55 protein-coding genes (1 of these 55 cut by a window edge) are annotated in these 56422 nt (G+C 60.7%); 15 read left to right on the plus strand and 40 right to left on the minus strand.

The window, feature by feature from the left end; translation table 11 throughout:
- Window positions 1-664: 664 nt before the first annotated feature.
- Window positions 665-1213, minus strand: a complete 549-nt coding sequence (locus tag BUB78_RS08165) for a YaeQ family protein (RefSeq protein WP_073196949.1) — start codon at window positions 1211-1213, stop codon at window positions 665-667.
- A gap of 84 nt (window positions 1214-1297) precedes the next feature.
- On the opposite strand from BUB78_RS08165, the gene BUB78_RS20675 reads away from it, so the two are divergent.
- Window positions 1298-1468 (plus strand): hypothetical protein, encoded by a 171-nt coding sequence (locus BUB78_RS20675; RefSeq protein ID WP_170865039.1) that lies wholly within the window; start codon window positions 1298-1300, stop codon window positions 1466-1468.
- Window positions 1469-1572: 104 nt separating this feature from the next.
- Here the strand turns inward: BUB78_RS20675 and BUB78_RS08170 are convergent, their stop codons facing one another.
- From BUB78_RS08170 to BUB78_RS08205, 8 genes are all read right to left on the minus strand, one after another.
- The gene (locus BUB78_RS08170) at window positions 1573-2598 is read right to left on the minus strand and encodes an extracellular solute-binding protein (protein WP_073196951.1); all 1026 of its coding nucleotides are present in this window, start codon (window positions 2596-2598) and stop codon (window positions 1573-1575) included.
- A gap of 47 nt (window positions 2599-2645) precedes the next feature.
- The gene (locus BUB78_RS08175) at window positions 2646-3449 is read right to left on the minus strand and encodes an ABC transporter permease (RefSeq protein WP_073197204.1); all 804 of its coding nucleotides are present in this window, start codon (window positions 3447-3449) and stop codon (window positions 2646-2648) included.
- The gene (locus tag BUB78_RS08180) at window positions 3442-4353 is read right to left on the minus strand and encodes an ABC transporter permease (RefSeq protein WP_073196953.1); all 912 of its coding nucleotides are present in this window, start codon (window positions 4351-4353) and stop codon (window positions 3442-3444) included. Before BUB78_RS08180 ends, BUB78_RS08175 begins: the two co-directional genes overlap by 8 nt.
- Window positions 4350-5417, minus strand: coding sequence for an ABC transporter ATP-binding protein (locus tag BUB78_RS08185; protein ID WP_073196955.1), 1068 nt, complete (start codon window positions 5415-5417; stop codon window positions 4350-4352). Before BUB78_RS08185 ends, BUB78_RS08180 begins: the two co-directional genes overlap by 4 nt.
- A gap of 169 nt (window positions 5418-5586) precedes the next feature.
- Window positions 5587-6318, minus strand: a complete 732-nt coding sequence (locus tag BUB78_RS08190) for a proteasome-type protease (RefSeq protein ID WP_073196957.1) — start codon at window positions 6316-6318, stop codon at window positions 5587-5589.
- A 16-nt stretch (window positions 6319-6334) separates the two neighbouring features.
- Window positions 6335-7135 (minus strand): transglutaminase family protein, encoded by an 801-nt coding sequence (locus tag BUB78_RS08195; RefSeq protein WP_073196959.1) that lies wholly within the window; start codon window positions 7133-7135, stop codon window positions 6335-6337.
- Between the two features lie 3 nt (window positions 7136-7138).
- Complete coding sequence (locus tag BUB78_RS08200) at window positions 7139-8080, minus strand: alpha-E domain-containing protein (protein ID WP_073196961.1); 942 nt, start codon at window positions 8078-8080, stop codon at window positions 7139-7141.
- Between the two features lie 3 nt (window positions 8081-8083).
- Window positions 8084-9499 (minus strand): circularly permuted type 2 ATP-grasp protein, encoded by a 1416-nt coding sequence (locus BUB78_RS08205; protein ID WP_073196963.1) that lies wholly within the window; start codon window positions 9497-9499, stop codon window positions 8084-8086.
- 441 nt (window positions 9500-9940) lie between these two features.
- Between BUB78_RS08205 and BUB78_RS08215 the strand changes: the two genes are divergently transcribed.
- Entirely contained in the window at window positions 9941-10543 is a 603-nt protein-coding gene (locus BUB78_RS08215; RefSeq protein WP_073196967.1) for a class I SAM-dependent methyltransferase, read from the plus strand.
- Between the two features lie 461 nt (window positions 10544-11004).
- Here the strand turns inward: BUB78_RS08215 and BUB78_RS08220 are convergent, their stop codons facing one another.
- The 8 genes from BUB78_RS08220 to acs form a co-directional block, all read right to left on the minus strand.
- Entirely contained in the window at window positions 11005-13059 is a 2055-nt protein-coding gene (locus tag BUB78_RS08220; RefSeq protein ID WP_073196969.1) for an exonuclease domain-containing protein, read from the minus strand.
- Window positions 13052-13435, minus strand: coding sequence for a response regulator transcription factor (locus BUB78_RS08225; RefSeq protein ID WP_073196971.1), 384 nt, complete (start codon window positions 13433-13435; stop codon window positions 13052-13054). Before BUB78_RS08225 ends, BUB78_RS08220 begins: the two co-directional genes overlap by 8 nt.
- A 33-nt stretch (window positions 13436-13468) precedes the next feature.
- Window positions 13469-13975, minus strand: a complete 507-nt coding sequence (locus tag BUB78_RS08230; RefSeq protein WP_073196973.1) for a hypothetical protein — start codon at window positions 13973-13975, stop codon at window positions 13469-13471.
- A gap of 3 nt (window positions 13976-13978) precedes the next feature.
- Window positions 13979-15820: a DUF294 nucleotidyltransferase-like domain-containing protein gene (locus BUB78_RS08235; protein ID WP_073196975.1), complete on the minus strand. Its 1842-nt coding sequence runs from the start codon at window positions 15818-15820 to the stop codon at window positions 13979-13981.
- A 117-nt stretch (window positions 15821-15937) separates the two neighbouring features.
- A complete protein-coding gene (locus tag BUB78_RS08240; RefSeq protein ID WP_073196977.1) occupies window positions 15938-17722 on the minus strand; it encodes a sodium:solute symporter family protein in 1785 nt (594 codons plus the stop codon).
- Window positions 17723-17736: 14 nt separating this feature from the next.
- On the minus strand, window positions 17737-17997 hold the full coding sequence (locus BUB78_RS08245; protein ID WP_073197206.1) for a DUF4212 domain-containing protein: 261 nt from the start codon (window positions 17995-17997) through the stop codon (window positions 17737-17739).
- A gap of 66 nt (window positions 17998-18063) precedes the next feature.
- Window positions 18064-18750 (minus strand): adenylate kinase, encoded by a 687-nt coding sequence (locus BUB78_RS08250; RefSeq protein WP_139279290.1) that lies wholly within the window; start codon window positions 18748-18750, stop codon window positions 18064-18066.
- A 17-nt stretch (window positions 18751-18767) separates the two neighbouring features.
- Window positions 18768-20708 (minus strand): acetate--CoA ligase, encoded by a 1941-nt coding sequence (acs, locus tag BUB78_RS08255; RefSeq protein ID WP_073196981.1) that lies wholly within the window; start codon window positions 20706-20708, stop codon window positions 18768-18770.
- Window positions 20709-21238: 530 nt separating this feature from the next.
- On the opposite strand from acs, the gene uvrB reads away from it, so the two are divergent.
- The 3 genes from uvrB to BUB78_RS08265 all read left to right on the plus strand — a co-directional run bounded on the left by uvrB (window position 21239) and on the right by BUB78_RS08265 (window position 24436).
- On the plus strand, window positions 21239-23437 hold the full coding sequence (gene uvrB, locus BUB78_RS08260; RefSeq protein ID WP_073196983.1) for an excinuclease ABC subunit UvrB: 2199 nt from the start codon (window positions 21239-21241) through the stop codon (window positions 23435-23437).
- Window positions 23438-23629: 192 nt separating this feature from the next.
- Complete coding sequence (locus tag BUB78_RS20305) at window positions 23630-24046, plus strand: hypothetical protein (RefSeq protein ID WP_139279291.1); 417 nt, start codon at window positions 23630-23632, stop codon at window positions 24044-24046.
- 84 nt (window positions 24047-24130) lie between these two features.
- Window positions 24131-24436 carry an aspartate aminotransferase gene (locus BUB78_RS08265; RefSeq protein ID WP_073196985.1) on the plus strand — a complete coding sequence of 102 codons (306 nt, stop codon included), beginning with the start codon at window positions 24131-24133 and terminating at the stop codon, window positions 24434-24436.
- Window positions 24437-24439: 3 nt separating this feature from the next.
- On the opposite strand, the gene BUB78_RS08270 is transcribed toward BUB78_RS08265, so the two are convergent.
- From BUB78_RS08270 to BUB78_RS08285, 4 genes are all read right to left on the minus strand, one after another.
- Window positions 24440-24766, minus strand: a complete 327-nt coding sequence (locus BUB78_RS08270) for a VanZ family protein (RefSeq protein WP_073196988.1) — start codon at window positions 24764-24766, stop codon at window positions 24440-24442.
- Between the two features lie 94 nt (window positions 24767-24860).
- Window positions 24861-25268, minus strand: coding sequence for a universal stress protein (locus tag BUB78_RS08275; protein ID WP_073196990.1), 408 nt, complete (start codon window positions 25266-25268; stop codon window positions 24861-24863).
- A gap of 85 nt (window positions 25269-25353) precedes the next feature.
- Window positions 25354-25638, minus strand: a complete 285-nt coding sequence (locus BUB78_RS08280; RefSeq protein WP_073196992.1) for a DUF5665 domain-containing protein — start codon at window positions 25636-25638, stop codon at window positions 25354-25356.
- The gene (locus tag BUB78_RS08285) at window positions 25635-25955 is read right to left on the minus strand and encodes an antibiotic biosynthesis monooxygenase family protein (RefSeq protein WP_073196994.1); all 321 of its coding nucleotides are present in this window, start codon (window positions 25953-25955) and stop codon (window positions 25635-25637) included. The genes BUB78_RS08280 and BUB78_RS08285 overlap by 4 nt, the downstream gene beginning before the upstream one ends.
- A 112-nt stretch (window positions 25956-26067) precedes the next feature.
- Between BUB78_RS08285 and BUB78_RS08290 the strand changes: the two genes are divergently transcribed.
- Window positions 26068-26727 (plus strand): hypothetical protein, encoded by a 660-nt coding sequence (locus BUB78_RS08290; RefSeq protein ID WP_073196996.1) that lies wholly within the window; start codon window positions 26068-26070, stop codon window positions 26725-26727.
- Window positions 26728-26749: 22 nt separating this feature from the next.
- On the opposite strand, the gene BUB78_RS08295 is transcribed toward BUB78_RS08290, so the two are convergent.
- The 7 genes from BUB78_RS08295 to proS all read right to left on the minus strand — a co-directional run bounded on the left by BUB78_RS08295 (window position 26750) and on the right by proS (window position 34919).
- Window positions 26750-29041, minus strand: a complete 2292-nt coding sequence (locus tag BUB78_RS08295; RefSeq protein WP_073196998.1) for a glycosyl hydrolase family 28-related protein — start codon at window positions 29039-29041, stop codon at window positions 26750-26752.
- Window positions 29042-29271: 230 nt separating this feature from the next.
- Entirely contained in the window at window positions 29272-29673 is a 402-nt protein-coding gene (locus tag BUB78_RS08300) for a DUF4864 domain-containing protein (protein WP_073197000.1), read from the minus strand.
- 59 nt (window positions 29674-29732) lie between these two features.
- Window positions 29733-30137 (minus strand): c-type cytochrome, encoded by a 405-nt coding sequence (locus BUB78_RS08305; RefSeq protein WP_073197208.1) that lies wholly within the window; start codon window positions 30135-30137, stop codon window positions 29733-29735.
- Window positions 30138-30227: 90 nt separating this feature from the next.
- Window positions 30228-31205 (minus strand): Ldh family oxidoreductase, encoded by a 978-nt coding sequence (locus BUB78_RS08310; protein ID WP_073197002.1) that lies wholly within the window; start codon window positions 31203-31205, stop codon window positions 30228-30230.
- A gap of 104 nt (window positions 31206-31309) precedes the next feature.
- Entirely contained in the window at window positions 31310-31996 is a 687-nt protein-coding gene (locus BUB78_RS08315; RefSeq protein ID WP_073197003.1) for an ABC transporter ATP-binding protein, read from the minus strand.
- On the minus strand, window positions 31989-33278 hold the full coding sequence (locus BUB78_RS08320) for a lipoprotein-releasing ABC transporter permease subunit (RefSeq protein ID WP_073197005.1): 1290 nt from the start codon (window positions 33276-33278) through the stop codon (window positions 31989-31991). Before BUB78_RS08320 ends, BUB78_RS08315 begins: the two co-directional genes overlap by 8 nt.
- A 285-nt stretch (window positions 33279-33563) precedes the next feature.
- Window positions 33564-34919, minus strand: a complete 1356-nt coding sequence (proS, locus tag BUB78_RS08330; RefSeq protein WP_073197009.1) for a proline--tRNA ligase — start codon at window positions 34917-34919, stop codon at window positions 33564-33566.
- A 147-nt stretch (window positions 34920-35066) separates the two neighbouring features.
- Between proS and BUB78_RS08335 the strand changes: the two genes are divergently transcribed.
- From BUB78_RS08335 to BUB78_RS08350, 4 genes are read left to right on the plus strand one after another with little or no spacing between them, the layout of a single operon-like run.
- A complete protein-coding gene (locus BUB78_RS08335; RefSeq protein WP_073197011.1) occupies window positions 35067-36134 on the plus strand; it encodes an AI-2E family transporter in 1068 nt (355 codons plus the stop codon).
- On the plus strand, window positions 36134-36808 hold the full coding sequence (locus tag BUB78_RS08340) for a P-loop NTPase family protein (RefSeq protein WP_073197013.1): 675 nt from the start codon (window positions 36134-36136) through the stop codon (window positions 36806-36808). The genes BUB78_RS08335 and BUB78_RS08340 overlap by 1 nt, the downstream gene beginning before the upstream one ends.
- A gap of 49 nt (window positions 36809-36857) precedes the next feature.
- Entirely contained in the window at window positions 36858-39032 is a 2175-nt protein-coding gene (locus tag BUB78_RS08345; protein WP_073197015.1) for an RNA degradosome polyphosphate kinase, read from the plus strand.
- Window positions 39033-39081: 49 nt separating this feature from the next.
- Complete coding sequence (locus BUB78_RS08350) at window positions 39082-40626, plus strand: Ppx/GppA family phosphatase (RefSeq protein ID WP_073197017.1); 1545 nt, start codon at window positions 39082-39084, stop codon at window positions 40624-40626.
- Here the strand turns inward: BUB78_RS08350 and BUB78_RS08355 are convergent.
- From BUB78_RS08355 to betI, 10 genes are all read right to left on the minus strand, one after another.
- Window positions 40623-40994 (minus strand): hypothetical protein, encoded by a 372-nt coding sequence (locus tag BUB78_RS08355; RefSeq protein WP_073197210.1) that lies wholly within the window; start codon window positions 40992-40994, stop codon window positions 40623-40625. The two genes, BUB78_RS08350 and BUB78_RS08355, sit on opposite strands and share 4 nt — an antisense overlap.
- Before the next feature lie 37 nt (window positions 40995-41031).
- A complete protein-coding gene (locus tag BUB78_RS08360; protein ID WP_073197019.1) occupies window positions 41032-42063 on the minus strand; it encodes an endonuclease/exonuclease/phosphatase family protein in 1032 nt (343 codons plus the stop codon).
- Window positions 42044-42754 (minus strand): molecular chaperone DjiA, encoded by a 711-nt coding sequence (locus BUB78_RS08365; RefSeq protein WP_073197021.1) that lies wholly within the window; start codon window positions 42752-42754, stop codon window positions 42044-42046. The genes BUB78_RS08360 and BUB78_RS08365 overlap by 20 nt, the downstream gene beginning before the upstream one ends.
- A 43-nt stretch (window positions 42755-42797) precedes the next feature.
- Window positions 42798-43277 carry a GNAT family N-acetyltransferase gene (locus BUB78_RS08370; RefSeq protein ID WP_073197023.1) on the minus strand — a complete coding sequence of 160 codons (480 nt, stop codon included), beginning with the start codon at window positions 43275-43277 and terminating at the stop codon, window positions 42798-42800.
- Entirely contained in the window at window positions 43274-43882 is a 609-nt protein-coding gene (locus BUB78_RS08375) for a VOC family protein (RefSeq protein WP_073197212.1), read from the minus strand. Before BUB78_RS08375 ends, BUB78_RS08370 begins: the two co-directional genes overlap by 4 nt.
- A 252-nt stretch (window positions 43883-44134) precedes the next feature.
- Window positions 44135-44371 carry an HP1242/YdcH family protein gene (locus tag BUB78_RS08380; protein WP_073197025.1) on the minus strand — a complete coding sequence of 79 codons (237 nt, stop codon included), beginning with the start codon at window positions 44369-44371 and terminating at the stop codon, window positions 44135-44137.
- Window positions 44372-44511: 140 nt separating this feature from the next.
- A complete protein-coding gene (locus BUB78_RS08385) occupies window positions 44512-45186 on the minus strand; it encodes a thermonuclease family protein (RefSeq protein WP_073197027.1) in 675 nt (224 codons plus the stop codon).
- A 63-nt stretch (window positions 45187-45249) separates the two neighbouring features.
- The gene (gene betA / locus BUB78_RS08390) at window positions 45250-46908 is read right to left on the minus strand and encodes a choline dehydrogenase (RefSeq protein WP_073197029.1); all 1659 of its coding nucleotides are present in this window, start codon (window positions 46906-46908) and stop codon (window positions 45250-45252) included.
- 170 nt (window positions 46909-47078) lie between these two features.
- Window positions 47079-48587 (minus strand): choline-sulfatase, encoded by a 1509-nt coding sequence (betC, locus tag BUB78_RS08395; RefSeq protein WP_073197031.1) that lies wholly within the window; start codon window positions 48585-48587, stop codon window positions 47079-47081.
- The gene (gene betI / locus BUB78_RS08400; protein WP_084732808.1) at window positions 48584-49171 is read right to left on the minus strand and encodes a transcriptional regulator BetI; all 588 of its coding nucleotides are present in this window, start codon (window positions 49169-49171) and stop codon (window positions 48584-48586) included. The genes betC and betI overlap by 4 nt, the downstream gene beginning before the upstream one ends.
- A gap of 259 nt (window positions 49172-49430) precedes the next feature.
- On the opposite strand from betI, the gene BUB78_RS08405 reads away from it, so the two are divergent.
- From BUB78_RS08405 to choV, 4 genes are all read left to right on the plus strand, one after another.
- Window positions 49431-51005, plus strand: a complete 1575-nt coding sequence (locus tag BUB78_RS08405) for an ABC transporter substrate-binding protein (protein WP_073197033.1) — start codon at window positions 49431-49433, stop codon at window positions 51003-51005.
- 121 nt (window positions 51006-51126) lie between these two features.
- Complete coding sequence (gene choX / locus BUB78_RS08410) at window positions 51127-52053, plus strand: choline ABC transporter substrate-binding protein (protein ID WP_073197035.1); 927 nt, start codon at window positions 51127-51129, stop codon at window positions 52051-52053.
- 73 nt (window positions 52054-52126) lie between these two features.
- Complete coding sequence (gene choW / locus BUB78_RS08415; RefSeq protein WP_073197037.1) at window positions 52127-52963, plus strand: choline ABC transporter permease subunit; 837 nt, start codon at window positions 52127-52129, stop codon at window positions 52961-52963.
- Window positions 52960-54003: a choline ABC transporter ATP-binding protein gene (choV, locus tag BUB78_RS08420; protein WP_073197039.1), complete on the plus strand. Its 1044-nt coding sequence runs from the start codon at window positions 52960-52962 to the stop codon at window positions 54001-54003. The genes choW and choV overlap by 4 nt, the downstream gene beginning before the upstream one ends.
- 75 nt (window positions 54004-54078) lie before the next feature.
- On the opposite strand, the gene BUB78_RS08425 is transcribed toward choV, so the two are convergent.
- Both BUB78_RS08425 and BUB78_RS08430 read right to left on the minus strand, forming a co-directional pair.
- On the minus strand, window positions 54079-55002 hold the full coding sequence (locus BUB78_RS08425; protein WP_073197041.1) for a DMT family transporter: 924 nt from the start codon (window positions 55000-55002) through the stop codon (window positions 54079-54081).
- A gap of 124 nt (window positions 55003-55126) precedes the next feature.
- Window positions 55127-55720, minus strand: coding sequence for a LysE/ArgO family amino acid transporter (locus BUB78_RS08430; RefSeq protein WP_073197043.1), 594 nt, complete (start codon window positions 55718-55720; stop codon window positions 55127-55129).
- Window positions 55721-55822: 102 nt separating this feature from the next.
- Here BUB78_RS08430 and BUB78_RS08435 point away from each other — a divergent pair, with 102 nt between their 5' ends.
- Window positions 55823-56422, plus strand: the 5' portion of a protein-coding gene (locus tag BUB78_RS08435) for a LysR family transcriptional regulator ArgP (RefSeq protein ID WP_073197045.1). 288 nt of this gene lie beyond the right edge of the window; the window shows 600 of its 888 coding nt (coding positions 1-600); the start codon lies at window positions 55823-55825; its stop codon lies beyond the right edge, outside the window.

Consider the following 56422-nt stretch of genomic DNA (forward strand, 5'->3'; position numbering starts at 1 on the left):
CAAACAGGCCGGACACATGACTGCTTCTGACAAATGCACAAATCTGATCAAAAATGTCTTGCTATGCAGGAGCCATCCACACAAGACATTCGCTGCACCTGCTAAATGAAGAAATCGTCGAATTCACACATCGCGGACAACAGTGCATATTCTTGCCTTGATCAACTGCAAAGTATCAGCACATCCGCTATGCTAAACTTCCTTTTGAAGGCATTATCCCATGAGCGACAAAAATAGAAAACAACATTCTGATCCAGTTCGGGATTCGATCTCAATGGTGGGGCCCTACGCTCGAATCCGCGTCATTGTAGCGGTCCAGAAAGAACGCTTTCAGGGATAGCTCAATGCAATGTAAGCATAGCGTCATTACAGGCGGTGGTGCGGCAAGCTCATATCCGGGCAAAATCCCGACAGTCTTGTCAGCAGCGTCAGCGGCCTCAAAATTGAGTATCGCCAGATACTTGTAGTAGTTTGCCCTTGAGGTTTCACCCACGGGAAGAACTGTGATTACGATGACGTCCGACGTGAAAGCTCGGTGCAGGCCGTTTCCATTGCAGGGCGCAACCCGCGCTTGCCTGCGGTCTCAAGCCGAGCTTCGCCCGCGTAATCCAAACAAACCGCAAAGCGGCCTGCGCGAAGCGGTCCCTGGCGCGCCGCTCGACGATCAACGATCGGCGCTTTTCCATTTGACCGGGGTCACGTAAACCACGCTGTCATCAAGGCTGACCATGATATCGCCGTCCTGAATATTAACCTGAAGCTTCATCGAGCGAGCCGCCAGCTTACTCAGCTCGCTGGTGTCCGCCTCTGAAAAATTCATGACCTGAAGATTATCAAAACGGGTGGTGCTGTTCTTGATCTTCTCCCACCACATCCCGGCCGTCCGGCCGCCATAGCAATAAACAGCCACCTTGTCGGCTTTGCCGCAGGATTGACGCACAACCTTTTCGCTGGGAAGTCCCAGTGCCACCCACAACTCGAGCTCGTCACTCAGGCTTTTTTGCCAAATATCCGGCTCGTCATCCGTTGAAATGCCCTTGGTCATTTCCAATTGCTCATTGGCATTCAGGGCAAAGGCGAGAAGACGCACCATCAAGCGTTCATCGGTCTCTGACGGATGCTTGGCAACGGTCAGTTTATGGGTCTCATAATAGTGACGATCCATATCGGAAACAGAAAGTTCGACTTTATAAATAGTGGCTTTTTGCGCCATGATGTTTCCCAGGATTGCGAAGATAGGGATGCCTAGTGCGTCTGGTCACTTTGTGAAAGCAGATAAAGAAAGGCGCGCCAACAAATGCGCGGCCAAAGAGGTGGTGCCAAGCTGCCTGACGTATCAGGGCATGACATTTGCTGGTGTAAAGAGCCCCCCTTCGTGCCGCGCCTGACGGGCCGAACCGGAGCTGCGGGCATGCTGGATGTGGTGCTTCGCAACGCAGTCCTGCGCGACACCCCTAGGGTCACTTGACCCGCAATGTTGCAGGATAAGGGCCTTGAGACATAGGGCCCTCTGCGTAAAAACGCGCCGATGGCTGATTTGACCACCGGCGCGTCACAGTCTTGTGATCGCGCTTATTTACGCAATTCGGTCCAGATCGCCGTGTAATATTCCAACGCTTTGGGCGAACAGGTCGGAAGGAAATGACCAGAGGCCTTGAGATCTTCGGGGATCAGGATTTCGGGCGCGTCTTTCATATCATCGGGCATGAACGGGTCAGACCCCGAAATGCCATTGGCATAGCGCGCAAAGGCCGAGATCAGGCCAGCGTTCTCGGGCTCCATGATGAAGTTCAGGAACTGATAGGCCTCATCGACATTCCTGGCATCCGACAAAAGGGCAACCGAATCCATCCAGAGCGGAAAGCCCTCTCTGGGATAGCCGAACTTGACCTTGTCATTCTGTAGCCGTGCCCGGAACACCGCGCCGTTCCAATAGACCGAGGCCAGCATGTCGTTCGAGGCAAGCTTCGGCGTCGCTCCATAATCCATCGATTGCCATTTCGGCTTGGCCGCCATAAGCACATCGCGGGCCTTTTTCAAAACGGCCGTGTCCTCGGTGCAGGCCTCGCCCCCCACATACATCAGCGCCAGCGACAGTACGTCGTTCATCTCGGGCGCGACGTTGATCTTGCCCACAAGCTCTTCGGGCGGATCAAGGAAAATGGCCGAGGTATTGATGTCACCGGAGTAGGTGTCAGAATTGACAGCCATGCCAACCGAGCCCCACTGCCACGGCACGGTATAATTGCGGCCCGGATCCCAGGGCACATCGCGCCATTCGGGGGCAATATTGACGTGGTTGGGCAGTTTGGCGAGGTCCAGTTTCTGGATCAGGCCTTTCTCCACGTAAATCTGAATATAGTTTGCCGAGGGCACCACGAGGTCATAGCCGCCACCGCCGGCCTCGACCTTGGAAAGTGCGGTGTCGTTGCTGTCGTAATCGGTGACCGTGACCTTGATCCCGGTCTCGGCTTCGAATTTCTCAAGCAGTTCAGGATTGGTGTAATCCCCCCAGTTGAACAGCTGCAATTCTCCCTCGGCACTTGCGAAAGCCGTGCTTGCAAGCAACACCGCAGCTGCGGAAAGTAATTTCTTCATGGTCGTCTCCCGGTTGGTTATTATGGTTTGTTGTGGCTTTGGACGCCTCAGTCGCCCCGTCGTGTCAGCATGAAAAAGGCCGTCAGCATCACGACCGTCAGCCCGATCAATAGCGTAGAGATCGCATTGACCTCGACCGTCATGTTCCGTCGAATCTGGCCCAGCATGTAGGTTGGAAGCGTATCCTGTCCGGCGGACTTTACAAACAGAGAGATCACCACGTCATCGAGCGAGGTGATAAAGGCAAGCATCAGCCCGGCAATGATCGCCGGCATCAGAAGCGGCAGCGTCACGTGGCGGAAGGCCTGCCAGGGCGTTGCGTAAAGATCGGCGGCCGCAGTTTCGAGAGCAAGGTCCATCCCTTCAAGCCGTGCCCGTATCGGCAAATAGGCAAAGGGGATGCAAAACGCCGAATGCGCGATGATAAGATATCCCAACCCCTGATATCCCGTGGCGACTTTAATGAAGCCAAACAGGATCAAAAGGGCCACCGCGGTCACGATTTCGGGCACCATCAGGGGCTGATTTATCATCAGGTAAACAAAGGTCTGCCCGCCCGTGCGCTTGCGCCGCGTTGTGCCCAGGGCGGCCAAAACAGCGACGAAGGTAGAGATAAGCGCTGCAAACGTCGCGATTGTGAGGGATCTGAAGGTCGCATCCTTGACCTGTTCATTCGCCCATGCGCGCGGATACCACTGAAGCGAAAACCCTTCCCAAATCGCGGGCGATGGCCCGGCATTGAACGAAAACAACACCAAGAGGCCGATGGGCAGGTAAAGCATCACGAAGACCATGATCGCCAGGGTGGAAAAGCCCGGCAGGCGTGCAGCGGAAAATGTACGATCAGCCATGGCCATTGTCCCTGTTGGCAAAGCGGACATAAACCGCCAGTGCGACGGCAACGATGACCAGCAAGGTTACCGAAAGGGCCGCCCCGAGCGGCCAGTTGCGGCCTGCGCCGAACTGCAACTCGATGAAATTGCCGATCATCATATTGCGCCCGCCGCCAAGGATACGGGGCGTCACGAACGCGCCCAGAGAGGGAATGAACACCAGAATCGAGCCCGCGATCACGCCGGGCTTGACCACCGGGAACACGACATGGCGCAGCACCTGCCAGCGGCTGGCATAAAGATCATACGCGGCTTCGAGCAAGCGCATGTCAAACCGATCAAAGGCCGCGAAAAGCGGCAAGACCATAAGCGGAAGGTAAACATAGGTCATGCCCAGAAAGACCGCGAAATCGGTGTAGATGATCTGAATTGGGGTGTCGATCACGCCCAACCAAATCAGAAAGGTATTCAAGACACCCTCGTTGCGGATGATCTGGTTGATCGCAAAAGTCCGCACCAAGAGGTTAGTCCAGAACGGAATCGTGATCAGGAACAACAAGGCCGTGCGCATGCGCGCGCTGCGCGTGGCGATAAACCAGGCGGTCGGAAATCCAAAAACAAAGGCGAAAAGCGTGGTGTAAAGCGACAGTTTCACCGAGCGCCAGAAGATCGAAAGATGAGCATCGGCCAGCTTGTAGGTGCCATCAAAAATGTCGCGTGAATATAAAATTCCAACCCAGGCATCGGTTGAGAACACCCACTCCACATTGCCATATTTGCCCGGCTCCAAGAAGGAATAGATCAGGATAATGATCAGCGGGCCTGACGCGGCAATGATCAGCAAAAACAGCGCAGGGGCCGACAGCAACCAACTGGCGCGCCTGACCTTGCGATCTGCGGCCTGTTCGGCAGCGCTGCTCATTGGACCAACACCTGCAACGCCCCGGGCTCGAACCTGAGACCAACCGCGTCACCGCGCGCAAGCCCGATTTCGCCCGAGGGTGCGTTTTGCAGCCGGGCCACGATGTGCGTCCCGTCCCCAAGGCGCATGTGACAATGGGTGTCCGTGCCGAAATACACCGTCTCAACGATGGTCGCGGCCAGACAATTGGCCTCATCTGCGGCGCAGATAGTCACCTGTTCGGGCCGCACGGCAAAGGTCACCTCACCTGCATGGCCTGCCACATCGACCGAGAGGGCTTCGCCCGAAGAAAGCCGTGCCTTGCCTGCGTCTGCGCGGCCACTCAGGAAATTCGTTTCGCCAATGAAATCAGCCACGAACCGATCAACCGGCTGGTTGTAGATCTCGCGCGGTGCGCCGACCTGCAAGATCTTGCCCGAGTGCATCACCGCGATGCGGTCGGACATGGTCAGCGCCTCTTCCTGATCGTGGGTGACAAAAATAAAGGTGATCCCGGTCTCGGCCTGCAGGCGTTTCAGTTCTCGCTGCATTTCCTTGCGCAGTTTGAGATCAAGCGCCGAAAGCGGCTCGTCCAGCAGCAGTACGCGGGGTTGAGGGGCCAATGCGCGGGCAAGTGCGACGCGCTGTTGCTGACCGCCCGACAACTGTTGCGGCTTTCGCGAGGCAAGGCTTTCCAACTGCACAAGGGCAAGCATTTTTTCGATGGCCTGATGAACCTCGGCCTTGGGGCGGCCCATCATTTGCAAGCCAAAGCCGATGTTTTCCGCCACGCTAAGATGCGGGAACAAGGCATAACTCTGAAAGACCGTGTTGATCGGGCGCAGATTTGGCGGGTCGGCGGTTATATCCTGCCCGTCGAGCAAGATCTGACCGGCCGTTGGTGTTTCAAAGCCTGCAATGAGGCGCAAAAGGGTTGTCTTTCCGCATCCTGAAGGCCCGAGCAATGTAAAGAACTCGCCCTGATCAATGCGAACCGAAACCTCATTAAGGGCACGTACGGTCTGTGCTCCCGTGCCATAGTCTTTGCGCGCGGCGCGTGCTTCGACCGCTATTGTTTTGCCCAAAGCTGTCACTCCGATCCCTTTTCGTATCAGTTGAACCGATACCGCCCGAACTGGCAAGGGGGCCGAGCTTTTTGAAGCAATCGCAGGCATGCTGCGGATTAGAATGCATGCAGTTTGCCAAGCCATGCGTAGGGCGGCGGCAGGTCATCCCCTGCCCGGCCTGTGGCGATTACACCTCGGGGTTTGGCAGGCTCTCGAACGCAAGCTTGAGGGCATCGCCCCAACCATCGGAAATGGCGGCAAAATACGGGTCATCCGCCTCAATCCGCAGGATGTTGTCACATTTGAAACTGTCCGCGTCGTAAAAACACACATCCAGCGGAAGACCGACCGACAGATTGGCCTTGATGGTGGAATCAAAGCTGAGAAGCATCAATTTCATCGCATCGGCAAAGCTCATGTCCCGCTCATAGGCGCGCACAAGGATGGGGCGGCCATATTTGGTCTCGCCGATCTGGAAAAACGGCGTCTCGACGCTGGCCTCAATGAAATTGCCTTCGGGATAGATCAGGAAAAGCCGTGGCGGCCCGCCCTTGATCTGACCACCAAGGATCACCGTCGCGTTGAACCCGGAATCGGCGCGCTGACCGGTGCTGGCGTGGGTGTCGATCACCCCGCGCAGGGTCTCTGCGACAAGGCGCGCGGCCTGAAACATCGAAGGCACCGACAGGATCGAGGGATCGCGATCGTCATGCGCCTTGGTGCGTTCCTCAAGCAGGCTCACGACCGCCTGGGTGGTGGCAAGATTGCCCGCCGTCATCATGACAAGCGCGCGCTCGCCCGGCACATCGAAACGGTGCAGCTTGCGAAAGGTCGAAATATTGTCGACCCCGGCATTGGTGCGGGTGTCCGACATGAAAACGATCCCGCGATCAAGGACCAACCCGACACAATAGGTCACCTGCGCAACCCTTCCCTTACTGTTGCTGCGTCACCCTAAGCGACACATCCATGCTTTCCTCGGCCAGCCCATAGCGGTGCCCCACAATCGGCGCGGCCTCGGTGTAATCAAGGCCGGTCGCCACCCGCACATAGCGCGTATCGGGCGAAATCGCGTTCGAGACATCAAACCCGACCCAGCCCAATCCATCGACATGCGCCTCGGCCCAGGCATGGGTCGCGCTTTGCTCGTCCTGGCCATCCATCCGCAGATAACCCGAAACATAGCGCGCAGGAAGCCCCATTGCGCGCGCGCAGGCAATGAAGACATGCGCGTGATCCTGACACACCCCATGCCCGGCGGCGAGCGCATCCTCGGCATTCCAGGCGATCTCGGATTTGCCGGTCTCATAGGCAATCGCGCCATGGATGCGAGCCGATAGATCGTGCATCTTTTCCAGATCGCTATCGCCCTCGACCCTGCGCAGCAACTCGCGACAGCCTTTGCCCGCACGGGTATGCTCGGTCGTTTTTTGAAACAGCCAGAGCGGTGCAAGCCCCTGATGCACGCCAACCACCCCGGCGGCATCGCTCATCTCGACCACCCCTTCGGCACGCACGACAAGCTGTGTCACCTCGGGCTCAAAGCTGAACAGAATGACGTGGTTGCGGTGATGGTCGTCAAATTCCACCTGCTGCTGCCCGCCCTCAACGGTGATCTTCCAGTCTCGCACGACCTGACCGCGCGTCGGTTTCGGCGACAGTCGAATTTGCTGCACCCCGTAAGGCACCGGGGCGGAATAATCGTAGCGGGTCGTGTGTTTGATCAAAAGGCGCATGGCTTATCCGTAGAACCTGTAATCAATCTCGATCTGGTTGCTCAGCGCCGACAGGTTTTGCAGCACCTCCTGCACATATTCATGCAGCCCATACTCGAAAATCGCGTTGACATCATGGCTTAGAAACCGCCGACACATCGTATCGACCACCTGATGACAAGGCAGGCGCAGGTCATAATCGCTCGCCAGATACCTCAGGTTGTCGCGCAGCTTGCCGCAACAGAAATTAAGACTGCGCGGCATGCATTTGTCGAGGATCAGAAACTGCGCAATGCCGCGCGGGGTGACATCGGGGCCAATCGCCATGCGATACCCGCCTTCGGCACTGACCGAGCGCAGGATCGTATCCCATTGCACATTATCAAGCCGCGACCCGACCGCGGCGGCCGAGGGCAACAGCACATAATATTTCACGTCCAGAATGCGCGCGGTATTGTCGGCGCGCTCGATAAAGGTGCCGATGCGCACGAAATCGTAAATCTCGTTGCGCAGCATGGTGCCGTGAATGGCGCCCCGCACCAACGCGCTGCGCTCGCGCACCAGCGCCAGCACTTTGGGCAGATCGCGGTCGCGCACCTTGCGCGCCATCGCGTCGCGTAACATCATCCAGCACGAATTGACCGCCTCCCATGCCTCGTGGGTGAGGGCCGTGCGCACCAGCCGCGCGTTCTGGCGCGCCTGCCCCACCACCGACAGAACAGAGGCCGGGTTGTCAGGATCGCGCAGCATCCAGTCGATCGCAAGATCGGCCGTCACCTCGCCGTGTTTCTCGCCGTAACCCTGCGACATCGCCCCGGCCTGCAACACCGACATCCAGTCATCCGCGCCGCTTCCGGCACGGGTCAGCGCGATGCGCTGACCGGTCTCGATCATCCGCGCGGTATTCTCCGAGCGTTCAAGCAGACGCGCCATCCAAAACAGGCCACCGGCGGTTTTTCCAAGCATCACTTAATCCTCCAGCACCCAGGTGTCCTTGGTGCCCCCGCCCTGCGACGAATTCACCACAAGCGAGCCCTTCTTCATCGCCACCCGCGTCAGACCGCCGGGGGTGACCTGAATGCCGTCTTTCGACATCAGCACGAACGGGCGCAGATCGACATGGCGCGGCGCAAGCCCGGCCTTGGTAAAGACCGGCACGGTTGACAGGCTAAGGGTGGGTTGCGCGATGTAATTGGCCGGGCGCGCCCGCAACTTGCGCTCGAATTCCTTCAGTTCTTTCTTGCTCGCCGCCGGGCCGATCAGCATGCCATAGCCGCCCGATCCGTGCACCTCTTTGACAACGAGGTCGGAAAGGTGCGCCAGCACGTAATCAAGGCTTTCCTTCTCGCTGCACCGCCAGGTCGGCACGTTCTGTAAAATGGGGCGCTCGCCGGTATAGAATTCGACGATCTCGGGCATATAGCTATAGATCGCCTTGTCGTCGGAAATCCCGGTGCCGGGCGCATTGGCGATGGTGATCCCGCCGGCGCGGTAAACATCCATGATGCCGGGCACGCCAAGCGCCGAGTCGGGGTTGAAATTCAGCGGATCAAGAAAGTCGTCATCGACCCGGCGATAAAGCACATCAATCGGGCGATAGCCGCGCGTGGTGCGCATCGCCACGCGCCCGTCCACCACCCGCAGGTCGTGCCCCTCGACAAGCTCGACCCCCATCTTGTCGGCCAGAAACGCGTGTTCGTAATAGGCCGAGTTGTAAATCCCCGGCGTCAGAACCGCGACCGTCGGCGTGCCGTCACACCCCTCGGGCGCCGAGGCCGCCAGCGACCGGCGCAGGTTGCGCGGATAATCCGAGACCGGACGCACCCGCGTCTTGCTGAACAGCTCGGGAAACATCCGCAACATGGTCTCGCGGTTTTCCAGCATATAGCTCACCCCCGAAGGCGTGCGGGCATTGTCCTCAAGCACGAAAAACTCGTCCGGGCCAGTGCGCACAAGGTCGATCCCGGTGATATGGGTATAGATACCGCCGGGTGGCATGACCCCGATCATCTGGGGCAGAAACGCCTCGTTGTTGGCAATCATCTCGCGCGGCACACGGCCCGCGCGCAGAATTTCCTGCCGGTGATAGATGTCATGCAGAAACGCGTTGATCGCGCGCACCCTTTGTTCGATCCCGCGCTCAAGGCGTTGCCATTCGCGACCGTCGATAATGCGCGGAATGATGTCAAACGGGATAAGCCGCTCTTCGGCCTCGGACCGCCCATAGACATTAAAGGTGATCCCGGTCAGACGAAAAAGGTCTTCGGCCTCGCGTTGCTTGGCGCGAAGCCGGGCCGCGTCTTCCTGACCCAACCAGCCATCAAAGGTCTCATAGGGCCGACGAACCGCCCCGTCATGACCATGCATCTCATCAAACATATCCATGTTTTCATGCTTTCCCTGTGTCCTCGCGCGCACAATGCTGATGTGCTGAACAAAGAATGAACCCACGGGTTTTTGCCCCTTTGAAACGCGCAGACGCACAAAAAAAGGGCGTTTCGCATGGGTTTGCAGCAGAGGACTCGTCCAAATGCCGTTTTTTTGAGGATGCCCCCCCCGAGGGCACGCTCAAAAGAAACGCGGGCCTCGTGGCCCCTCCTCACGCCGCCGGATCTCAGGGGCAAAATGCGCCGAGTCCTGCAAGAGGCGCGCAAAAATTGTCCGTTTCTGGGCTGAGAGTGCTTGAAATAGCCCCCTATTCCTGCGTTTTCTCGCCTGGAGCTGAAAAAGTTTGGGCTGAAATGGCCGGGGCGTGATCTTTGCCCCAAAGCCCGACCCGGGGATCATGAGCATTGGGGCATCCATGCCAGAGAAAATGAGCGGACCGTGAAAAAACCTGCTGCGGAGTTGCGCGTTGATTTTGTGAAAGGGGCGGTGGCACACCGGCTGCGGTTTGGTGGCGGGCGCGGTCAAGCCCTGGCCAAAGCCATGGGGCTGCGTGCCGGCAAAACGCCAATGATTATTGATGCAACCGCCGGCTTGGGCCGCGACTCTTTTCTTTTGGCGTCGCTAGGCGCGCAAGTGATATTGATCGAGAGGTCAGATACCATGCATGCGCTCTTGGCGGATGGCATGGAACGGGCCGCAAGAGAGGGTGGCGAATTTCAGGACATTATCAGCCGCATGACCCTTTTGAAGGGCGACGCCAAGGATTTGCTGCCTGAACTGTCGGGGGACGCGGTATTGATTGATCCAATGCATCCGCCGCGTAAAAATTCAGCGCTGGTTAAGCAGGAGTTGCGTCAGGTCCGCGAGATCGTCGGAACCGATGATGATGCCGTTGATCTGGTGCGAGTCGCGCTCAGGCATGCACGTAATCGTGTCGTTCTAAAGTGGCCCGCCAAGGCTGATCCAATGGAAGGACTTAGGGCCTGCAGTCACCAAATTTGCGGAAAAACAACGCGGTATGATGTTTTCATGACAGGATAAGGAACGCCTCGCGCCGCAACTGTTTAGCCCCCTGGCACTCTCAACCCTAAGCAGACACGGTTCCAGAGATTACACGCTGCGTTGCGGTCAACGGAAGCGGATCAGGGCAGCAAAAACACAGGCGCTGGCCGGATCGCGACTTTGACCGAGGCTGACATCAAAATCTCAATAGAAAATCGTGGCCCTTGATCTCGCTGTCTCAGTACGTTTGGGTGCCGGTCTTTGCAGGTGAGCCTTGGCATTTTGTTTGCGTTTTGTCGGAAGTGATATGAAAGAACACGCAACATGACGATGCCGCATGCAACAGATTTTCCAACAAAATAAAACCATTAGAGGGACCGCGCAACACTCTGAAATTTTCAACAGATATCTGGACGGCTAAGGTCTTACCATTGCACAGCGCCCGCGCTATGGCCCTGGCTGGGACAGTGTGATTTCATCGTAAGGCGGTTTATCGTTCGCTAGTAATTCTGCGCGCGCCGGATTTTGGTCATCCGGCCCTCTTCGGCGATGGCGCCGCCAAGCGTGGTCACGCCCTTGGCCTTGAGCAATTCGAGCATATGCACAAACACCTCTGCCGTCGCCAGAGTGTCGCCCATGGCGGTATGGCGTGCCTCTGGCGGGATGGTGATGCCAAAGCGATCGCAGAGCGCATCCAGCGTATGCGAGCCCGTGTGATCGAACAGCCCCGCCGACATCAGCACCGTGCAGAGCACCGGATTGTCAAAGCGGCGCGCGATCACCTCTTCCTTGAGCCGCAAAAACGCCAGATCGAAGGGCGCGTTATGGGCCACCAGAACCGCACCCTTGCAAAAATCGTGAAACCGCTGCCCAGCCTGCGTGATGTCCGGCGCATCCACCACCATATCGTCAGAGATATGATGCACCCGCGTCGAGGCCGCAGGAATGGCGCGCCCCGGATTGACCAGCGTGTCAAAGGTCTCGCCGCGCAGGACACGGCCATTGACGATACGAATGCCCGCGATCTGGACAATCTCGTCGCCGCCGCGTGGCGACAGGCCGGTGGTTTCGGTGTCAAACACCACGAACGACAGGTCCGCCAGCGCCCGCTCTGCCAGATCGCCGAGCGGCGCGTCGGGCAGGTTGAAATCGTAAAACTCGGGGCGGGTATCGCCGGGGCCAAGCGGCGGCGCGCCCGAGACCAACGGAAGAACGATACGGTGACCGCCGGCGGTCGGTTCGCACCACAGATCGCTTTGATGCCCGCTCAAGGCATCGCGGCTGGTGTAATCGCCGTAGGCGGTCGATAGCGGCGCCTCAAGCAGATCGGCGATTTCGCCGTCATTGGCCGCCGGTCCCTGCCAGCCAAGGATAAGACGGGTCTCTTCGCCCTCGACCTCGGCAGAGAGTGCAAGATCGTGGCGCTCGCCCGCGGCACTTAGCCCGGCGATCACCTGCGCCAGAAGGCTGGTGATGGCAAAGCCGTCACAGATCAGCGTCGCGTCGGTCTCTATGCGCTTGATCGGCACCTCCACCTGCGCGCTGAGCCCGTCAAAAATATGCGAGACCGCCACCGGCGACATCGGCCAGCGCCGCGATTTGGCGGCCGAGTGGCGCTTACCCATATCGCCAAGACAGGCAAAGAGCCGCCCGACCTCATCCTCGATCCCCTTGCGAAAGCGCGCGCGGGTTTCGGGCGGCAAATCATCGCCCGATTGCAGCACTTCCAGAAGCGCACCGATGGTCGCGGCGGGGCGGCGCACGCCCTCAAGCAGGCTGTTGAACAGGTGGTCGTGATGGGCATGCGCGCTCAGGTCATCGGTGGCATCGCGAAAGATAAGCACATGCCCGCTCAGCTCTTCATCCGACAGGATCGGGCTGACCCGGCCAAGCAAAAAGCGCGTGCCATCGGCACTGGCGGCCAGAAATGTCTCGGCGCCGACCCGGCCTTGAATGCGGGCCTCTTGCATGCGTGTCAGGGCGTCGATCACCGGCTCTGGGCGCAGGAAATCCGCCAGCGGGCGGTCAAGGCCGATCTCGCCCAAAAGCTCTTGCGCCATGCGGTTATAAAGCATCACGCGGTTGTCGGGCGTGGCCACCACCGCGCCTTCGCCAAGGTCGCGAAACAGCGCCTCGAACAGGGCCTTTTCGCGCATGATCCGCGCGGTTTCGCGCTCGATTGCGCGTTGGCGGGCGGCGCGGGCCTCACTGAGGGCGGCGTTGATCGCATTGGCGGCGGGGGCCAGCGTGCTCAGGTGTCTGGCCTGAGCCTCGTCAATGTCAAGATCGACATCGGCGCGCGCCCGCGTGGTGAGGTCCGAGGCCAGCGCCAGAATGGGCTTGGCGACGTTTTCGTCAAACAACAGCCCGATCCAGGCGGCAAGGCCCAACAGGCCAAGCGAGGCGACAAGACCGCCCACGATATAGCCCTGCACCGAACCGCCCGCGCGCGAATGGCCAAACCAGAGCGCACCGGCGATGATCGCCACCCCGCCAAGCCCGAGGGCGGCAAAGAAAAGTGCAAAGCGCAGGCGCAACCCCAACCGTTCAGCCATCGTCGGAGCCGTTCAGCAATTGCCCGATCTGCGAGGTGAGATCGCGCGTGGCGAAGGGTTTGGTCATGAACGCATCCGCCCCCACCGCCAGCCCCTTGCGCCGCTCGATCTCGCCGCCACCGGCGGTCATCATCAGCACCTTGATATCCCGAAGCGCGGCATCGTTGCGGATCATCTGACAGATTTCATAGCCCGAGCGCTCTGGCAGCATCACGTCAAGCACCACCAGATCGGGGGGATCTTCGGACAGGGCCGCAAGGGCCGCATTGCCGGTTGCGACGCGGCGCAAGCGGTATCCTTCACGCCCCAGAAGATGCTCCAAGGCCAGCGCGATATTGTCCTCATCCTCGACCAGTAAAACCGATTTTCGGGACATGGGCGGGCCTCCTCCTGATGGCTTAGTGACGCGTCATTTGGCGCAGAGCGCGGCGATCAGCGGGTCGCTGGCATCCACCTCGCGCCAGATCGCGGCGGCGGGATCAACCAGCGCGCCCTCGGTGAGGTCAGCGCGCGCCGTGGTGGTGCAATTGACCAACTGCGGGCGTTTGGCGGGCGGTGTCCAGCGGGCAAAGAAATAGAGATCGGCCAGCTGCACATCGGGGGCGTCCGGGTTGGTCTGTACGCCCGCGCGATCAAGCGCCATGATCCGCGTGGTTTGCGGCACGACATAAGTCCAGGGTTTCCAGGGGCGGGTTTCGGTCACGCTCACCAGAACCTCGACCCCCTCGGGCAGGCCGGCCGTGGTGCGCCCGGCCCAGGAATATTCCGACCAGACCGCATAGCCAAGCATCGCCGCCCCCGCCGCGACGGGAATGGACCAGCGCGGCAGGCGCCCGCCGCTCAGGTGCCCGGCGACAAGGGCCAGACCAGCGGCGCAAATGCCTGCGGCGAATGTGGCGATCAGTTCAAAAAACATGTGTTATCCCGGTGTTCCGCGGCTCTGTTGCAGGGCCGATTGCATTGTCTTGACCACCATAAACGCATCGCGCAGGTGGGTGCGCTCTAATTCTGACAAATCCGACGGCGTCATGAAATTGTCGGGTGCCCGCCCTGCCCTGATCTGGCTCGCCTGATGGCGCAGACGGGTCTCGGCGATAAGGTCATAGGCATCCAGAAGATCGCGCGCGCCGCTCTCGGAAATCACGTGACCGGCGCGTGCGCCCTCGATCCGGTCGCGGGTGCCCGCCACCTCAAGCTCGCCCAAAAGCGCATAGATCCGCCCCAGATCGACCACCGGCACAACCCCGGAATGCTTGAGATCAATGGTGTTCTTGTGCTCGCCTGAGCGGATCAGGGCAAAGCCGCGAAATAGACCCAACGGCACCGTATGTTTCAAAGAGTTCGAGATCATATGCGCCACGAAGATCGAGTTCTTGCGCGCCTGTGTCAGAACCTCGTTTTGCAGGTCGTCAAACAGCGCGGCCTCACCCGAAATGGGGCGCAGATCGAACATCACCGAGGCCAGCATTTGCGCCTCGTTGTCGGGTTGTCTGATCCAGCCCGCGAAATACTCGCGCCAGACGCGGCGGGGCTGGCGCCACTTGGGGTTGGTGGCCATCATGTCGCCCGGACAATAGACAAAGCCGCAGGCATCAAGCCCGTCCGAGACAAACTTGGCGAGGGCGGCGAAATAGGTGTCATGCTCGGGCAGAACCGCATCACCGAGGATAAGACAGTTGTCCTGATCCGAAACGCCGGTCTGCTCGCGCCGTCCCTGGCTGCCGCAGGCGGCCCAGAGATAGGGCACGGGCGGCGCGCCCAACTCGGCCTCGGCCAGATGCAACAGGCGGCGGGTGATCGCGTCGGTGATATCGGTGATCCGGCGGGTGATCGACTGCGGTCGCGCGCCACCATGCACCAGTTGCGCCAAAAGGCTTGGCACGCGTTCCATCACCTGCGCCATGTCCTCGGGCGTATCGGCATGGGCGATATCGGCGACCATGTGGCTGGCGGTGGCGGCTTGCTGGCGAAAGAGGTCGGTCTTGCCGATCATCCCTACCACGCGGCCGTTTTGCGCCACCGGCAGGTGATTGACCCCAAGCTCAGACAGCTTCATCAGCGCATCAAGCCCAAGCTGGTTGGGCGCGATGGTGACCGGATCGGGCGTCATGATCTGCGACACCGGCACCGCCCCGGTCAGGCCCTCGGCCAGCACCTTGTTGGTCAGGTCATGCGCGGTGATGATCCCAGCAAGCCGCTCGCCCTGCATCACCACGACCGAAGAAATCACGTGATCGCGCATCAGGCGCGCCACATCGGTGATCGTCGCCCCGGGCGCACAGGTGATCGGCGTCTGCGCCATCATGTCAGAGACCTGAAGCGCCGTGAGACCGGTGGCATAGGGGCCGTCGTCGGACGTGCCCGCCGAGGGGCGCGCGCGCTCGAACCATTGGCTGATTTCGGGCGAGCGTTCCATCAGGTCAAGAAACTGCGCCTTGGGGATCACCACAAGGCGGCTCGGCTCGACCGCGCGGGCGGTGAGCATGGCATTGCCATCGCGCAACAACCCGCGCTCGCCCATGATGTCGCCGATACCGCGCCGCGACACAAGGTCGGCATGGCCGGTCTCGATATCAAGCGCACCGCTTTCAACCACGTAAAGCCCGGCCAGCGGGGCGCCCTTTTGGAACAGAAGCTCGCCGGTGGCGATCTCTACCATCGCCAGATGCGGGCCAAGCTCTGCGCGCAGCGCATCGGGCAGCGCGTTGAACGGCGCATGGCGCGTCAGCGCCTCAAGCGGGTCGGGTCTGGGATCACTCATCGGGTCAGTATCCCTTTTGTTTCGTCAGGAAATCCATCTAAAAGCGCCCGTTGTCCGGAAATATCGGGGGCGTGTCGGAAAGGACGGGGGCGACAGATGCCGCCCCCGCCGAAGTGTTTAGTGATCGGTCGCGGCACCCGCGCCTTTGGGCACGCGCACGCTTTCCACAAGATCCTTGATCTCTTGCGGGGTTTCCTTGGTCATGCTTGCCACAACATAGGCCACGGTGAAGTTGATCATCGCGCCGACTGCACCGAAGGAGGTCGACTTGATCGTGCCAAGAAGAGGGTCCGCATCGGTGAAGCTGTTGGTGTCAGGAATGAAGAACCACCCCTTGTGCAGGAAGATATAGACCAGCGTGACGATCAGACCGGCGAGCATGCCGGCAACCGCGCCGTGATTGTTGATCTTGGTCGAGAAGATCCCCATCATCAGCGCCGGGAAGATCGACGCCGCCGCCAGACCAAAGGCCAGAGCAACCGTTTGCGCCGCAAAACCCGGAGGGTTGAGGCCAAGATAGGTGGCCACGACGATCGCAACACCCATGGCAACACGGGCCGCCATCAGTTCGCTTTTCTCCGAGATATTCGGGTTCAGCTGACCTTTGATAAGGTCATGGCTGACCGCCGAAGAGATCGCCAGCAAAAGACCCGCCGCCGTTGACAGGGCCGCCGCAAGGCCACCCGCGGCAACAAGGCCGATCACCCAGCCGGGAAGGTTGGCAATCTCGGGGTTGGCAAGCACGAGGATGTCACGGTTGAACTTTGTAAGTTCGTTGCCGGTCCAGCCATTGGCCGCCGCTTTTTCCTGCATGGCAGCGTTGGCATCGTTATAGTACTGGATGCGGCCGTCGCCATTCTTGTCTTCCCAATCGAGCAGGCCGGTTTTCTGCCAGGTCTGCATCCAGTCGTACTTGGGATTGTTTGCGATGTCTTCGACCGAAACGGCCTGTGCGTCGGTGCCATTGGGCCACATCAGCTCGGTGATGTTAAGGCGGGCCATGGCGCCCACAGCCGGGGCCGTGAGGTAAAGCAGCGCAATAAAGACAAGCGCCCAGCCAGCGGACCAACGGGCATCCGCCACGCGCGGCACGGTGAAGAAGCGCATGATGACGTGCGGCAGACCCGCCGTACCGATCATCAGCGACAGCGTGAACAGAACCATGTTCAGCGTGTCGGAGTGGTGTGTCGTATACTCGTTAAAGCCCAGCTCGCGCACGATCTGGTCAAGCTTGGCCAAAAGCGGTTCGCCGCTGGCGACGTGATCCCCAAACAGGCCAAGCGCCGGAACCGGGTTGCCGGTCAGCTGCAGCGAGATGAAGATCGCCGGAATGGTATAGGCCATGATCAACACGACATATTGCGCAACCTGCGTATAGGTCACACCTTTCATGCCGCCGAAAACCGCATAGGCAAACACCACACATGCACCGATCAAAAGACCGCTGGTGTTGGAGATTTCAAGAAAGCGGCCAAAGGCCACGCCAACGCCGGTCATCTGGCCGATCACATAGGTGGTCGAGGCCACGATCAGACAGATCACGGCCACCATGCGGGCGGTCTTGGAGTAGAACCGGTCGCCGATGAACTCGGACACGGTGAACTTGCCGAACTTGCGCAGATAAGGCGCAAGCAGCAGAGCCAGCAGAACGTAACCGCCGGTCCAGCCCATCAGGAAGGTCGAGTTGTCATAGCCGGTAAAGGCAATGAGGCCAGCCATCGAAATGAACGAGGCCGCCGACATCCAGTCAGCCGCTGTCGCCATGCCGTTGGTGACCGGGTGAACGCCGCGACCGGCGGCGTAGAATTCACTGGTCGAGCCTGCGCGCGCCCAGATTGCGATGCCGATGTAGAGAGCGAAAGACGCGCCCACAAACAGCAGGTTGAGTGTAAACTGATCCATTGTGCCTGTCCCTGTTATTCTTCACCGACGCCGTGTTCGGCATCGAGTTTGTTCATCCGCCAGGCGTAGAAAAAGATCAGCGCCAGAAAGACCAGAATCGAACCTTGCTGTGCGAACCAAAAGCCAAGATCGGTGCCGCCGACGGCGATCCCCGACAGCATGGGACGCAGCAGAATGCCAAAGCCGAACGAGACAACAGCCCAGATCAGCAGGCTCCATAGAATAAGACGCACATTGGCTTTCCAATACGCGTTGGATGCTTCTTTATCGGACAAAGCGTGCCCTCCCTTTTTACAGGTTTCCTCCTGCCCGCGCGGGACCATCCCGGCGCGGGCCGTTCTTTACGCAAGCGTCGCTGTGACGACCGCGTTCAGCTCTTTGGCGACATCCCCGATCGGGGCCATCGCATCGACGCGGGCCAGAACCCCGCGCGCGTCGTAATATGAAATCAGCGGCGCGGTCTGCGCGTGATAGGCGACAAGGCGCTGCGTGACGGTTTCGGCGTTGTCATCGGCACGCCGTTTCATCTCGGTGCCGCCGCATTTGTCGCATTTTCCCTCGACGGCCGGGGTCTTGAAGCTGTCGTGATAGCCCTCGCCGCAGCCGCCACAGGTATAGCGCCCCGAAATCCGGGTCACCATCGCGCTATCGTCAACCTCAAGGCTGATCGCGGCGCGGATGTCCTGACCGATATCGGCCAGCAGACCGTCAAGCGCCTCGGCCTGAACGGTGGTGCGCGGAAAGCCGTCAAGGATCACGCCAGCGGCGCAATCGGGCTCGCCCAAGCGGTCACGCAGGATCGCGATGACGATCTCGTCGCTGACAAGATCGCCCGCCTCCATCACCGCCTTCGCGGCGCGCCCGGCCTCTGTCCCTGCGGCCACAGCCGCGCGCAGAAGGTCGCCGGTCGAAAGCTGAACCAGTCCAAAGGTTTCCTCAAGCATGCGCGCCTGTGTGCCCTTGCCCGCCCCCGGCGGCCCAAGCAGGACCAGTTTGGCGGCGGTTTGCGGTGTTTTCACTCCGTCCATCATCGTCTTCCCCCCCCTCAGGCCAGTGCGGCGCGGTTGCTGATCAGATCGTCCACGACCGACGGATCGGCGAGGGTCGAGGTGTCGCCAAGGCTGTCGTAATCGTTCTCGGCAATCTTGCGCAGAATGCGGCGCATGATCTTGCCAGAGCGGGTTTTCGGCAGGCCCGGCGCCCATTGGATGACGTCGGGTTTGGCAATCGGGCCAATCTCGGTGCGGACCCAATTGGCAAGCTCGGTGCGAAGCTCATCCGTCGCCTCGACCCCATCCATCAGGGTGACATAGCAATAGATGCCCTGCCCCTTGATATCATGGGGATAGCCGACAACGGCGGCCTCGGAGACGGTGGCATGCGCGACCAGGGCACTCTCGACTTCGGCGGTGCCCATGCGGTGACCGGAAACGTTGATCACATCGTCGACACGCCCGGTGATCCAGTAATCGCCGTCCTCATCCCGACGACAGCCGTCGCCAGTGAAATAATAGCCTTTGAACATTTCGAAATAGGTCGAGACAAAGCGCGCATGATCGCCCCAGACGGTGCGCATCTGGCCCGGCCAGCTATCCTTGATGCAAAGTACGCCCTCGGTCGCGCCGCTCAGCTCGTTGCCCTGATCGTCAAGAATGACCGGGGTAACGCCAAAGAACGGCTTGGTGGCCGAACCGGGCTTGGGTTTGGTCACACCGGGCAGCGGCGTGATCAGGATGCCGCCGGTTTCGGTCTGCCACCAGGTGTCGACGATCGGGCATTTGCCCTTGCCGACATTCTCGTTGTACCAGTTCCACGCCTCGGGGTTGATCGGCTCGCCGACCGAGCCGAGAAGGCGCAGGCTGCTGAGATCGCTGCCCTCGACCGGGCCGGTGCCTTTGCCCATCAGCGCGCGAATGGCGGTGGGGGCGGTGTAGAATTGCGTGACCTTGTGTTTCTCGCAAACCTGCCAGAACCGGCCCGCATCGGGATAGGTCGGCACGCCCTCGAACATCACGGTGGTGGCGCCATTGGCGAGCGGGCCATAGACGATATAGCTGTGCCCGGTGACCCAGCCGACATCGGCGGTGCACCAGTAGATATCGCCCTCGTGATAGTCGAAAATATACTCATGCGTCATCGCGGCATAGGCCAGATAGCCGCCCGATGTGTGCACCACGCCCTTGGGCTGACCGGTGGAGCCGGAGGTGTAGAGGATGAACAGCGGATCTTCGGCATTCATTTCCTCGGGCGGGCAATCGGCGCTGACCCTGGCGGCCTCTTCGTGCCACCAGAAATCAAGCCCCTCGCGCCATGCGATCTGACCGCCGGTGCGCTTGACCACAAGGCATTTCACGTCGTCGACATCATGCAACAGCGCCTGATTGACGTTATCCTTGAGCTTGGTCGCCCGGCCACCACGCGGCGCGTGATCGGCGGTGATCACCACCTTGGCGTCACAACCATTGACCCGCGCGCCAAGGGCGTCGGGGCTGAAGCCGGCGAAAACGATCGAATGAATGGCGCCGATACGGGCACAGGCCAGCATCGAATAGGCGGCCTCGGGGATCATCGGAAGATAGATCACAACCCGGTCGCCTTTGCCCACGCCCATGGATTTCAGGACATTGGCCATCTTGCTGACCTGGGTGTGCAGCTCTTTATAGGTGATGTGGAGCGCCTCTTCATCGGGGCTGTCGGGCTCCCAGATGATGGCGGTCTGATCCCCGCGGGTGGCAAGGTGGCGATCGACACAGTTGGCGGCGACGTTCAGGGTGCCGTCTTCGAACCACTTGATCGAGACATCGTCATAGGCAAAAGAGGTGTTCTTGACGCGGGTATAGGGCTTGATCCAGTCAAGCCGCTTGCCGTGCTCGCCCCAGAAGGTCGCCGGATCATTGACCGACTGCGCATACATGCGGTCATAGGCCTCTGGATCAATGTGAAAATCCGGTGTCTTTGCACCTGCGGCATTCGATGATTGTACCATGGCTTGAATTCCTCCGTCCCAATGTCCGCTTGAAAAGCCGATCAAGCTGGATTTTGCATCCCTCCGCATACCTTACCTTGAAATTCGCAAAAAATTAACAGGTATAGCCTATACGCTTATAAATCAGGTGAAATATTTGCCTTTTTTATAGGCGCCTCTGTAAATTATTTTACTAATTGCGGTTTTATTGGGGTTCTGAGCGGTTTACCGCTATCATAAACACGGCCACGAACCACCCCTCGCCCGACCTTTGGCGCGTTGCAAGCCGCACTGCGGCAAGATGCCCCGCCCCTTCGATCTGACGTAACGTCATATCCTCGGCCTGCACAAGCTCGATTCGCCTTAAGCGGGTGCTCTTGCGTCGGTAAAGGGGAATTATCCGGGGTTTACCGCATGGCGTGACGGCCAAAACCAATCTAAACAGGTGAAACAGGTGCGCAGCACAGGCCGGGCACCGGGCGACGCCCGTCTTTGGGGTTGAACCCCCGTGCAAAGATCACAAATGTGCTGCTAGCCAGAGGATCGCGCCAATGCCCTATGCCCATTCCGACAAAACGCCGTCTGTTCTCAACAGCCCTGCCCCTGAACTGATCAAGCGCCCCAAGCTTGAGGGCGGCAAACGTTTTGTCATGGCCACGGATTTTGAACCGGCAGGCGATCAGCCGACAGCGATCAAGGAGTTGTCGCAAGGCATTGTCGACGGCGAGCGCGATCAGGTTTTGCTTGGCGCGACCGGCACCGGCAAGACCTTTACCATGGCCAAGATTATCGAACAGACCCAGCGCCCCGCGATCATCCTTGCGCCGAACAAAACGCTTGCCGCGCAACTCTACGGGGAATTCAAGGGATTTTTCCCCGACAACTCGGTCGAGTATTTCGTCAGCTTCTATGACTACTACCAGCCCGAGGCCTATGTGGCGCGCTCTGACACCTATATCGAGAAAGAAAGTCAGATCAACGAACAGATCGACCGGATGCGCCACTCGGCCACGCGCGCGCTTCTGGAGCGCGACGATGTGATCATCGTGGCCTCGGTGTCATGCATCTATGGCATCGGTAGCGTCGAAACCTATGGCGCCATGACGCAGGACCTCAAGGTCGGCAGCGACTATGACCAGCGCAAGATCATGGCCGATCTGGTGGCCCAGCAATACCGGCGCAACGATCAGTCGTTTCAGCGCGGGTCGTTCCGGGTGCGCGGCGACAGTCTTGAGATTTTTCCCGCCCACCTTGAAGACCGCGCCTGGCGGCTGTCGTTCTTCGGCGAGGAACTGGAAAGCGTCACCGAGTTCGACGCGCTGACTGGCGAAAAGACCGATACCTTTGAGCAAATCCGCGTCTATGCCAATTCGCATTACGTAACGCCCAAGCCGACCATGCAACAGGCGCTGATCGGCATCAAAAAAGAGTTGCGCCAACGGCTGGATCAGTTGGTCAACGAAGGCAAGCTCCTGGAGGCGCAGCGGCTTGAGCAACGCTGTACCTTTGATCTTGAGATGTTGGAGGCGACAGGCGTCTGCAACGGGATCGAGAATTACTCGCGCTATCTGACCGGGCGTGCCCCCGGCGAGCCGCCCCCCACCCTGTTCGAGTTCATCCCCGACAACGCGATTGTCTTTGCCGATGAAAGCCACGTCTCGGTGCCCCAGATCGGCGGCATGTACAAAGGCGACTATCGGCGCAAGTTCACGCTGGCCGAGCACGGGTTTCGCCTGCCGTCCTGTATGGATAACCGGCCGCTCAAGTTCGAGGAATGGGATGCGATGCGCCCGCAATCGGTCTTTGTCTCGGCCACCCCCGCCAAGTGGGAGATCGAACAGACCGGCGGCGTTTTCACCGAACAGGTGATCCGCCCTACTGGCCTTATCGACCCCGAGGTCGAAATCCGTCCGGTCGGGTCACAGGTCGATGACCTTCTGGATGAAATCCGCCGGGTCAGCGCCGAGGGCTATCGCACGCTTGTCACCACCCTGACCAAGCGGATGGCAGAGGATCTGACCGAATACCTGCACGAACAGGGCATCCGCGTGCGCTATATGCATAGCGATATCGACACCATTGAGCGGATCGAGATTCTGCGCGATCTTCGGCTTGGGGCGTTTGACGTTCTTATCGGGATCAACCTGTTGCGTGAGGGGCTTGATATCCCGGAATGCGGGCTTGTCGCCATTCTGGACGCCGACAAGGAAGGGTTCCTGCGCTCTGAAACCTCGCTGATCCAGACCATCGGACGCGCCGCGCGGAATGCCGAGGGGCGGGTGATCATGTATGCCGACCGCATCACCGGCAGCATGGAGCGCGCCTTGGGCGAAACCAACCGGCGCCGGGAGAAGCAGATCGCCTATAACCTCGAACACGGGATCACCCCGACGACGATCAAGAAAAACGTCGATGACATCCTGCAAGGGCTCTACAAGGGCGACGTGGATATGAACCGGGTGACGGCCAAGATCGACAAACCGCTGGCCGGGGCCAATCTTCAGGCGGTGCTGGAGGGGCTTCGCAGCGATATGCGCAAGGCCGCCGAGAACCTGGAATTCGAAGAGGCCGCCCGCCTTCGCGATGAGGTCAAACGCCTTGAGGCGGTCGATCTCGTGATCTCCGACGACCCCCTCGCGCGCCAACAGGCGGTTGCCAGGGCCAGCGCCGAGGCGGTCAAAGGGCGAGGTCGCTCAACGGCCGGCAGGCCGGGGCAGCATGGCGGGAATGTGAAACGGCGGGGGCGGTAGTGACCCAACAAGATATCGAGTTTGAAATATCAAGCCACTTTAAGAGCTGTATTCAATTAGCCCTTTCTCAGCTGGCTTGTGCCAACGATAACGTTTCACCTTGGAGATGGATCGTGATTGCACTTCATGATGCAATATATTGCGCTCTCGTGATGAAGTTGAGTCGCACTGACATGTTTGGCGTCTACCCCGATGCTCTCGAAAAAAAAGGCTGGCGAGTTCTATTCTAACGGTCTCTCCAGCCGATCTCCTGAGTGGAATGCGCTGTCGACCGAACAGGACCAAAGCAAACTGGCCGATTTGAGAACTTTGATAAAATGGGCGGATTTGCCCTCTCAAGCACGAATTCACAATAGTATTTCATCCGCTCAGGGGCCCTCCCGCGATCTGAGTTTGCTAAAAAAACGGCGTGATATGTTCGTGCATTCAGGTAATTATTCTCTGGTTGCAACAGATGGTGAATTGAAAGAAATTTGCTTAGGAAGCGTCAAAGTCTTGCTTGAAATAGCCTCATTACAGGGCAACAGATATTTTCATCTTAGCCATGATGAATGCATCCATCTGGTTACGCATCTGAAAACGACGCTTGAGACTTACAAGAATCCTTGATCATAGGTCGCGCATTCATGGCGCACATGGCGTACCCTACGTCTCTTAACCCCACCTTAACCACCCTTCGCGCACTCTGCCCGCATGCAAAACCGCAACTCTCCCCTCTCGCCAGAGGTCTGGCTGCATGACCTCTTCACGTCCAAGGCTGTGCAAGAAGGCGCCGTAATCCGGCGTAAGGCGCGGGATGTTGAGCGCTTCGTGGGCATGGAGCGTTTCATGCGTGAAATCCACCGACGGGGCTACCAGGTGGTAGAGAACTCGGGCCAAATCATCATTTTTTGCAACCGCGCGCCGATCCGGTGGCTCAGCGGCGGTGACCCCCCGATTTCTTTCAAAGAAATCGGATCGAAATCTTTTAAAGATTTCGACGCACGCGATCAGCACTGACGCTCAGGTCATCCGCCATTTGCGCCCCAGCCCCGCCGCAAGAGCGCCGGACAAAACCCCAATACCATCGGCCAGAAGATCGCCCCATTCACCGCGGCGCCCGACATAGGGTTGGATCACCTCGATCATGCCACCAAAGGCCAGCCCCGCCAGCACGATTTGCCAGAGCGGCAAACGTCCGGTATAGGCCATCGGCATCGCCAGAACGGCAAAGGCCACAAAATGCCCAAGCTTATCAAACCCCGCAATCCCCGGCTCGGGAGCGCCCGGCGAGGTCAGGGTAAGCGCGGCGATCGCCAAGGCGATCAGAAGTGTGAGTTTTACAGCCATGCCCAGCCCTTAGGCCGGACAACCCGATAGATCAACCGGCCAAGGTTGCGCATTGATCAGCAATCAAACAGTTCTTCCAGAAAACCGCCTGAAATCAACGGATCACATGCACCGCGCATTTGGCGTGACGGACCACCTGATTGGCAGTCGATCCAAGCAACAGGTCCTGCATGCCGGGGCGGTGGCTTGCGATGACGATGCAGTCAGGTTTGTTCTCTTCCGCCCAATCCAGAATGGTGCGGCCCGAATGCCCCTCGACCACATCCGCAGTGGCATTGGGCAGCGTATCGGCCAGATCCGAGAGTTCCTTCACAACCGCCTTGCGCGCCTCGATCAGGTAATCCTGCGGCATGTAAGAGATCGCATAGGCCGGGATATGCTCAATGACGTGAAGCAGGCTGATCCGCCCATCCTTTCCGGCCAAGACCTTGGCGGCGCTTACGGCGCCCGCTGCGTCACGATCATTATCAAACGAAATCGGCACGAGAACATGCTTGTACATAAGGTTTCCTTCCCTGTTGCGTTCTTGCAAGGATCGCGCAATCCGGGGTCGTATGCCTTGATCCAGATCAGGTGTATTGCGCGCTTTAATTCACGTCTTTCACCTGCCGGGCGATCTGGGCCGCCCATTCGCCGATGATCGGCAAAAACTCGATCTGGCTCAGCGCCCAGACCAGAAGCGACAATAGCACAGAGGCCCCCAACACAGTACCAAGCCCAACCGCAAGCCCGCGCGCGAAGTTGAACGCAAGCATGCGCGGGATCGAATTGTGAACCCTGATAAAGCGGTGGCCGTTCAGGCGACGCAATTCTATGCGCAGCGCATGTACTTCTTTTGTCAGATCCTCGGGGGGTGGCAGGTCATCCTTCATTCAAACGTCGCCACCACGTCATACATGACCGGCTCAAAGCTTTTGCAAAGCTCGCTGATCTGGCGATTGCGCACACGCATTTCATCGGTCCGCAGCATCGCCTGAAAATCCTCGCGCTGCCGCCATTGCGAGTAGCTGGCAATCCGGGTCTGTGCATCGTTCACATGCAGGCCGACCGCGACAAAGCCGGGCTGTTTGGAAATGAAATCCTGATAGGCGCCAGTCAACAGATCAAGTAAATCCTGACAGGTTCCGGGGGTCACATCGAACGTTGTGATAACGGTCTGATGGCTGTTGCTTTGGGCGATATGGGGCATAGCGCACCTCCTTTGCAACACAAGCCTATCACGCGCGGGCAGAGGGGTAAATTCTCTGGGGCCCTTAACCCTCGCTTTACCCTTTTTAACGAGGGTTAACGCAGAGGTAACCATGCTGCGACGGCTCATTCTTGCGTTGATCCTTTTGCCATGCCTGGCCGTTATGGCGCAGGCGGGGGCATGGGCGCGCGAAAAGGGCAAAACCTTTGTCGCCAACTCGGGTCAGATCGAAGGGCCGGATGCCTACGGATTTTATCACCCAAGCTTTACCTTTTACGCGGAACACGGATTGGCCGACCGCTTGACCGCCGGGGCGGATCTGGGCGGTGATGGCGCGCGGATGTCCAAGGTGATCGGATTTTTGCGCTGGCCCCTTGGCCGTACCGAGCGGCGCCTGAAACTCGCGTTTGAACTGGGCGCGGGGCAAGTGGATGCCCAGACTGCGTTGCGACCGGGATTGTCGCTGGGGCGCGGGATTTCACTTTGGGGCCGAAACGGCTGGATTGCGGTGGACAGCCGCGCAATCCTGTTCAGCGGCAGCGATGTGGCTCTGGAAGGCGACTTTACCTTTGGCCTCTCCACCACGCGGAAAACTAAGCTGATCCTGCAGATGCAGGCCGGCCACCCCGTAACCGGCAATAGTTACGCCCGCTTTGCGCCCTCGTTCGTCTACGAGACAAAACCCGGCCAACACATCGAATTCGGCCTTAGCCAGACGGTGCTTGGTGGGCGCACGCACGGCGTCAAACTGGGGCTCTGGCGGAGCTTTTGAACACCCCGCCAGGGCCCTTGGGTCAGAGCGGGTCGTCGATCCGCACCTTGAGGATAACCGTCCCCGAAACCGCCAATGGCCAGCGCAGGTTGATCTGGTCGCTATTTGCGCCCTGATTGGCCTGATAATAGGGCGTCACATATTCCACCCCATTTGCCCCGTTGCGAAGCGGCCCGGCAGCCACCACCGATTCCACCACCTGCGCCCAGGCCCCAAACGGCAATCGCGGCGCGGGTCGCACCACCCAGGTGCTGGCGGCGCTGGCCTCGGTATGCTCCATCACAAGCGGGCTGGCCGCCGACGTCTCGATGTTGTGAAAGGCGTTGTCATCAAAGGTGACATTGCGGATCCGGTTGTAATCGAGATCGGCAAAGCTCGTATCCACCGTCTCGACCCGGTCAATCACCCCGCCGATCCCGCGGAATGAATTGCCATTCACCGAAATACCGTTGACGAAATGCCCCGCGCCATGCGGCTTGACCATGATAAAGGTAAACCAGGGTGCCACATCGCTGGCGAGGAACACATTGTCGGTGATGCTCAGCGCGCTAAACGAAAATTCGCCCGAGAACCCCGGCGCCTGATCATGCTCGTTGCCCCATTCGATAAAACAATTATCGATGTAATTGCCGTTGATCGTGCCGCGGTTATTGGTGCGCGTCAGAACAAACCCGGCGGTGCGGATGCCATTAAGCGCGGAATCGCCCTGAAACACATGGTTGCCCGCAATGATCGAGCTTGATCCGCCAACCACGCCGAAGTGCCGGAAATGCACCACGCGGTTGTCGCGCACCTTGATGTCATTGGCATTGGAATTGAAGCCGATTGAGACGCGCTCGGTGGACAACAGCGGGCTTTCATCCGACAGGAACTGACAGCGGTCGATCATCATGCCCTGATCGCCCTCACCGTGGCTGCTTATGCCGCGATCCTTGGGCCGGGTGATAAAGCAATCGCGCAGATGAAACCCGGTGCCGGTCGGCGGCAAAAGGATGCCACTGCAATCTCCGCTGCACTGAAACTCGATCTCCGACATGACCATGCGCGAAATTTGCTCGAAGCCGCTGAAATCAAGCATGTATTTAAAGCGCCGAAAGGTGAAGACCTGCGTGCCCGCCGCGTCAAACAACGGCTGGCTGATATCAAGACGCTGCGCCGCGATATTTCGGGCTGTCACATAGACTTCGCGCCCCACCCCATTGCCGGTGATGACCGAACCGACAGGGATATTGGCGACATTCACCACATTGGCAAGCCGCTTGGCGTTGCCCGGATCATAGGTCGCCTGCGAGGTCACAACCTCGGTATCCCAGTTCGGACCTGGAAAAACAGAAAACTGCCCGTTTTCAATCACATGGCGCTGCTTATAGGTGGTCTTGTTGTTGACTGCGGCCGCCATATCCACCGGCGCTCGCAGCGCCACCTTGCGCCCGCCAAGATCAAGCGTCACATGACCTGCATTGTTCAAAAGCGCCTGATAGGCCTTTTTGAAGGCCAGTTCGCTGTCGCCAAAGGCATCGATATAGGCAGGCAGATCGAAATTCTTGGTCAGCGCCAGAATGCTGCTCTCCGCCATTTCAAGCGTGCCCTCAAAGCGGATACGGTTCTGAATGGTGGTGCTTTGGCCAAGAAAATAGGTGCCCGCCGGGACGATGATCTCGCGCCCGTTCGCGGCTGAATCCGCCGCCTCAAAGGCGGCGTGATCATCCGCAACCCCATCGCCTACGGCACCAAAATCGCGCACATCCACCGCGCTCACGATATCGCGCAGGAAGAACCGGCTGACATCCTCGATGACGATATCGTCGATGCGCACGATGCCGCCGCTCGCCCCCGTAAGGTCAAGCCCGAAGTGCCCGAAAAGCGTCTGCGTGCCCCAGGCCATATCGACCCCGTTGCGCGCGCCGCTGCCGACAATGGCCGTCACCTCGACCACGTCGCCATAGGTGCTCAGTGTGACCTGTGGGCCACTCAAGTTCACCCCCGTAATGGCCAGGCCCCCGGCCCCGCCGGCCCAGGCCGCAATCCGCACAGTCGGCAGATTGCCGGAAATCGCCTTGATCCGCGCCCTGATCTGAAGATAGCACCCCGGCAAAATCGGAGTTTCCCCCATATAGCGCAGCCGTTGCACCGCATCGATCTTCTGAATCTCCAGCGCACCGCCAAAATCCTGATCACCCGGCACAAAGGCCGCATTCACGGCATTCTGATAGGTGTCCGATCCCGGCGTTCCATCGCCGCTAGACCATTGATCCAACCCCGCCGCAAAGGGTTGAGGCATGAAAACGATGCCGTCGGTAATTGCCTTGTTCATATGGTTCCCTTTCCACATCCCGCGTCACGCGCACATGACCCATGCTTGTCCCGGCACGGCGCACCGCATCCGATGGGATAGGGAAGTATCAACAGGGGGTTAACCGGCTCTCACACCACCGTCACGGTGCCCTGTCCTGCGCCGCTCATACCGGTTTCTTCTGGCCATAAATATCCCGGGGGAATCGCCCTTGGGCGATGGGGGCGGCGCCCCCTTGATCGGAACGTAGCTCAGACCGTACCGGCAGGTATCTTTCGCACCCGCACGGCATTGATCTTCCAGCCCTCCTCACCCTCGATCATCTGGTACTCGACCACGTACGGCGCGCCACCGGCATCGCGAACAAGCACGTTCTGCCAGAGTTTGCCAGCAATCACCTCACTATCCAGAAACGTCACCTCGGACGGCCGCCACACCATCGGATAGCCCTCTCGCACCATGGAGCCAAAGGCGTCGGGCGATCCAAAACGGTGCTGAATGGTCGGGCTGGCAAACGCCCAGGCGCGCTCCACATCATTGGCCAGAAAGGCCTCGATCTGGGCCGAAATCACCGCCTTTACCGCGCTCTCATCGGCGCGGACCGGACCAGTCAGACCAACCGCCAGAAGCACCAGACAGAATAAATGTCGCATAAGCCACCTCCATGCTCATGGCAACCAGCGCCACCTTGTCGGCCTTCAAGCGCCACGCCTTAGCGCTCTTGAAGCCTTTGCAGATAGGCCACCAGATCAACCACCGCTTTGCTGGTCCTGATCTGCGCGCCCTCTTCAATCTTGAGCACGACATCGCGCCCCTCAAAGAAATCGCCATAAACCGGCATCGGGTCGCCATGGGCCAGCATTGGATCACGCCCATCAATCTGGCGCACCACCCGGGCCAGCGGAAAAGCCCCACCGTTGTCTTTGGCCAGCCCCCTAAGGTCGCGCGGCGCCACGGTCAGGACCGGGCGCATCGGGCCATCGCCACTGGCATCCGCGCCATGGCAGGCGGCGCAATAACGCTCATAGGTCTTTTGCCCAAGGCGTGTATCCTGCGCCATCACACCAGTCGGCAGACATAAGGCTGCCATCATGCTGGCCAAAATTGCGATCCGCATCATCGTCTCCCTTTTCGCCCTGTCACTCTATTGCTCCCGAATTTGCAACACCGCGCCTTGATCTGCGTCATCCGCGCGACTGGCCATGCCCTATCCGGCAAGCTCGGCCACCTGCGCCCAAAGTGCATCCGGCACGTCGACGGGGTCGGTCTCGCGTTTGCCCTGCCCCGGCATCCGCGCGCCTTCGTCAAGCGCCACGCCCTTGACCACCTGCTCAAGTCGATCATAGAACGCCCCCGAGGTGTCCGGATCCATCAACAGATAATACTGCCCAAGATCATGCGGCGGCCCTTCGGGCGCTTTCAGCGGTTTGACATCCCGGCTGACCACACCGCCGGTCATGCCTGCGGCCAAAAGCTCGGCCATGAGCCCAAAACCCCATCCCTTGTAGCCGCCCATGCTGACCAGCGACCCGGCAAGCGCCGCCTCGGGGTCGGTCGTCGGCTGACCCTGCGCATCCAGCGCCCAGCCCTCGGGAATACGCTCACCGGCGGCCTTGGCCATCGTGATCTTGCCAAGCGCCACGGTGGTGGTGGATTGATCAAACTGCATGGCGATCCCGCCCTTGCCATCGGGCACCGAAAAGGCAATCGGATTGGTGCCGATCACCCGGCTCTTGCCCCCCGGCGGCGCCACGATGGGCGAGGCATTGGTCATGCCCAGGCCGACAAGCCCTCGCTTGGCGATCTGCTCGGTGAAAAACCCAAGGCTGGTGCAGGTATGCGCGTGCCCCACCGCAAGGCTCGCCACGCCGCAAGCGCGCGCCGCCTCAACCGCTTGGTCAATCGCGCGGGCAAAGGCGGGCTGGGCAAAGCCGAACTTTGCATCCACCACCACCGCGCCGGGCTTGGGCTGGCTCACAACCGGCTCGACATCGCCCTTGACGCGCCCGGTTTTCAACTGCTGGCAATAGCTTTCAAGGTAATAGAGCCCGCAAATCCGGTTTCCCACACTTTCCGCCTTGCGCACCGCAAAGGCCACCTCGCCCGCCACCCAATCGACCGCGCCATGGCGCATCAGCGCCGCTTTGGTTTGTGTTTCAATCTCGTCAAGTGATACCTGTGCCATGCGGCCTCCGTCTGGTCCTGCGCGCTCCGTGTTCTGCGCAATGTGATCAACAAAAACTCATCTGAAAGGGGCCCGTAGGGTGGGTGAAACCCACGCCCTTTCCGTTACCCCGCCTCGACAAGACGACCCTGATCAAGCCGCAAAACCCGATCCATTTTCGCCGCCAATTCAAGGTTATGCGTGGCAATCAGCGCCGCAAGGCCGGTGTCGCGCACCAACCCCTCCAAGGCGCCAAACACCTGATCCGCCGTGCCGGGATCAAGATTGCCGGTCGGCTCATCGGCCAACAAAACGCTCGGGCTGTTGGCAAGGGCCCGGCAAAACGCCACCCGCTGCTGCTCGCCGCCCGACATGGCCGAGGGGCGATGACCGGCACGCGCGCCAACCCCGACCTGATCCAAAAGACCGCGGGCGCGCTCTTCGGCGATCTTGCGCGCCACGCCATCGGCCAGTTGTGGCAGAACGATATTCTCAAGCGCGGTGAATTCAGGCAGCAGGTGATGAAACTGATAGACAAATCCCACCTCCTGTCGGCGCAGCGCGGTGCGCCGCCGATCGCTCAGCCCGGTCATATCCTCGCCCGCGATTTCAACCCGCCCCGCATCGGCGGTGTCCAAAAGCCCGGCAATATGCAACAACGTCGATTTCCCGGCCCCCGAGGGCGCCACAAGCGCCACCATCTCGCCGCGCGCAAGCGCAAGCTCGACCCCCGCCAGCACCTGCACTTCGCCGGTTTCGCCCTTTTTATAGGTCTTCTCGACCCCCGAAAGGCGCAGCATCACATCACTCATAGCGCAGCGCCTCCACCGGGTTCATCCGTGCCGCGCGACGCGCCGGAAAGATCGTCACCACGAACGACAGCCCCAGCGACAGCGACACCGCCGACATCACGTCACCAAACTGCAACTTGGCCGGCAGGTGGTAAATCCCGCGGATCGACGGATCCCAGACCTGCCCGCCCATCACCACGTTCACAAAGCTGAAAATCGGGTCGATATAAAGCGCGAAGAGACAGCCCAAGACAACTCCCATCGCCGTACCGATCAGGCCGGTGAACGCCCCACAGATGAAAAACACCCGCAGGACCGACCCCTCGGTCAACCCCATCGTGCGCAAAATCCCGATGTCGCGGCCCTTGTTCTTGACCAGCATGATCAGGCCGCTGGTGATATTCATCGCCGCGATCAGAACAAGAATCGACAGGATGATGAACATCACGTTGTCCTCGACCTCAAGCGCGCGCAGGAACGAGCCGCTGGCATCCTGCCAGGTCCAGACCTGCGCCCGCTCGCCCGCCACGCGCAACAGCGGCAAGGCAAGCTCATCCACATTTTCGGGCTCGGCGACCATCACCTCAAGCTCGTCGGCGCGCCCCTCGCGGTTGAAAAAGCTCTGCGCCTCGTCAAACGGCAGATAAACCCGCACCCGGTCGATGTCATAGCGCCCGGCCGAAAAGATATAGACCACGTCATAGGCATTGATCCGCGGGCTGGTGCCAAAGGCGGTCTTGACGCCATTGGGCGAGATCAACTTGATCCGGTCGCCAATCCCGACGCCCAATTCCTGCGCCACGCCCGAGCCAATTGCGATGCCTTGGGGAAAACTGGCGACATCGCCCCGGCTTGTCTCGGGATCGGCGACACGCGGAATACTGCGCAGGTCATCCGGCGCGATGCCAAAGACCTGCACGCCGGCATTGCGGTCGCGGGCATTGGCCATCACCTGGCCCTTGATCAGCGGCGCGGCGCGGGTCACGCCCGGCACCGCGCGCACACGCTCGGCCATCGCCTCGTAATCCCGCAAGGTGCGGTCGATCCGGCCGCTTTGGGCATCCACCTCGCCTGCGTTATAGATCGTCACATGCGCGTTCGCGCCAAGAATTGTGTCAACAAACTCGGCCCGAAACCCGGATCGCACCGCCAGCGTCGCGATCAGCGCAAACACCGCCAGCGTGATGCCGACAAGGCTGATCCAGGTCATCACGCTGACACCGCCCTCGGCCCGCTTGGCGCGCAGATAGCGCCAGGCGATCATCCATTCAAACGGGGCAAAGGGGGCGGGCGTTCTGGCCATTCTGACACCTTGGTAAATTTGCGCGGACAGTGGGGTTTTAGGGTGCGGGCGTCAAGAGAGGGCGATGGCCCCAAGCGATGAGCCGCGCGGGCCCGTCCGCCGGGTGGGCGTTGCAACAGGGCTGGCTGGCACTTGATGCCAGTAAAATACCTCTGCGCTGTCGATGGCCTGCAACCTCCCAGAGCGCCCGCCCGAGGGGGCGGACGGGCGCTGCGCGGCGGCGCGCATGCGCGCCTTGGTTCCGCGCATTGGCGCTTGGATAAAACCTCTGCTCCAGTCCCTCTTCTAGAGACTTGGGCGCAGAACGTGACCTGCGTAAACCAGCGCCAGCTTTTCAATCGCCTGTTCGGGCGGCAATTCTTCGCTTTCCCCGGTACGGCGACAGGTCAATTCGACCACCCCGTTCTTAAGGCCGCGCGGCCCCACGGTGATCCGCCAGGGCAGGCCGATCAGATCCATCGTGGCAAACTTGCCGCCTGCCCGCTCGTCGCGGTCGTCATAAAGCGGCTCCAGGCCAAGCGCGTTCAGCGAGGCATAAATCGCCTCACAGGCCGCGTCGGCCTCGGCGTCGCCCTGTTTCACGTTCACGATACCTGCGTGATAGGGCGTCACACCCTCGGGCCAGATGATCCCCTTGTCATCATGGCTCGCCTCGATGATCGCGCCGACAAGGCGGCTGACACCGATGCCGTGGCTGCCCATATGCACCGGCGTCGACTTGCCATCCGGGCCCTGCACCGTGGCGCCCATTGCATCGGAATACTTGGTGCCGAAATAGAATATCTGCCCCACCTCAATGCCACGGCTGGTCTTGCGCCGGGCCTCGGGGATGGCGTTGAACAGCGCCTCGTCATGGGTCTCATCGGTGCGCGCATAGGGCGTGGTCCATTCCTTTACGATCGCCGCGCAGTCGTCCCAGCTGTTGTAATCCACCGCCCGCTCGCCAAGGCTCAGATCGGTGATCGCGCTGTCATAGAACACCTCGGATTCGCCGGTCTCGGCCAGAACCAGAAACTCATGCGTATCATCGCCGCCAATCGGGCCAGAATCGGCGCGCATCGGGATCGCCTGCAATCCCATCCGCTCGTAGGTGCGCAGATAGCTGACCATGTGCCGGTTATAGGCATGCATGGCGTCTTCTTTGGTCAGGTCAAAGTTATAGCCGTCCTTCATGAAAAACTCGCGGCCGCGCATCACCCCAAAGCGCGGGCGCACCTCGTCGCGAAACTTCCACTGGATATGATAGAGCGTCAGCGGCAGGTCCTTGTAGCTTCCCACATGGGCCCGGAAAATATCCGTAATCAGCTCTTCGTTGGTTGGCCCATAGAGCATATCGCGGCCATGCCGATCGGTGATCCGGAGCATCTCAGCGCCGTAATCGTCATAGCGTCCGCTTTCGCGCCAGAGATCGGCGGATTGCAGCGTCGGCATCAGCATCGGGATATGACCCGCGCGCACCTGCTCTTCGTGCACGATATTCTCAAGCTTGCGCAGGATCTTGAACCCCAGAGGCAGCCAGGAATAAATCCCGGCAGTTGCCTGCTTGATCATGCCCGCCCGCAACATCAGGCGGTGCGAGGCAATCTGCGCCTCTGACGGGGTTTCCTTGAGCACGGGCAGAAAGTAACGGGACAGGCGCATGTTAGACCTCTGGCAAAGGATATTTGCCCCCGTTTATGGCTTTGCGGCGGTCCAGACAAGGGAGGATCACGCTTTCGCCGCCCGCCCCCTTGAAACCGCGGGCAGCATGGGCAATGTGGAGGGGCAAAAGAACAAAAGGCGCATCAGATGGCATTGCCGGTCAAGGAACAGGTCAAATACTGGGGCATCGCTTCTGCGGTCTTCCTGGTGACGCTGTGGTTTCTGGGGGATGTGATCCTGCCTTTCGTGATCGGCGGGGCGATTGCCTATTTCCTCGATCCGGTGGCGGACCGGCTTGAACGGATGGGGCTTAGCCGGGCGGCATCGGCTGTGGTAATCTCCCTGGTGGCGCTGTTGATCTTCGTGATCATGGCGCTTCTGGTGATCCCCTTGCTGGTGGAACAGGCGGTTCAGCTCTTCAATATCGCGCCGCAACTGGCGCGCGACCTTCAGGGGTTTTTGTCCAACCATTTCCCGTCGATCTTTCAACCTGAATCGACGCTGCACAAAACCCTTCTGTCGCTTGGCGAAACCATCCGCGAGCGCGGCGGTCAGGTGTTTCAGACCCTGCTGAATTCTGCGGCCTCGCTGATTGATCTGGTGCTTCTCGTCGTGATCGTGCCGGTGGTGGCCTTCTACCTGCTCTATGACTGGGATCACCTGATTGCCAAGATCGACGGGCTGTTGCCGCGCGATCATGCGCCGGTAATCCGCGATCTTGCCAGCCAGATCGACCACACCCTCGCCAGCTTTATCCGCGGCATGGGCACGGTCTGCCTTGTGCTGGGCACCTATTACGCGATGGCCCTGATGCTGGTGGGGCTGCAATTCGGGCTTGTGGTCGGGGCCTTTGCCGGATTGATCACCTTCATTCCCTATGTCGGCTCTATCGTTGGCGGGGTTCTGGCGGTCGGGCTGGCACTTTTTCAATTCTGGGGGGATTGGGTCAGCGTCGGGCTTGTCGCGGCGATCTTTGTCTCGGGCCAGGTGATTGAGGGCAATGTTCTGACGCCCAAGCTTGTCGGCTCCTCCGTGGGCCTGCACCCGGTCTGGCTTATCTTTGCACTGTCGGCTTTTGGCACGCTGTTCGGCTTTGTCGGCATGCTGGTGGCGGTGCCAGTCGCCGCCTCGCTCGGGGTGATCACGCGCTTTGCGACCCTGCAATACAAGGACAGCCGCCTTTATCGCGGGCTGGATGCGCAGGATCCCGACTGATGGGCGAACAACTCAGCTTTGATCTGCCCGTGCGCGCCGCCCTCGGGCGCGAGGATTTCTATGTCGCCCCGGCCAATGCACAGGCCGTCGCGATGATCGAGGACTGGCAGGGCTGGCCCTCTCGCAAACTGGTGCTTGTCGGGCCGCCGGGGGCGGGCAAAACCCACCTGACCCATGTCTGGGCAAGCCTCACAGGCGCGTTGATCATCGCCGCGCGTGACCTTGCAGAGGCCGATATTGCGGATCTCGCCAGAGGCCCGGTCGCCGTCGAGGATGCCGATGAGATCGCGGGCAATGCGCCCGGCGAAGAGGCGCTGTTTCACCTTCATAACCTGACCCTCGCCGAGGGGCATTCGCTTCTGCTCACGGCTGAAACCGCGCCAAATTTCTGGCCCCTCGCCCTGCCTGATCTTGCCAGCCGGATGCAGGCGACGACGCTGGCGCATCTGCGCGCGCCCGATGACACGCTCTTGGCGGCGCTGTTGATGAAGCTCTTTGCCGACCGGCAACTCTCGCCCAGCCCCGAGATCCTGCCCTACCTCGCGCGGCGCATGGACCGCTCGTTTGATACCGCCCGCAGGCTTGTGGCAACGCTTGATGCAACGGCCCTTTCAACCGGGCGCCCGATCACCCGCGCCATGGCGGCAAAGGTGCTGGACAAAATGGCCGAATAGCGCCACCCTGCGTCACCCCTCTGTCACACTTCAACGCCATAAGGCCGCCATGACAAACGCAGATTTTCTCAAATCCCCGATGCCCGAACCGGTTGACCTGCCTGATTTGGATATCACCGGGCCGGGGCGGTTTTATAACCGCGAGCTAAGCTGGCTTGGCTTTAACTGGCGGGTTTTGGAAGAGGCACAGAACCCGCGCGTGCCCTTGCTCGAGCGGCTGCGCTTTCTGTCGATTTCTGCGACCAACCTTGACGAGTTCTACAACGTCCGCGTGGCCGGTCTTCGCGAGTTGGCACAGGCGGGCAATACGACCCCGGCCGCCGACGGGCTTACCCCCGCTGAACAGCTTGTGCTGATCAACGAGAACGCGCGCAAGCTTTTGGATGCGCAGCAAGATACCTACGAGGTCCTGCGCCACGAGATGGAACAGGAACAGATTTCGATCCTCGACAATGCAAGCCTGACAGAGGACGACAAGACGTTCCTGGCGGATGTGTTCCTGCACAAGGTGTTCCCGGTGCTGTCGCCGCTGGCCATCGACCCGGCGCACCCGTTTCCGTTTATCCCCAACCTTGGCTATTCCCTCGCCCTCCAGATGGAGCGCAAATCAGACAAGCGCCCGCTTCAGGCGCTCCTGCCGATCCCGCAACAGATTGACCGCTTTGTCACCCTGCCCGCCCCCGAGGGCACCTTTCGTGTGCTGCCGCTGGAAGAGCTGTTGCTGTTGCACCTGCACAGCCTTTTCCCGGGCTATAAATACAAGGGCCATTGCGCCTTTCGCGTCCTGCGCGACAGCGATCTTGAGGTCGAGGAAGAGGCCGAAGACCTTGTACGCGAATTCGAGGTTGCCCTGAAACGGCGTCGCCGCGGCGAGGTGGTGCGCCTCAAGATTTCCGCAGATGCGCCCGCGGCGCTGCGCGAAGTGATCATGGAAGAATTGCACGTCACCCCCGAAGAGGTTGTCGAGGTGAACGGCATGATCGGGCTTGCCGATCTCAAGGAACTGGTGCTTGAGGCGCGCGCCGATCTGTTGTGGCCGCCCTTTACCCCACGCGTTCCCGAGCGGGTACAGGATCACGACGGCGACATGTTTGCCGCGATCCGCCAGAAGGACATGCTGCTGCATCACCCCTATGAGACCTTCGACATGGTGGTGCGTTTTCTGGCGCAGGCGGCGCGTGATCCGGATGTGGTGGCGATCAAGCAGACACTCTATCGCACCTCGCGCAACTCGCCCATCGTCGAGGCACTCTGCGAGGCCGCCGAGGATGGCAAATCGGTCACCGCCCTGGTCGAGCTCAAGGCACGGTTCGACGAGGCCGCCAATATCCGCCAGTCGCGCCGTCTTGAGCGCGCGGGCGCGCATGTGGTCTATGGCTTTCTTGACCTCAAGACCCATGCCAAAATCTCGATCGTGGTGCGCCGCGAGGGCGAGAACCTGGTGACCTATACCCATTACGGCACCGGCAACTACCATCCGATCACCGCCAAGATTTACACCGACCTGTCGTTCTTTACCTGCGACGTCACGCTTGGGCGCGACGCCACCAAGGTGTTCAACTATCTTTCGGGCTATGCCCAGCCCGACAGCCTTGAGAACCTTGCAATTTCGCCGATAACCCTCAAATCCCGCCTGATCGAGATGATCGCCGCCGAGGCCGAGCATGTCGCGCAGGGCAGGCCCGGTGCGATCTGGGCCAAGATGAACGCACTGATTGATCCCGATGTGATCGACGCGCTTTACGCCGCCTCGCAGGCGGGCGTACAGATCAACCTTGTGGTGCGCGGCATCTGCGGGCTGCGCCCCGGCATCAAGGGCCTGTCGGAAAATATCCGCGTCAAGTCGATCATCGGTCGCTTTCTCGAACATTCCCGCATCGTCTGTTTCGGCAATGGCTCTGGCCTTCCGTCAAAAAAGGCGCGGGTCTACATAAGTTCTGCCGACTGGATGGGCCGCAACCTTGTGCGCCGGGTCGAAACCCTGGTCGAGATCGAAAACCCCACCGTCAAGGCCCAGATCGTGAGCCAGGTGATGGCCGCGAACATGGCCGATGTCGCCCAAAGCTGGGTCATGGCCGCCGACGGAAGCTTTACCCGCACCGTCAAACCCGAGGGCGAGTTTGCCTTTAACTGCCACCGCTTTTTTATGGAAAACCCGTCTCTCTCTGGGCGCGGCTCGGCGGGGGCGTCGGATGTGCCCAAACTTACCCATACGGATGATTGACCAAGAGCCCTCCCTGTCGCATAGAGAGGAGCACCACACTGGGGTGAACATGGACGGTCATAACGATCCGATGGAACTTGACGGCGGCCCGTTCGGCCGACCTCTTTTTAACAAACCCTCTGCGCGCGCTCTGGCGCGTGTTGGCGTGGTCGATGTCGGCTCGAACTCTGTCCGCCTTGTTGTGTTTGACGGCGCGGCGCGAAGCCCGGCCTATTTCTACAACGAGAAAATCATGTGCGCCCTTGGCGCAGGCATGGCCGATACCGGGCGGCTGAACCCGCAGGGGCGCGTGCGCGCGCTCGATGCGCTCAAACGGTTTCAGCTTCTGGCCGAGGGCATGGGCACCGGACCGCTTGTCACCGTCGCCACCGCCGCAGTGCGCGATGCCGAGGATGGGCCTGAATTCTGCGCCGAGGTGCTGGCCGCGACCGGCCTCAAACTCTGGGTGATCGACGGGCGTGAAGAGGCGCGGCTTTCGGCACAGGGTGTGCTCTTGGGCTGGCCCGGCGCTTATGGCCTTGTCTGTGACATTGGTGGCTCGTCGATGGAACTGGCCGAGATTGACGGCGGCACCGTCGGGGCGCGTGTCTCGTCGCCGCTTGGGCCGCTGAAGCTTCGCGATATCAAGGGCGGCAAAAAGGCCCGCAAGGCGCATATCAAGGAAACCTTGACCGCAATGCAGGCCGAGCTTGGCGAACAGCGCAACCGGCTTTTCCTTGTCGGCGGGTCCTGGCGGGCGATTGCCAAGATCGACATGGCGCGGCGCAATTATCCGCTGCACGTGCTGCATGAATACCGCATGACACCTGCCGCCGTGCGCGAGACGATCAAATATATCGCAGACCACGACCTTGAAACGCTGCGCGCACAATCGGGCGTGTCCTCGGCGCGGATCGCGCTTGTGCCGCATGCCGCCGAGGTGCTGCACGAAATTCTCAAGACCTTCCGCCCGCGTGACATTGCGGTGTCAAGCTATGGCATCCGCGAAGGCATGCTTTACGAACAGATGCCCCAGCAATTGCGCGACCGCGATCCGTTGATCGAGGCCTGCCGCTTTGCCGAACACAAGGACGCGCGCCTTCCCGGCTTCGGCAAGGTGATCTATCATTTCATCCAGCCGCTGTTCAAAGCTTCCCCGGCAGAGCGGCGTCGCCTTGTTCGCGCGGCGTGTTTGCTGCATGACGTCAGCTGGCGGGCGCACCCCGATTACCGCGCCGAGCTTTGCTTTGACAACGCCACCCGCGCCAACCTTGGCGGGCTGAAGCATTCCGAACGGGTCTATCTGGGGCTGGCGCTTTTGCATCGCTATTCCAACAAGCGCGACGGAAGCCGCTTTGCCGACCTCGACCCCCTGCTGCCCGAACGCGACCGCGCAGAGGCCGAAGTGCTTGGCAAGGCGATGCGGTTTGCCGCGATGCTCTGGCTGACAAAAAACGCCAAACTTGGTGAAATGCGTTGGTTCCCGAAGAAGAAACTTCTGGAATTGCGCCTGTCACGCGAAGCGGCCCCGCTCTTTGGCGAAGTGGCGCAAGCGCGGTTTGACTCGCTGGCGGCATCGCTCTCGGCGACCGCCGTGGTCAAGAACCAGCGTTAAAGCTCTACTTCACCCTCGGGCAACGGCTCGATCTCTTGCGGGGTCTTGCGGCGGATGATGATATCGCCATTGGGCAGAACCTCGGGCGCGTGATAGGCGCTCAGGTCGCCGACCTTGGCCATCAGCTCGCTCAGGGCCGGGCCCATTTCCTCGATAAACTGGCGCAGGGCCGGTTCCATCTCTTCGGTCATACCGCGCAAATCATCAAGCGCCGGGCCCATTTCGCGTTGAATCCCCTCAAGGAACAAACGCGCGCCCTCTTCCATAAGCGATCTGCCCTCGTCCTCTTCTGCGTCCTGCGCAGAGAGCGGCAGCGCGCCAAGTGACGTGATAAACAGGGCGGTTATGAGGGGGCGTATCTGTTTCATGACCTGTATATAAGCACTCAAATCGCGGATTTTAAGATCACAGATCAACATCCAGCGTCACCGGAAAATGATCCGACGCCGTCAAAAGCGCATTGCACAGATCCGGCATGTTCCAGCAGTCGGGATCATCGAACGGATGCCATATACGCCAGACGGGCCCCTGCGCCATAAGATCCGGCGAAATCAGGATGTAATCCAGCAGCGCCTGCAAATAGCGTTTCTCGCTGGTCAGGTAGAACCGTGACGTGCTGTGCACCTCGCCGACCCGGCGGGTCAGGGCGTTGCGGGCATGCGGATCATAGAGCATCGCGCCGGTCTCACCGCCCTCTCCCATGATGATTTCAACCGATGAACGGCCAAAGAGATGCTCGTATTCGTCAAGCCCCGGACCGTCATTGAGATCACCCAGCACGATCAGCGGCTCGTTTTTGGCAAGGTCTTCCTCGATCCGCTGGCGCAACCAGACCGCTTGCGCCAATTGCTTGCGGCGATTGGCAATCGAGATGCGCATCGCCTCGTCATGCCCCTGTGCGCCATGCGGCGCCTTGGATTTCAGATGCGCCCCGATCATGCGAAACCTGCGCCCGCCCGAGGTTGTGACCGCCACCTCCAGCGGGGGTTTGGAAAACCGCACCTGATCGGCGGCATCGTCAATATCAAGATCAATCCTGAACACCCCGTCAAAGCGCGGCGCGGCGTCGTTGCCTTTTTGTGCGATCAACTCGCCCTGCGGGTCATGCTCTGCCGAGATGACATCAGGGTCATACAACAGCGCAATTTCCTGTTGGGTATCATTGCGAAAGCCAACCAAGGCCTTGCGCGCCCGAAGCTTCATCACGCTGGCGAAATTCTCCAGCGCGCTCACGGTGGTGCGCCGCCCGTTGTGATCCGGGGCCTCGATCACCATCACCGCATCGGCATTCATCGCGGTCATCACCATGCCAATCGCCGCGATTTGATCGGCGCGCGTTACATTATAGCGCGCCGACCATTTTTCATCATCCAGCAGCTGCCCTGCATCGTCGAAGAGCGCGTTGAACCATTCCACGTTATAGGTGGCGATCCGCATCCACGCCCCCTTTGGCAAGCTCATCCTGGATCTCTTCCCAGGCGCGGTTAATGTAGACAAGCCGCTTTTCCGCAAGCGTCACCGCCTCTAGCGGCACGCCGCGCGCGATCATCTTGTCGGGGTGGTTGTCGCGCACCATCTGGCGCCAGACCTTGCGGACCTCTTCCAGCGGCATATCCTCATTCACCCCCAGAACCGAATAGGGATCAGGCCGGGCCTCGGGCACGAACCGCGCCCGAAGCGCGCGAAAGTCCCTGTCCCTGACGCCGAAAATACCCGCCACCCGCGCCAGGAAGGCATCTTCCTTAGGATGATACACCCCATCGGCCATGGCAATGTAAAACAGCCCCTCAAGCAAAACGCAAAGTGTGCCCGGCTCGCTCTCGAACATCCGCTGGATACGCGCGGCATACTCCTCAAAGCCGGCCACATCCTGACGGGCAAGATTGAAAACCCGCGCTGCGCCGGCCTCGTCCTCGCTGGCAATCTGAAACACCTGGCGAAACGCCGTGACCTCGTCGCGCGTCACCAAACCATCGGCCTTGGCCATCTTGGCCGAAAGCGCAATCACCGCGATCGTAAAGCCGACGCTGCGTTCAGGCGCGGTGCGCAGACGGTCAAATACCGCGCTCAGACCCTCGCCGCTGGCAAGGGCCGCCAGGGCCTCGGTGATGCGGGTCCAGATCGACATGACCGCAGACTATCGGCTTTCTAAAGCCTTGTCAGCGCCGCAGTCACAGAAGTTTCTGCAAAAGCACAAGGTCCATCCAACGATCGAACTTGCGCCCGACTTCAGGCATATGCGCCACTTGGCGAAAGCTGATCGCGGTGTGAAAGGCGATCGCACCCGCATTCTCGCCGCTGACCCCTGCCACAAGCGCGTGAAGCCCCTGCGCGCGCGCCACCGCCTCCAGCTCTTTCATAAGGGCCCGGCCCACGCCCCGGCCCTGTGCCTCGGGCGCAAGAATAACCGTATGCTCGGCCGTGCGGGCATACCCCGGTCCCGAGCGAAACGCGCCGTAGGTCGCAAAGCCCAAAATGGCGTGGCCTTCCTGCGCGACCAAAAACGCCGCGCCACGAGCGGCGATATCATCGGCCAGGGCCTGGGGCGTCTTTTCAAGCGTGGTGAAGGTAACCGATGTGTCGCGGATCAGCGGGTTCCAGATCGCGAGGATCGCCGCACTATCGCCCGGCCCGGCGGGGCGAATAATCATCCGAGGGTCCGGCGCCCGGATGGCGTGGCGATCTCGGCCCGCATGCCCGCCGCACCACATTCAAACACAATCCGCGCATCGCCAAGCACCGGGGAAAGCGCCGCTTCAAGCGCCTTGGCCTCAGGGTGGGCGATCACCAGGCGCTCCAATCGCGCACCAGAGGCGGTCAGCCGGGCACTCGGATGCTGGTCCCCCTCCCATTCGATCACCGCCGGAAAAAGATTATCATAAGGCAAGGCCCCATCCTCCGGCACCGCCATCTGCCAGCGCAAATTTCCCCGGCTTAGCGACACCGGCCGCCCGGCCTCCGGGTATCTCGCTACCAGATCCGCCAGATCATCGACCTGACATATCCAATTGTTCAGGCGTGGCGCGCCCTCAAAGCGATCCAGATCGAACCAGCGCGGATAACTCGGTGCCGCAGCCGCGGGATTGATCGCGATCACCTCAAGGTAAATCCCGTCCTCAAGCCCCAGCAAAAGATTATGGGTGCCGAAATGTGCGTGGTTGCCGCCCTGCTGCAATCGCAGCCCGAGGCGCGCTTCAACCCAGTCATGCCCTGCCTCAAGGCTCTCTGCCGCCACAGCCAGATGATCAAGCTTCATATCCGTCCCCTTCTTTTGACTCTGAATATCATCGGGAATCGCCACTGTCGCCCTGTTGATCATGAGAGAATGGCATCAGGAGATGGCATGAGAACCCTGCATGGAAGGCAACAGCTTTTAGACCCAGGAGCGCCCCATCCATGAAAGCCTCGCCGAAGGCCTGCGGCAACAGCCCTGTTGCCAGAAAAAACCGCGCACCCAACCCATGGGGTGCGCGGGGGTCCACAATGATCTTGCTGTCCGGCGGCGCCGTTAAGCGGTCAACATCTGATAAAGCTTATCCTTCAGCGCCGCGCGCTTCTTGCGCAGTTCAACCTCGGCGAGCTCTTCCATCGGCTCCACCAGCGTTTCGGCGCGATGTACGGCGCGATTGACCTGATGGTACTCATCCGCCAGCTTGCCGAAGTGCGCGTCTTTCTGCTTCATCTCGCTGACTTTTTCGGCCAATTCCGGGAATTCGTCATGGAGCTCATGGGGGGTGTGGGACATTGCGCATTTCTCCTCGTTGTTTGCTTGCCCTACATCTAGGCCCCAACCAAGGCGTGTTCTTTGATACGGATCAAAAAGCGCAGCCTGTCTTTCATCTTTCCATAAATACTCAAATCCACCGCATGCCGCAGGGCACAGACCTAACGCTTGGCGCGGCGCCAGCCTGCTGCCCGGGCATTCCTCTCAGAGCAGAACCAGCGTTCTCCCCTTTCAGTACTGATAGAGGTACGGTCATAGTGATCCTGACCCGGCATATGATAGATTCGCCGCCCCTTGCTGTTGATATTGCCCTTGATCACACAGGCCGGGTCGGGGGCCGGTTTCTGCGCAACGCGCTCGGCGCGCACCGCGCGTCGATACTCTTCGGGGCGTGCCATGACATAGGCATGCAGCCCGCGTCCGGCCACGACCGCGCCCTTTTCATCAAGGTCATAAGCCATGGAATATTTGCGATAAGCCAGTGCAAGGCCCGCCTGCACAAGCACGCGGCCCATATCCTTGCCACGCAGGGTACAGCGCGCGACCGAGCGGCCATACAGATCCTGCACCACCTCTTCGCAGCGCGCCTTTTGTCCCTCAAAGCGGGCGCGGACCTGGTCGCTCACCCATGTGCCACAATCCCATGCGGCCCCGCCAGCGTTGGTGCAGGTCTGGCCAATCTCGGGCGCATCTACGCCGTAAAGGCGCACGCGCATGTGGCCGACATCAAAGGTATCGCCGTCAATCACCTCGATCGCGCCGGAAAATACCTGCGCCCCCACTGGCCCGGCAAAGCCGAGCGCGCCCAGAACCAAAAGTGAACAAATCCTTAACATGCCCCCTTATCATCGGGCACCTGATAAAGATCAAGCCACAGAGCGCACGCAGGGTTAACGCCATCAGCGCTGTTGTGTCTGCCAGTTTGGATGCATCCAGGGCTCTGCATTTTCCGGCGCCAAAGGCGTACGGCCAAGCACGTGGTCGGCGATCTTTTCACCCACCATGATCGAGGGCGCATTGAGATTGCCATTGGTGATGCGCGGGAAAATGCTGCTATCGGCAACACGCAGGCGCTCGACCCCGATCACCCGGCCCTGCGGATCAACCACCGCGCTCTGGTCGTCAACGCGCCCCATCCGGCAAGTGCCACAGGGGTGATAGGCGCTTTCGGCATGCGCGCGGATGAAGTCGTCGATACCGGCCTCGCTGGTCACATCCGCGCCGGGCTGAATTTCATGGCTGACAAAGGGCTTGAAGGCGTCCTGCGCGAAAATCTCGCGGGTGAGGCGGATGCATTTACGAAAATCAATCCAGTCGCTCTCTTCGCTCATGTAGTTGAAGCGGATCATCGGCGCATCCGAGGGCTCATTGCTGCGCAGGCTGACCGCCCCGCGCGACGCGCTGCGCATCGGGCCGACATGGGCCTGAAACCCGTGCCCTTCGGCTGCCGCCTTGCCGTCATAACGCACGGCAATCGGCAGGAAATGAAACTGGATATCGGGATAACTGACGCCCGCATCAGACCGGATAAAGCCGCCGCTTTCGAACTGATTGCTCGCCCCCAGGCCCTTGCGCCCCAAAAGCCAGCGCGCGCCGACAAATCCCTTGCCGAAGAGGTTCCAGTATTTGAACAGGCTGACTGGCTGGCTGGCGGCCATCTGAATGTAAAGCTCAAGGTGATCCTGAAGGTTTTGCCCGACACCGGGGCGGTCGGCCTTGATGGAAATGCCATGCTCCGCCAGATGCGCGCCCGGACCGACGCCGGACAACATCAAGAGCTTTGGCGAGTTGATCGACGAAGCCGCAAGGATGACCTCGGCCCTTGCGCGCACAACCTCTCGCCGCCCCTTGCGGAGCGTCTCGACCCCGACCGCGCGGCCCTCTTCAATCACCACGCGGGTCACAAGGGCGCGGATCAGATCGCAATTGTCGCGCTTCAGGGCCGGGCGCAGATAGGCGTTGGCCGCAGACCAGCGCTGTCCCTGCCAGACGGTCATGTCGAACGGGCCGACGCCCTCTTGCTGCTCGCCATTATAATCGCCGGTGCGCTGATAGCCGGCCTGCGCGCCGGCCTCGACAAAGGCACGGGTGAGCGGGTTGTCACGCGGCCCCCGGCTGACGTGCAGCGGCCCGTCCGTGCCCCGCCATGCCGGATCGCCGCCATGCCCGCCGTCATGCCAGCTTTCCATGCGCTTGAAATAGGGCAGCACGTCGGCATAGCCCCAGCCGCCCGCGCCCTGGTCGCGCCAGTGGTCATAGTCACAGGCATGCCCGCGCACATAAACCATGCCGTTGATGCTCGACGATCCACCAATCACCTTACCGCGCGGACAGGCAAGGCGGCGGTTGCCGAGATGCGGCTCGGGTTCGCTCTGATAGCCCCAGTCATAGCGCGCCATGTTCATCGGATAGCTCAGCGCGCCGGGCATCTGGATGAAGGGCCCGGCATCTGTGCCGCCATGCTCGATCACCAGCACCGAATGCCCGGCCTCTGACAGACGGTAGGCCATGGCGCAGCCTGCGCTTCCGGCACCAACGATAACATAATCTGCTTCCATCTCAGAGCGTCCCTTCTGTGCCACACGCCGCCCTGGCGCGACGGGGTGGGTGGGTGGGCGTCGTGCCAGGGCGGCGGGCCGCCACGAGCGGGCGGGCAGTGGTTTCAATCCGATAGGTCATTGCACCTGTCTTCGGTTGGAGTTTGAGTATTTTCGGAATGGTGAAAGGATCATTCATCCCGGGGAAAACGTTTGTTTTCCTCAAGAACGTTAAGATCCATGTGATTGCGCATGTAGCGTTCGCTGGCCTTTTGCAGGGGCTGATAATCCCAGGGGTAATAGCCGCCCTTGCGCAGAGCTTCATAGACCACCCAGCGACGCGCCTGGCTTTCGCGCACCGCCGCATCAAAGGCCTCCAGGTCCCACCGTTTTTCGGCCTTGGCCTGAAGCTGGGCCAACGTACCCACATGGGCCGGATCCCCGGCCAGATTGCAAAGCTCATGCGGATCGGCCTCAAGGTCAAACAGCTGATCGGGATCAAGCGAACAGCGGTTATACTTCCACTTGCCATAGCGCAGCGAAACCATCGGCGCATAAGAGGCCTCGGCGGCATATTCCATCGCCACCGGTTCGCTGCGCGAGCCCCCCTGCCCAAGGGCGACAAGCGATTGCCCTTCGGTCCAGGGCATGACATCGGCCATGCTGACACCGGCCAGATCGCAGAGCGTCGGACAGACATCGACATTGCTCACCGGATCGGTGACCAGCCCCGGCGCCATGCCGGGCGCCGAAATCATCAGCGGCACCCGCGCCGAGCCCTCGTAAAAGCTCATCTTGAACCAAAGCCCGCGCTCGCCGAGCATATCGCCGTGATCGCTGACAAACAGGATCACCGCCTCCTGGCGGGTCGTTTCAAGCGCCTCGAGCACCTCACCGATCTTGTCGTCGAGATAGCTGATATTGGCGAAATAGGCGCGCCGCGACCGGCGGATATCCTCCTCGGAAATATCAAACGAGCGCCAGTCGTTGGCGTCAAAGATGCGTTTGGCATGGGGGTCGTGATCCTCATAGGCCATCGCCGGGACCTCGGGCAAAAGATGCTCGCAGTCCTCATAGAGATCCCAGTATTTCTTGCGCGCCACATAGGGGTCATGCGGATGCGTAAAGCTGACCGTCAGGCACCAGGGCCGCGCATCCAACCCGCGCGCCAGATCATAGACCTTGGCGCGCGCATGATAAGCGACCTCATCGTCATATTCCATCTGGTTGGAAATCTCGGCCACACCGGCCCCAGTGACCGAGCCCATGTTGTGATACCACCAATCAATCCGCTCGCCCGGCTTGCGATAATCCGGGGTCCAGCCGAAATCGGCGGGATAGATATCGGTGGTCAGGCGTTCTTCAAAGCCGTGCATCTGATCGGGGCCGACAAAATGCATCTTGCCCGACAGGCAGGTCTGATAGCCCGCACGCCGCAGGTGATGGGCATAGGTCGGGATATCGGCGGCGAATTCGGCGGCATTGTCATAGACCCGGCTGCGCGAGGGCAGAAGACCGGACATGAAGCTGGCGCGCCCCGGCGCACAGAGCGGCGAGGCGGTATAGGCATTGGCAAACCGCGTCGAGCGCGCCGCTAGAGCCTTGAGGTTGGGCGCATGAAGCCAATCGGCCGGGCCGTCCGGAAACAGAGTGCCGTTCAGCTGATCCACCATGATAATCAGGATGTTGGGGGCGGTCATTGGCTCTCCTCCGGGGGCAAGCTTGTGTCGAGATAATGCAGCAGGACATCGACTGCGACGTCCGGTTGCATCGGCCCTTCGCGCAGGGCCTGACGGATATACATACCATCAATCATCGCCGCCAGGCCGCGCGTCAGGGTGCGCGATTGGGCGGGAGCAAGACGGCGAAACGCGTCATGCAGGTTCGAGCGAAGGCGGCGCTGATAGATATGAAGCAGGCGGCGGGCATCCTCTGATCGCTGCGCCTGAACATAGAAATTCAGCCAGGCCGACACCATTTCGGGGCGGAATTGCGAGGGGGTAAAGCTGGCGCGGATGATCGCCTCGATCCGGTCGCGAGGGCTTTTGGCCATGATCAGCGCGCCGCGCACCTCGGCGCCATAAAGCGTCAGGATATGGCGCATGGCAGCGGCGAACATCTGTTCCTTGGACCCGAAGTAATGATGCGCCAGAGCGCTCGACATGCCCGCACGGCGCGCAATCTGGGCCACGGTCACATCCAGTGAGCCCCGCGCGCCGATCTCGGAAATCGTCGCCTCGACCAGCGCGGTGCGCCGGATCGGCTCCATCCCGATTTTGGGCATTGTCATCCTCCGGTAAAATGTTGCCATACTGGCCTAATCGTGTTTAATTGACCCGTCAATCAATAAAAATCCACCCAAAGGATCAAGGACCCCCAGGTCAGAATAGCGTTGTAATTCACAGCGGCGTCATATTAGCCTTGCTATGGAGACACGGCAGTCGTGCAATTTGCGCACTGCGTTACCAGGACACCCCCCACCCTGCCGCGTGACGGGCAACAGGGCCGGGCAATAAAAGAAAAACCAAAGGGAGAGACCATAAATGACACTTATCAACAACGGACGGCTTAACCGACGCGGATTTCTCGCGACCACAGCCGCCACAGCAATTGCCGCCTCGCTGCCGATGGGCGGTGCGATGGCCGCGCCGAATCGCGGCGGGCATCTGCGTGCCGCTATCGGTCACGGCCAGACCACCGATACGCTGAACCCCGGCACGTATTCCAACAGCTTCACCACATCGCTGTCCTTTGCCATTCACGGTCGCCTCACCGAGGTTGCCCAGGACGGTTCGCTTATTCCCGAGGTTGCCGAAAGCTGGGAAGCCTCGGATGATGCGTCGGAATGGCGGTTCAAAATCCGTAAGGGCGTGACCTTCCACTCAGGCAAGCCACTGACTGTCGAAGACGTGGTCAACTCGATCAACTTCCACCGCGGCGAAGGATCAACATCGGCCGCCGGACCGATCGTGGCGCCAATCAGCGGGATCGCCTGCGTGACTGGCTGCACCGCCGAAGGTGATGACACCGTTGTCTTTTCTCTCGATGGCGGCAATGCCGACTTCCCTTTCATTCTGAGCGACTATCACCTGGTCATCTGCAAGGCCGCTGGTGACAGCATCGACTGGCAATCCGGCGATGGCGTCGGCAGCTATATCCTGAAAGATTTCCAGCCCGGCGTTTCCTATTCGCTGGAGCGCAACCCCAACCACTGGCGCAGCGATGTTGCCTGGTTCGACAGCGCCGAGGTGATCGCCATCGTTGACCAGAACGCCCGCACCACCGCGCTTGTGTCGGGTGACGTGGACATGGCCGACCGGCTTGACCTCAAGACCGTCGGCCTTCTGGCGCGACGCCCCGACATTCAGATCAACTCGGTTTCGGGCACCCAGCACTATACCTTCGCCATGGACACACGCGCCGAGCCCTACAGCAACGTGCATGTGCGCCATGCCCTGAAATACGGCATCAACCGTCAGGAACTGGTCGACAAGATCCTGTTCGGCTATGGCGCCGTGGGCAATGACCATCCGATCGGTCCGGGCCAGCGGTTCTTCAACAAGGACCTCGAACAGACCACCTATGATCCCGACAAGGCAAAGTACCACCTCAAGCTTGCCGGTCTTGAGAGCGTCGATGTTTCGCTCTCGGCGGCGGACGCGGCCTTTGTCGGCGCTGTCGATGCGGCAGTTCTTTACCAGAACTCGGCCGCTGCGGGCGGGATCAACCTCAAGCCGGTGCGCGAACCCAATGACGGTTACTGGTCCGACGTCTGGATGAAAAAGCCGTTCGCCGCTGTTTACTGGTCGGGCCGTTCGGTCGAAGATCAGATGTTCTCGACCGCCTATCAGTGCGGCGCGTCCTGGAACGACAGCTTCTGGTGCAATGACCGCTTCGACGAACTTCTGGTCAAGGCCCGCTCGGAACTCGACGAGGCCAAGCGCCGCGAGATGTATTACGAGATGCAGGCGCTGTGCAGCAGCGACGGCGGCGTGATCGTGCCTATGTTCGCGAACTATGTCTTCGGCAACTCGACCAAAGTCGCCCACACCGAGCAGATGGGCTCGAACTGGGATGTGGACGGCATGCGCTTTATCGAACGCTGGTGGTTCGCCTAAGCCTCGCCACCTCGTGGACCAAAAAGGGGGGCTCGGCGCAGAATATGCTCCGGGCCCCTCGCCCAAAGGCGGGCCGGCAAGCGGCCGCTTTACGACACATCGAAAATGAAAGACTGCCAATATGACCCTTAAAACAACGCTCTCCGCCATGGCCCTTGCCGTGGCCACAGGCCCCGCTCTTGCCAATTGCGACGAGGTGGTTTTTGCCGATGTTGGCTGGACCGATATCACCGCCACCACCGCCGCCACCACCGAGGTGCTGCGCGCGCTTGGCTATGCGGCCGACATCAAGGTTCTGTCGGTTCCGGTCACCTATACCTCGATGGCCAAGGGCGATATCGACGTGTTCCTTGGCAACTGGATGCCCACCATGGAAGGCGACATTGCGCCTTATCGCGAGGCGGGCACCGTCGACACCGTGCGTGCCAACCTGACCGGCGCGAAATACACGCTGGCGACCAATGCCGCCGGCGCGGCCCTCGGCATCACCAGCTTTGACAGCATCGCCGCCCAGGCCGAGGCACTGGATTCAACCATCTACGGGATCGAGCCGGGCAATGACGGCAACCGCCTGATCATGGATATGATCGCCGCAGACGCCTTTGGCCTGAAAGACTTTGACGTCAAGGAAAGCTCTGAGCAGGGCATGCTCGCGCAGGTCAGCCGCGCGGATCGCCGTGAAGAACCGATTGTCTTTCTCGGCTGGGAACCGCACCCGATGAACGCCAATCACGACATGACCTATCTGACCGGCGGCGACGACTGGTTCGGCCCCGATCTTGGCGGCGCGACGGTCTATACCAACACCCGCGCGGGATATGTCGATGAATGCCCCAACGTCGGCAAGCTGCTTGGGAACCTCTCGTTCACTCTCGCGATGGAGAACGAGATCATGGGCGCGATTCTTGACGACGGCGAAAAGCCTGAAGAGGCGGCCACCGCATGGCTTACGGCCAACCCCGCCGTCTTGGACGGCTGGCTTGACGGCGTGACCACCCGCGAGGGTGGAGACGCAATGACAGCGGTCAAGTCGGCGCTCGGCCTCTGATCGCTGACCCTGCCCCGGCCCAATGCGGCCGGGGCGGCCCCCTTCCCCACCGCAAGAACAGAGGTGCGCGCGCATGGACTGGCTGAGCGATCACAAAATCCCCGTCGGCGATGCGGCGGAAAGCTTTTTCCTCTGGCTTCAGGACAACGCCGCTTGGTTCTTTGACATGCTCTCGGCCCTGATGGAGGGGCTGATCGACGGTTTTCTCTGGCTGCTTCAGGCACCGCATCCCCTTGTGATCATGGCGATTTTCGTCGGTCTCACCTGGGTGCTGCAACGCAACTGGAAGACCTGCGCTTTCGTGTTCCTCGGTTTTCTCTTCATCCACAATCAGGACTATTGGGAAGAAACCACCGAGAGCCTCACGCTGGTGCTGTCCTCCTGCATCTTCTGCCTGGCGATTGGCGTGCCCATCGGCATCGCCGCCGCGCACCGCCCGCGCCTTTATGACTGGCTGCGCCCGGTGCTTGACCTGATGCAGACGCTGCCGCCCTTTGTCTACCTGATCCCGGCCATCGTGTTTTTCGGCATCGGCATGGTGCCGGGCCTGATCGCCACGGTGATCTTCGTGGTCCCCGCGCCGATCCGCCTCACGCATCTTGGCATTTCCTCCACACCCAAGCCCCTGCTCGAGGCGGCACAGGCCTTTGGCGCCACCGCCCGCCAGACGCTGTTCAAGGTCGAGTTGCCCTATGCCCTGCCCCAGATCATGGCCGGTCTGAACCAGACGATCATGCTGTCGCTCTCGATGGTGGTGATCGGCGCGCTTGTGGGCGCTGACGGGCTTGGCGTACCGGTCTTGCGTGCGATCAACACGGTCAATATTTCGCTCGGCTTTGAATCCGGTCTTATGATCGTGGTCGTCGCAATCGTGCTTGACCGCATGCTTCGGATGGGAGACCCGAAATGACCCTGCCCCCCGACGCCCAGCCCATCGTCGATTTCCAGAATGTCTCGATCATCTTTGGCGACACGCCGCAAACCGCCCTGCCCCTGATGGACCGCGGCCTGTCGCGCAGTGAAATTCAGGCCCAGACCGGCCAGGTGCTCGGCGTGCATGACTGCAGCCTCTCGGTCGCGCCCGGTGAAATCCTTGTGCTCATGGGGCTGTCCGGGTCGGGCAAATCCACGCTCCTGCGCGCCGTGAACGGGCTTAACCCGGTCGCGCGCGGCAAGGTCGAGATATTTGACGGCCAACAGATGGTCGATGTCACCGGCGCCGATGCCCCAACCCTGCGCCGCCTGCGCCAGCATCACGTGGCGATGGTGTTTCAGCAATTCGGCCTGCTGCCCTGGCGCTCGGTGCGCGAGAATGTCGGCCTCGGGCTTGAACTCGCCGATATCCCCAAGCCCGAACGCGACGCGCGCGTTCAGGACCAGCTCGACCTCGTCAACCTTTCGGATTGGGCCGACCGCAAGGTGGCCGAGCTTTCGGGCGGCATGCAACAGCGCGTCGGCTTGGCGCGCGCCTTTGCCACCGACGCACCGATCCTGTTGATGGACGAGCCCTTCTCGGCGCTCGATCCCTTGATCCGAAGCCACCTTCAGGATGAATTGCTCGACCTGCAAAAAACCCTCGGGCGCAGCATCATTTTCGTCAGCCACGACCTCGACGAGGCCTTCAAACTCGGCGACCGCATCGCCATCATGGAAGGCGGGCGCATTGTGCAATGCGGCACCCCTCAGGACATCTTCACCAACCCCTCAACCGACTACGTGGCCGAATTCGTCGCCCATATGAACCCTCTCGGCGTGCTCTGCGCACGCGACGTGATGGAACCCGCCAGCGGCACGCCCGCGCATTGCGTTGCCCCCGACGCCACCATCCAACAGGTGATGGAACAGGCCCAGGGCCACGACAACCCCGTCGGCGTCAGCGATCAGGGTCGGGTCATCGGCCAGATCACCCGCAACCGGATTCTCGCCAAGCTGCTCGATCCGCGCGCCTGATCGCCCTTTCATCTTTCCTAAAATACTCCGGGGGAGTCGCGCCTCGCGCGACGGGGGCAGCGCCCCCTGCCCGCCTCAGACCTTGGTCGCCGAGACCGGCGGCGTGATCGCGCGCCGCTTGAGCACCGACTCGCGCCAGCTGATGAAACTGATCGCCGCCACGATCACCGTGCCGCCCAGCAAGACAAACACATCCACCCCTTCGCCAAAGACCAGCGCCCCAAGCGCCACCGCCCAGACCAGCTGCAGGAAGGTCACCGGCTGCGTCACCGCCAGCGGGGCCGCCCCGAACGCCAGCGTCATGGTGTAATGCCCCGCTGTCGCAAGACAGGCGACCCCGAACAGGATCGTCAACTCGCCCAAGGTCGGCGTCACCCAGACCGCCGCCGCCAGCGGCGCCAGCCCGATAGTCACCGTGATCGACAGCATCGCCACCACGATTCCCGCGCTACAGCGCCCCGACAGTACCTTGGCCGTCAGGTAGGAGGCGCCGAAAAACACCGCCGTGAACAGCATCGCGAAATGCCCCGGCCCGACCTCGCGAAATCCCGGCCGCAGGATGATCAGCGCGCCGATCAAGGCCGCCACCACCGCCAGCACCCGGCGCAGGGCAAGCGTTTCACCAAGAAAAAGCGCCGCCCCGAGGGTGACGTAAATCGGCGAGAGGTAATTCATCGCCGTCACATCCGCGATCGGTATCCGCGCCATGGCAAAGAACCAGAGCGACACACCAATCGTATGCACCGCCCCGCGCGCGCCAAACATAAGCCAGATCCGCCGCTCAAGCCGCAACCGCATCAGCGGGCGCAACATCGGCAGCAGAAACACAAGCCCCATGGCATAGCGCAGAAAGGCCGCCTGTGGTGCGGGCACGCGAGTGCCAAGGATTTTGACAAGCGCCGTCACCCCGACAAAAAGAATACCCGTGAGAACCATCCAGAAGACGCCCAATACCGGATTTGAGGCCACCTTGGGCGCAAGGGTCGGTTCTGCTCTCATCGCGTCATTAGTTCACGGGACGGCCCGTCTGTCGAGCGTTGCGCGTCGCTTTTTCATGCGCTAAGCGCAATCCTGCATCCCGATGAGCGCATAGCTTGAGCCGATCCACCCTGGCACAAGCCCTTCATCCCGCAAGCAACCGCGCCGCAATCGCCCACATCACGACCCCGATCCCCGCGTCCAGCACCCGCCAGCTTTTCTCGCGGCGAAACAGCGGCGCCAAAAGCCGTGCGCCGTAGCCGAGGCAAAAGAAGAACACAAAGCTCGCGCCGACCGCGCCAAGCCCGAACCCGGGCCGGTCGTCATATTGCGACGAGACCGAGCCGACAAGAACCACCGTATCAAGGTAGACATGCGGGTTAAGCCAGGTCAGCGCCAGACAGGTCAGCATCGCGCGCCGCAAACTGCCCGTGCCCGTGCCCGCCTCAAGCACCGCGCCGCCGCGCCAGGCGGCCAGAAAGTTGCGCGCGCCGTACCAGATCAGAAACGCCGCCCCGCCAAAGCGCATGACCTGTTCAAGCCCCGGCACCGCCGCCGACAGCGCGCCGAACCCGGCAACGCCAAAGGTGATCAGAACGGCATCCGACAGCGCACAGATCAGGACCACGGCCAGCACATGCTCACGCCGCAATCCTTGGCGCAAGACAAAGGCATTCTGCGCCCCGATCGCCAGAATAAGGCTTAGCCCAAGGGCAAATCCTGCGATTTCTGCCTGCATGTTTCCCTCTCCCCGGCTCTCTGGCTCATTACTGCTCGCTTGCCTAAAGCGGCGCGGCACATTACTCAAACGCATAATTTAAATGCTGCATAAGAGCCGCTAATGAACCTAGACCCACAACAACTCGCCGCCCTCTGCGCCATTCTGCGCTGCGGAACCTTTGACGCCGCCGCCGCAGACCTCGGCCTGACCCAATCGGCGATTTCGCAACGTCTCAAGGCGCTTGAAACCCGCGTCGGCGCTCAGCTTGTGCATCGCGGCCAGCCCTCGACCGGTACGGCGGCCGGGCTGCGCCTTGCCGCGCATGGCGATCAGATCGCCCTGCTCGAGGCCCAACTGGCGCGCCAAATCACCGGCTTTACCCCCGCGCCGCGGACCCGGCTGCGCCTTGCGGTCAATGCCGACAGCCTTGCCACCTGGTTGCCCGCCGCCCTGGCCGAGCTGCCCGATCACCTGTTTGATCTGGTGATTGATGATCAGGACGCCGCCCATGACCGCCTGACGCGCGGCGAGGTGCTTGGCGCGCTGACGACCCGTGCAAATCCCCTGCCCGGCTGTGATGTGCTTGCCTTGGGCAGCCTGCGCTATATCGCGACCGCAAGCCCCGGATTCATGGCGCACCATTTTCCGGATGGGGTTACGGCCTCGGCCCTCGTGCGCGCGCCGATGCTGCGCTTTGACGCCAAGGACCGGCTTCAGGAG

This window comes from Roseovarius marisflavi (assembly GCF_900142625.1).
GTDB lineage: Bacteria > Pseudomonadota > Alphaproteobacteria > Rhodobacterales > Rhodobacteraceae > Roseovarius > Roseovarius marisflavi.

Excerpts from the sequence above, each read along its gene's own strand:
- BUB78_RS08165 (WP_073196949.1), bottom strand. The coding sequence starts at position 1,213 with ATGGCGCAAAAAGCCACTATTTATAAAGTCGAACTTTCTGTTTCCGAT.
- BUB78_RS20675 (WP_170865039.1), top strand. The coding sequence starts at position 1,298 with ATGCGCGGCCAAAGAGGTGGTGCCAAGCTGCCTGACGTATCAGGGCAT.
- BUB78_RS08170 (WP_073196951.1), bottom strand. The coding sequence starts at position 2,598 with ATGAAGAAATTACTTTCCGCAGCTGCGGTGTTGCTTGCAAGCACGGCT.
- BUB78_RS08175 (WP_073197204.1), bottom strand. The coding sequence starts at position 3,449 with ATGGCTGATCGTACATTTTCCGCTGCACGCCTGCCGGGCTTTTCCACC.
- BUB78_RS08180 (WP_073196953.1), bottom strand. The coding sequence starts at position 4,353 with ATGAGCAGCGCTGCCGAACAGGCCGCAGATCGCAAGGTCAGGCGCGCC.
- BUB78_RS08195 (WP_073196959.1), bottom strand. The coding sequence starts at position 7,135 with ATGCGCCTTTTGATCAAACACACGACCCGCTACGATTATTCCGCCCCG.
- BUB78_RS08200 (WP_073196961.1), bottom strand. The coding sequence starts at position 8,080 with ATGCTTGGAAAAACCGCCGGTGGCCTGTTTTGGATGGCGCGTCTGCTT.
- BUB78_RS08205 (WP_073196963.1), bottom strand. The coding sequence starts at position 9,499 with ATGGATATGTTTGATGAGATGCATGGTCATGACGGGGCGGTTCGTCGG.
- BUB78_RS08220 (WP_073196969.1), bottom strand. The coding sequence starts at position 13,059 with ATGGCTGAACGGTTGGGGTTGCGCCTGCGCTTTGCACTTTTCTTTGCC.
- BUB78_RS08225 (WP_073196971.1), bottom strand. The coding sequence starts at position 13,435 with ATGTCCCGAAAATCGGTTTTACTGGTCGAGGATGAGGACAATATCGCG.
- BUB78_RS08230 (WP_073196973.1), bottom strand. The coding sequence starts at position 13,975 with ATGTTTTTTGAACTGATCGCCACATTCGCCGCAGGCATTTGCGCCGCT.
- BUB78_RS08235 (WP_073196975.1), bottom strand. The coding sequence starts at position 15,820 with ATGAGTGATCCCAGACCCGACCCGCTTGAGGCGCTGACGCGCCATGCG.
- BUB78_RS08240 (WP_073196977.1), bottom strand. The coding sequence starts at position 17,722 with ATGGATCAGTTTACACTCAACCTGCTGTTTGTGGGCGCGTCTTTCGCT.
- BUB78_RS08250 (WP_139279290.1), bottom strand. The coding sequence starts at position 18,750 with ATGGACGGAGTGAAAACACCGCAAACCGCCGCCAAACTGGTCCTGCTT.
- acs (WP_073196981.1), bottom strand. The coding sequence starts at position 20,708 with ATGGTACAATCATCGAATGCCGCAGGTGCAAAGACACCGGATTTTCAC.
- uvrB (WP_073196983.1), top strand. The coding sequence starts at position 21,239 with ATGCCCTATGCCCATTCCGACAAAACGCCGTCTGTTCTCAACAGCCCT.
- BUB78_RS20305 (WP_139279291.1), top strand. The coding sequence starts at position 23,630 with ATGCTCTCGAAAAAAAAGGCTGGCGAGTTCTATTCTAACGGTCTCTCC.
- BUB78_RS08265 (WP_073196985.1), top strand. The coding sequence starts at position 24,131 with ATGCAAAACCGCAACTCTCCCCTCTCGCCAGAGGTCTGGCTGCATGAC.
- BUB78_RS08270 (WP_073196988.1), bottom strand. The coding sequence starts at position 24,766 with ATGGCTGTAAAACTCACACTTCTGATCGCCTTGGCGATCGCCGCGCTT.
- BUB78_RS08275 (WP_073196990.1), bottom strand. The coding sequence starts at position 25,268 with ATGTACAAGCATGTTCTCGTGCCGATTTCGTTTGATAATGATCGTGAC.
- BUB78_RS08280 (WP_073196992.1), bottom strand. The coding sequence starts at position 25,638 with ATGAAGGATGACCTGCCACCCCCCGAGGATCTGACAAAAGAAGTACAT.
- BUB78_RS08285 (WP_073196994.1), bottom strand. The coding sequence starts at position 25,955 with ATGCCCCATATCGCCCAAAGCAACAGCCATCAGACCGTTATCACAACG.
- BUB78_RS08290 (WP_073196996.1), top strand. The coding sequence starts at position 26,068 with ATGCTGCGACGGCTCATTCTTGCGTTGATCCTTTTGCCATGCCTGGCC.
- BUB78_RS08295 (WP_073196998.1), bottom strand. The coding sequence starts at position 29,041 with ATGAACAAGGCAATTACCGACGGCATCGTTTTCATGCCTCAACCCTTT.
- BUB78_RS08300 (WP_073197000.1), bottom strand. The coding sequence starts at position 29,673 with ATGCGACATTTATTCTGTCTGGTGCTTCTGGCGGTTGGTCTGACTGGT.
- BUB78_RS08305 (WP_073197208.1), bottom strand. The coding sequence starts at position 30,137 with ATGCGGATCGCAATTTTGGCCAGCATGATGGCAGCCTTATGTCTGCCG.
- BUB78_RS08310 (WP_073197002.1), bottom strand. The coding sequence starts at position 31,205 with ATGGCACAGGTATCACTTGACGAGATTGAAACACAAACCAAAGCGGCG.
- BUB78_RS08315 (WP_073197003.1), bottom strand. The coding sequence starts at position 31,996 with ATGAGTGATGTGATGCTGCGCCTTTCGGGGGTCGAGAAGACCTATAAA.
- BUB78_RS08320 (WP_073197005.1), bottom strand. The coding sequence starts at position 33,278 with ATGGCCAGAACGCCCGCCCCCTTTGCCCCGTTTGAATGGATGATCGCC.
- proS (WP_073197009.1), bottom strand. The coding sequence starts at position 34,919 with ATGCGCCTGTCCCGTTACTTTCTGCCCGTGCTCAAGGAAACCCCGTCA.
- BUB78_RS08335 (WP_073197011.1), top strand. The coding sequence starts at position 35,067 with ATGGCATTGCCGGTCAAGGAACAGGTCAAATACTGGGGCATCGCTTCT.
- BUB78_RS08340 (WP_073197013.1), top strand. The coding sequence starts at position 36,134 with ATGGGCGAACAACTCAGCTTTGATCTGCCCGTGCGCGCCGCCCTCGGG.
- BUB78_RS08345 (WP_073197015.1), top strand. The coding sequence starts at position 36,858 with ATGACAAACGCAGATTTTCTCAAATCCCCGATGCCCGAACCGGTTGAC.
- BUB78_RS08350 (WP_073197017.1), top strand. The coding sequence starts at position 39,082 with ATGGACGGTCATAACGATCCGATGGAACTTGACGGCGGCCCGTTCGGC.
- BUB78_RS08355 (WP_073197210.1), bottom strand. The coding sequence starts at position 40,994 with ATGAAACAGATACGCCCCCTCATAACCGCCCTGTTTATCACGTCACTT.
- BUB78_RS08360 (WP_073197019.1), bottom strand. The coding sequence starts at position 42,063 with ATGCGGATCGCCACCTATAACGTGGAATGGTTCAACGCGCTCTTCGAC.
- BUB78_RS08365 (WP_073197021.1), bottom strand. The coding sequence starts at position 42,754 with ATGTCGATCTGGACCCGCATCACCGAGGCCCTGGCGGCCCTTGCCAGC.
- BUB78_RS08370 (WP_073197023.1), bottom strand. The coding sequence starts at position 43,277 with ATGATTATTCGCCCCGCCGGGCCGGGCGATAGTGCGGCGATCCTCGCG.
- BUB78_RS08375 (WP_073197212.1), bottom strand. The coding sequence starts at position 43,882 with ATGAAGCTTGATCATCTGGCTGTGGCGGCAGAGAGCCTTGAGGCAGGG.
- BUB78_RS08380 (WP_073197025.1), bottom strand. The coding sequence starts at position 44,371 with ATGTCCCACACCCCCCATGAGCTCCATGACGAATTCCCGGAATTGGCC.
- BUB78_RS08385 (WP_073197027.1), bottom strand. The coding sequence starts at position 45,186 with ATGTTAAGGATTTGTTCACTTTTGGTTCTGGGCGCGCTCGGCTTTGCC.
- betA (WP_073197029.1), bottom strand. The coding sequence starts at position 46,908 with ATGGAAGCAGATTATGTTATCGTTGGTGCCGGAAGCGCAGGCTGCGCC.
- betC (WP_073197031.1), bottom strand. The coding sequence starts at position 48,587 with ATGACCGCCCCCAACATCCTGATTATCATGGTGGATCAGCTGAACGGC.
- betI (WP_084732808.1), bottom strand. The coding sequence starts at position 49,171 with ATGCCCAAAATCGGGATGGAGCCGATCCGGCGCACCGCGCTGGTCGAG.
- BUB78_RS08405 (WP_073197033.1), top strand. The coding sequence starts at position 49,431 with ATGACACTTATCAACAACGGACGGCTTAACCGACGCGGATTTCTCGCG.
- choX (WP_073197035.1), top strand. The coding sequence starts at position 51,127 with ATGACCCTTAAAACAACGCTCTCCGCCATGGCCCTTGCCGTGGCCACA.
- choW (WP_073197037.1), top strand. The coding sequence starts at position 52,127 with ATGGACTGGCTGAGCGATCACAAAATCCCCGTCGGCGATGCGGCGGAA.
- choV (WP_073197039.1), top strand. The coding sequence starts at position 52,960 with ATGACCCTGCCCCCCGACGCCCAGCCCATCGTCGATTTCCAGAATGTC.
- BUB78_RS08425 (WP_073197041.1), bottom strand. The coding sequence starts at position 55,002 with ATGAGAGCAGAACCGACCCTTGCGCCCAAGGTGGCCTCAAATCCGGTA.
- BUB78_RS08430 (WP_073197043.1), bottom strand. The coding sequence starts at position 55,720 with ATGCAGGCAGAAATCGCAGGATTTGCCCTTGGGCTAAGCCTTATTCTG.